Below are 56,319 nucleotides of genomic sequence, written 5' to 3'. Positions count from 1 at the left end.
GGGACTTGAACCCGCGACCTCCGCCGTGACAGGGCGGCGCGCTAACCAACTGCGCTACAGGGCCTGGAATGGAACCCAGATCCGCGTGATTCCGCGGTTCTTACGGTTTCCAACGAGGAAAGATACTAGCATCAGTACCTGTTCCCCAGGCAAATCGAACGGCTTGCACCATTCGGATGTGTGGCCCACGAATCTCAAAGAACTGTGAACCAGTACCCCCAACGGGATTCGAACCCGTGCCGCCGCCGTGAAAGGGCGGTGTCCTAGGCCGCTAGACGATGGGGGCCTTGTCCTTGCGGACGATCGCCTACTGTACCAGCTACCCGGGGGTCTACGCGATTCGTGGATTCAGACACCACAGGACAGGTGTTGAGCAAACTCTCACAGCTTGGTGCAAAGATGGCAGAAGGCACGTTCATCAGTGGCACAGGCCACAAGAGGGGAGGCTCGACCGATGAATCAGCCGCTTGATTTGCCCGCTGAGGTCAACGCGGGCACGTGGCAGACATGGGATCACACGCACCAGGTGGAGGGCGTACGTACTGTTCGACCCACCACGCTGGAGGAGTTGGCGGCGGCCGTGACCGCAGTTCGGGAATCGGGAGTCGGGCTGCGGCCCGCCGGGTCCGGACACAGTTTCAGCGAGCTGGCTGCTCCCCGCGATGTTCGACTGGATCTCACGGAGCTCACAGGACTGCTGCAGATCAACCGGACCACCAATCAGGCGCAGTTCTTGGCTGGCACCACCTTGATCCGTGCGGCCAAGATTCTGGAGGGCGAGGGCCTGGCTTTCTCCAACCTCCCGGATGTGCTCCACCAGACTCTGGGTGGCGCCGTGTCCACGGCCACGCACGGAACGGGCACGGGGTACCCCTCCCTCTCAGGGCAGGTGTGCGCTCTGACCCTGGTGACCGCCGACGGCAACATCATGGGATGCTCCCCGGCCCACAACCGCGAGGTCTTTCAGGCAGCCCGCGCTGGTCTGGGTGTGATCGGCGTGGTGGCAGCCGTCACCATTCAGTGCGAACCCTCATTCCGTCTCCACTCAGCCGAGTTCAAAGAACCGATTGACCAACTGATCAATGCCGTTGGGGAACGCATGGCATCCGCCGATCATTTCGAGTTCTTTTGGAACCCCGTCACCGGATCGGCACATTCCCACATCATGACCCGGCTCCACCGCTTGCCGGATGAATGGTCCAAGCCGGGCTCCAAGGTGGCCCAGACGGTGCGGCGCATGGATGACACCGTGCTGCGCCGCGGTTTGCCCCTCGGCTTGAACCGGCTGGCCAGTTGGGCACCCAAAGCCGTGCCCGGGCTCAACCGGCTGGACACACTGGCCGTGAGTTCCAGGCGATTCACGGATCTGTCCTACAAGGTGTTTTCCTCCGCCAGACCCGTCAAATACGTCCAAACAGAATGGGCTGTTCCGCTGGAGGATCTGACGGGAACCTTCAGGGATGTCCAAAAGCTCCTGGAGAAACGTGGCTCCTACCTGGGGCTCCCGGTCACGGTCCGTTGCGCGGCTCCGGAAGAAGCGTGGATGTCACCCGCGCAGGGCCGCTACACCGGCTGGATTTCCGTCCGGCAGTTCTGGCGCACCTGGACACCGGAACTCTTTGACGAACTTCAAACCGTGTTCATGGCCCATGGCGCCCGACCCCATTGGGCCGGACGCCACACTCTGACCGCGGAGGATTTGGCCCCTGAGTACGACCATTGGGAAGACTTCCTGAGAATCCGCCAACACACAGACCCGGATGGGCTGTTCCTGTCAGAACCCATGCGCCGCCTGCTGGGAGTCTGAATCAAGTTGCTCGGCGGAGCAGAAAAGACTCAGTGAGCGCGTGCCACCCGGACCATCTCGTCACGCTCCACAACCTTGACGCGCTCACGCGGGTTGCCTTCGGCATCGTGGGATGACGCCCCCAGGTTCTGTTCGTACTCATCCAGCTGGAGCCACCCGTTCCAGGTGGTGTACTCAATGCCCTTGGCAGACATGGTTTCCTTGATGGCCTCAAAACCTGGCTGATCCGCACCGGCCAGGGTGGGGACGTCTTCCAGCAGATGAGTGATGGTCTCCAGAGCATCAGACTTGGTGGCACCGATCAGCCCCACCGGCCCGCGCTTGATCCAGCCGGTGGCATACAGGCCCGGATGAACCACACCGTTGGGATCGAGCACACGACCTTCGGCATTGAGGATCACGCCGCGGTCCAGATCGAACGGGATTTCGGCCAGCGGGGAGCCCAGGTAACCAATCGCGTGGTAGACGGCACCCACAGGGTGGTCAAAGTACTCACCGGTGGGGGACACGGAACCGTCGTCGTTCAAGCGGGTGCGTTCTGTCCGCAGGCCAACAACCGCGCCGTCTTCTCCCAGAACCTTCTCCGGTCGCTGGAAGAAGTGCAGGTGGAGGCGCCGGGATGCGGTCTTGGGCGCATCCTCCTCCAACCACTTGCGGAGGGTCTTCAGCATGACCTTGACCTGGTTGTTGTCCCCGGCGGCTTCCTCCGCCACGTGCTCATCGGAGATGTCCTCCGCGTGCACCACCAGGTCAACGTCCGGGACCTTGGCAAGTTCGCGCAGTTCCAGCGGGGTGAACTTCATCTGGGCCGGACCGCGGCGGCCGAACACGTGCACATCCGTGACCGGGTTGGCCTTCAACCCCTGGTACACGTTGCCCGGGATTTCGGTGGTGAGCATGTCGTCGGCGTGCTTGGCCAGCACCCGGGCCACGTCCAGGGCCACGTTGCCGTTGCCGATCACGGCCACCTTCTCCGCCTTCAGCGGCCACGTCCGGGGGTAGTCCGGGTGGCCGTCGTACCAGGCCACGAACTCGGCGGCACCGTAGACGCCGTCCAGTTCCACACCGGGAACCTCCAGCGGGGCGTCATTGACAGCGCCGGTGGAGAACACCACGGCGTCGTAATGCTCTTTGAGCTCGCCCAAGGTCAGGTCAGAGCCGTAATCCACGTTGCCGAAGAACCGGATGTCGCCGCGGCCCAGGATGGAACGCAGTGCGCTGACAATGCCTTTGATACGGGGGTGATCGGGGGCCACACCGTAACGGATCAGCCCGAATGGGGTGGGGTAACGGTCGAACAGGTCAATGGCAACCTCAATTTCGCCGTTCTTCACCGCATCCGATTTGGTCAGCATGTCCGCGGTGTAGATACCGGCCGGACCTGCACCGATCACAGCAACTCGCAGCGGACGCTTACCCGGGATGATCTCTACCACTGGTTTCCTCTCTCTGGTGACCGTCATCTTTACAACAGCCCCTTGCACTAATTTTTTACGACGACGCCGGTCCCCCGGCCCGCCCTCAACTCGCCCTGGCGGTGGTCACCGCATCAAAAGTCCCCGTCCCCGCAGAAGTTTCTTCTCCAGCGGGTTGAAGAACAGCAGTTCAATCACAATGCCCACCAACAAGATGGTCAGCACTGCGGTCAACACAATGGCCATGTCTGAAACCGTGCGGCCTTGGGCCAACAACGAGCCTAAGCCGAATCCAATGGATCCGCCGATCGCAATGAGTTCAGCCCCCATCAGCGAGCGCCAGGAGAAGGCCCAGCCCTGTTTCAGTCCGGCCACGTAGCCGGGCATGGCGGCGGGAAGGACCACTTTGGCTGCCAGTTTCCAACCATCTGCCCCCAGTACGCGGCCGGCTTTGAGCAGCTGCGGTGGAATTTGGTCGATGCCGGAGAGCATGCCGTTGACGATTGACGGGATGGCACCCATGAGCACCACAAAATAGACGGTGGCGTCTGAGAGCCCGAACCACACGATGGCCGCGGGAACCCAAGCCACGGAGGGCAGAACTTGCAGGCCGGTGATCAGCGGGCCAATGGCGCTGCGCAGCCCGTCCCACTGGGCAATCAACAGAGCCAGCGGTGTGGCCACGGCCACGGCGATCAGGAACCCGCTGACACCGCGCCACAGGGACGTGGCCAAGGCACCGGGGAGGGTGCCGTCCAATGTGGCTGCCCAGACCTGGCGCCCCACTTCCAGCGGCCCGGGCATGATGTCCGGGCGCGGGTCAATGATGGCAACGGCCAGCTGCCACACCATCAACGCGGCAATCAGCGCGACGACGGGCGGGGCCACCCTGCTCCGGAAGATCTCACCGGCGGAACGGCTCTGACCCCCGCGGGCCTGCAGCGCATCCAAACCGGCCAGAGCCGCTGCGTTGTCCTGCGGTGTTTCCAGGCTTTGCCCTGCTGGGCGCGGGGTGGTTGACGGAGAGGTCTCAGCGGGCATGGCGTCCGATCTCCTCCCTGAGCCGATGGGTGATGGTACGGGTCAGTTCATCCAGGGTTTCCTCCCGGGACTGTCCGCCGGCCTCGAATCCGTAAGAGGCCGGGTCCTTCCAGGGGCCGGTGTCCCATTCCTGCACAATCCGCCCGGGACGGGAGGACAACAGCAGCACACGTTGTCCCAGGTGAACGGCCTCGGAGACATTGTGGGTGATGAACACGATGGTCCTGCCGGTGACTTCCCAGATCCGCAAGACTTCATCTTGGAGCAGGTCACGGGTGATGGCATCCAAGGCGGAAAAGGGCTCATCCATCAAGAGCACTTCCCGCTCCTGGGCCAGTGCGCGGGCCAAGCCCACACGTTGGCGCATACCACCGGAGAGTTCATGCGGGCGTTTGTCCGCCACCTGCGGCAGGCGCACCAGCTCCAGAAGCTCCTGAACCCGGTCCTTGCGTGCGGCTTTGGGCACACCAGCAAGTTCCAGAGCCAATTCAACGTTTTTTCCCGCGGTCAGCCACGGAAACAACCCGGCGTCTTGGAACATCATGGCCGCACCTTGCACCGGCGCCGTCACTGACCCCTCCGTGGGGTCTTCCAAGCCGGCCACCAGGTTGAGCAACGTGGTTTTGCCAGAGCCGGAGGCTCCCAGGAGGGCAACAAATTGCCCGCGCTGAATGCTGAGATCTAGTCCCTGCAACACGGCACCGTCCTCCGCGGAGAACGTTTTGCCCAGATTCTCCAGGGTGATCACGGACTCCGCAGATGGACTGTCTGCGGGGGAGGTGGAGGGCGTCGTCGTGCTCATGCGGCCTCCTTCCGGAAACCCGCCCCGGGAGGAAGTGCTGCGGAAAGCTCTCCCCCCACGGGGTCCAGGCCGCGATCCTCACGCACGGTGTTGATCAGGGAGTCATCCACAAAACCATCCAGGGAAGCCTCCTGCGTGGTTCCGGCTTGGACACCGTTTTCCAGCAACGTGGGATACGTGGACTCCATGGGATCGGTGGTCCACTCCATGGCCTCCAGGGAGCCCTCAATGGTCTGCGGGTCAAGAGGTTCGGTACGGGCGTTCTCCAACCCCGTGTTCAGGGTTTCGATCACTTCATCCGTGTCCGCTGAGTTCAGGTACTCCACGGAATCCTCCAAACCGATCAGCACCTTCTCCACGGTCTGCGGATGCTGTTGCAAGAACTCGGTGCGCACGGCCAGTACCGTGGTGGGGTATTTGCCATCCGGCCACAGATCGCGTTCATCCACCAGCACCTTGCCGTTTTCCTCCTGCACCATGCGCGTGACCCACGGCTGTGGCCCCCAGAAACCGTCAATGGCACCCTGGCGGAAAGTCTGCAGCGCCTGTCCGGACGGCATGGGGGTGATGGACACGGACTCCGGGGTTCCCGTATCCACCTCATACCCCTGGTCCTGCAGCCACACGCGCAGCGCCACGTCCTGGGTGCCGCCAAAATCCGGGGTGGCAAACGTGCGTCCGGCCAAGTCATCCGCACCGGTCACGTCCTGGGACACAATGAACTGAGCACCGCCGGAAGTAGCTCCCGCCACCACGGTCACGGACTGCCCACCGGACTGCACAAACGAGTTGATGGCTGGGTTGGGGCCCATGAACGCAATGTCCACTTCACCGGAGTTCATGGCCTCAATGGTGGTGGGGCCCGTGTTGAACACCTGAGTGCTCAACTGCGTCTCGCCCAGAGCCTGCTCAAAATAGCCCCGCTCCACACCAGCCAGTGCCGGCCCGTGGGTCAGATTGCCAAAGTACCCCAGGGTGATTTCCTCCGCATCGGTGGTCTCAGTGACCGCCTGCTCCATGGCATCCAGAGTCCCGTTGGCGCGCAGCACCGTGGCCGTGACCGTGAGTGCGCACAAGATGGCCAATCCCACCAGCACCGCGGGCCAGCCCATACGACGACGGCGCCCTCCCTCACTCAGGCGCGCAGCCCCCCGGTTGCTGTCCCCGGCCGTTCGAGTGACGGTCTGGATGGGAGGTTTTTGCAAGGATGCCACTCAGAACTCCCCCACCAGTCCGGCAGCCAGAGTGTTGCCGGACTGGGAATCAATCAGCAGGAAAGCACCTGTACGGCGCAGATCCGCATAATCGTCCAGGGGCAGCGGGCTGGCTGTCCGTACCGTGACCGCACCCAGATCATTGAGTTCCAGGGAGGTGGCTTCCGTGAGATCCATGGTTTCCAGATCCACACGCCCCTGAATCCCAGTGATCATGGCCTGCACCGTGGCAGTCCCGTGTTTGAGCAGCACCCGGGCGCGGGGCTGCAGGGGTTGTGCGCCCAGCCAGGCCAAGCGTGCGGTGAAGGTCTGCACCGGCTCGGGAGGTGCGGGAGTGGCACCGGCAATCAACTCACCGCGGGCAACATCCAGGTCGTCCGCCAGACGCAAGGTCACGGAACGTGGTGCGGCCGCGCTGCGCAGCTGCTCTCCCGGAAAAGCACCCCCAACGGTGGTGGCGGTGCCTGCAACGTCAATGGCTTCCACCGTGGTGGTCCGCCCGCTGGGCAGCACCACCACCTCATCCCCCACGCTGACCGTGCCGGAGGCGATCTGTCCGGCGTAGCCGCGGTAGTCACGGGTGGCATCGGCATCCACGCCCTGGGCCACACCGCCCTGGGGCCGGATCACGAACTGCACCGGGAACCGGAAAGCGCGGGCTTCCCCGGAACCTGATTCATCCAGGGTGGGCAGTTCTTCCAAGATGCGCAGCAGGGGGCGGCCGTCGTAACCGGGCGTGGCGGCGTCGTCCTGAGTCTCCGGAGCCTGTGCGGTGTACCAGGGGGTGTGCTGAGAGGGCTCCACCACGTTGTCCCCTTCCAGCGCGCTCACCGGCACCACTTTCAGATTGACCACGCCCAAAGATGCAGCCACGCGCGTGATGTCCGCCGAAATCTGGTCAAAGATCTCCTGCGAATAGTCCACCAGGTCAATCTTGTTCACGGCCACAATCACGTGCGGCACCCGCAACAAAGCTGTGACGGCCAGGTGCCGCCGGGTCTGTTCCACCACACCGTGACGGGCATCCACCAGAAGCACCACCGCATCCGCAGTGGAAGCTCCCGTGACCGTGTTCTTGGTGTACTGCACGTGGCCGGGGCAATCGGCCAGCACAAAGGAGCGGCGGTCGGTGGCAAAGTAGCGGTAGGCAACATCAATGGTGATGCCCTGCTCCCGCTCCGCCCGCAAACCATCGGTCAGCAGTGCCAAGTCAATCTGGCCCGATCCCCCGCCGAACCCACGCTCAGCGGAAGTCCGGGTCACGGCCTCCAACTGGTCGGCCAGGATGGCCTTGGCGTCATGCAGCAAACGGCCCACCAGGGTGGACTTGCCGTCATCCACTGAACCTGCGGTGGCAAAGCGAAACAGCGAACCGGGGTCAATGGTGGGGGTTTCCGTCACAGGGTTCTCCGTGATCTGCGTGGTGTCTGCGATGCGGATGTGCTCAACACCGCCTGGACGTGCTGGATGAATGTGCTCAACGGGGCTGCTCATCAGAAGTAGCCGTCCTTCTTGCGATCCTCCATGGCGGCTTCGGACAGTCGGTCATCGGCACGGGTGGCGCCGCGTTCGGTCAGCGTGGACACCGCCACCTCGGCCACCACATCGGAGACCGTTTCCGAATCGGAGAGCACCGCACCCGTGCAGGACATGTCCCCCACGGTGCGGTAGCGCACTGTGTGGATTTCCACGGGTTCCGAGTCCTTGGGCTGGGACACCGGGGTCACCGCAACCCACATACCGTCCCGGCGGAACACATCACGTTCGTGGGCAAAGTAGATGGGCGGCAACTCAATGTTCTCGCGTTCTATGTAGCGCCAGATGTCCAACTCGGTCCAGTTGGAAATGGGGAACGCCCGCACGTGCTGCCCGGCAGTGTGCCGCCCGTTGTAAAGGTTCCACAGCTCCGGGCGCTGATTACGCGGATCCCACTGGCCGAACTCGTCGCGCAGGGACAGGATGCGTTCTTTGGCCCGGGCCTTGTCCTCATCCCGACGCCCGCCGCCAAATACGGCGTCGAACTTGTTGGTCTCAATGGCATCGAGCAGGGGAACCGTCTGGAGCGGGTTACGGGTGCCGTCGGCGCGCTCGGTGAGGCGGCCGTCGTCGATGTAGTCCTGAACGGAAGCAACCTCCAGGCGCAAGCCCAGCCGTTGCACGGTGCGGTCGCGGAAATCCAGAACTTCCGGGAAGTTGTGACCCGTGTCCACGTGCAGCACGGGGAATGGGATAGCCGCGGGCCAAAACGCTTTGGCGGCCAGGTGCAGCATCACCACGGAATCCTTGCCACCGGAGAACAGCATGGCCGGGCGGTCGAACTCCGCCACCACCTCCCGGATGATGTGGATGGACTCCGACTCCAACGCATCCAACGCGGACTGCTCACCCGTGGCCTGCTGCGCCACGGCGTGGGGCTCGGCCTGCGGCTCAGCGTCCTGCGGAACTTGGGTCATGGGGATTACTCCTGGCTTCCGTGACGGGCACCCTGGATTCAGGGCAAGCCCATGGGGCAAGTGGGATTTCGACGACGCCGCCGCACGTGGTGGGTGAGGCGCCGCGGAATGGATTACAGGTGGATGCCGCACTCGATCTTGTCGGTGCCGGACCAGCGGCCGGCGCGGGGGTCTTCCCCCGGGGCCACACGACGCGTGCAGGGTGCGCAACCGATGGAGAGGTAGCCGTCCGAAAGCAGCGGGTTCACGGGCAGGCCGTGGATATTGCTGTAATCGGTCAGTTCATCCAAGGACCAGCGCACCATGGGATTGACCTTGACGATCTTGTGGGTCTCGTCAAAGGTCACCATGGGTGCGTTGGTGCGGGTGGGGGATTCATCACGGCGCACGCCGGTGAACCACACGTCGTACCCGGTGAGAGCTTCTGCCAAGGGCTCCACCTTGCGCATCCGGCAGCAGGCTGTGGGGTCCGTGGAAAACAAATCCTTGCCGTGCCGGCTGTCCTGTTCGGCCACGGTGAGCTTGGGCAGCACGTCCACCACGTTGACGTCCAACATGAACTTGACGGCTTCCTTGGTGCCCTCCGTTTCCGGGAAGTGGTAGCCGGTCTCCAAGAACAGCACATCCACGCCGGGGATCTGATCCGCCACCAGTGCCGGCAGCACGGCATCTGCCATGGAGCAAGCCACTGCCACACGCGCCTGGGGGAAGTTATCAGCCACCCACCGGATGGCTGCCACGTGGTCTGCTTCACCGGCAGTGGGCACGGTGCCTTCCACGCTCAGTTCTGCGCCGAGTTCCCGCGCGCCAGCAATGGCCAGTTCCCGCAGCTCTTCCTCGCCGCGAGCTGGTGCTTCCGTGATGTTGGTTGTCATTTCAGGTCGTCCTCCTCCGCGCGGATGGCCCACGCAGCGAAGCTTTCATCAGATTCACGCTGGGCCAAGTAGCGCCGGGTCAAATTCTCCACGTAATCAGGCAACTCATCTTGGAACACCTTTAGTCCCCGAACCGTGCGACCCAGGTTGGCTTCCAGGCCACGTTCCACGCTGGCGAATCCGCCACCCAAGTGAACCTGGTATCCCGGCTTCTGGCCGCCGTCCTCCGTGGGAAGCAGCTGGCCCTTCAGACCGATGTCTGCGGCCTGGAACCGGGCGCAGGAATTGGGGCAACCGTTGATGTGCAGGCTGATGGGGGCGGGCAGGGTGACATCTTCCAGCCTACGGTCCAGGTCATCCATCACATCCGAAGCCACCTGCTTGGTTTCCACGATGGCCAGTTTGCAGAACTCAATGCCTGTGCAAGCCACGGTGGCTCGCCGGAAGGCACCGGGCTTGGCGGGTAGATCAATGGCTTCCAGGGCAGCCACTGCGGCATCAACATCGGCGTCGTCAATGTCCAGGATCAGCAGCTTCTGGTAGGGGGTGGTGCGAACTCTGTCCGATCCAAAACGCTGCATGACCTCAGCAAGTTGGTGCAGCATCTTGCCGGGCACGCGGCCGGCACGCGGGGCCACCCCAATAAAGTTCTTGCCGTCCTTCTGTTTGTGGACGCCAATGTGGTCCCCCGGAGTTCCGGGTTCTTGCGGCGCCGGACCATCCTCAAGTTCATAGCCCAGATATTCGTCCTGGAGCACCTTGCGGAACTTCTCCACGCCCCAGTCCCGGACCAGGAACTTCAGGCGAGCGCGGTTACGCAGGCGGCGGTATCCGTAGTCACGGAAAATCCCGGTGACACCGCGCCAGACGTCCACCACCTGGTCTTCACGCACGAAAACACCCAGGCGCTTGCCCAGGAACGGTTGCACGGAAAGTGCCCCACCGATCCACAGGTCAAAACCGGGACCAAACTCAGTGTGATCAACGCCCACAAAGGAGCAGTCGTTGATCTCATGCACCACGTCCAAGGACGGGTGCCCGGTGATCGCGGTCTTGTACTTGCGGGGCAAGTTGGAGAACTCCAGCTTGCGGACCTCTGTTTTGAGAGCGTCCAACGCGGGTGTGGGATCAATGATTTCATCCACAGCCACCCCCGCCACGGGCGAACCCAGGATCACGCGTGGAACATCACCGCAGGCGGAGACCGTGTCCATGCCTGCTTCCTCCAGGCGCCGCCAAATCTCCGGAACGTCCTCAATCCGAATCCAGTGGTATTGGATGTTCTGACGGTCCGTGACATCTGCCGTGCCGCGCGCAAACTCGGTGGAAATCTCAGCAAGAACTTTCAGCTGCCGCAAAGTGAGCGTGCCACCATCCAGGCGTACCCGCATCATGAAGTACTCATCTTCAATTTCGGAGTCGCTGAGCGAACCTGTTTTTCCGCCGTCCACCCCTGGCTTGCGCTGCGTGTAGAGACCCCACCACCGGAAACGACCGTGCAGGTCATCGCCGTCAATGGAGGCAAAACCCTCCTTGGAGTACTTTTGCTCTATCCGAGCACGGACGTGAAAACCATCGTCCTCGGCCTTGAATTCTTCGTTGTGATTCAGCGGCGCTGGGCCGTCTACTTTCCACTGCCCCTCGGGCTTGGGTTTGCGCGTGCGAGCAGGACGCGCCGGTGTGGAGGATGTCATCGTTCCAGTGAACGCTGTGGGTACCCGCAGGGTCACGTTCGCCGTAACAGTCGGACACAGTTGCGGTTCTGGCCACAACCTCACCAGGACCACGGCGTACAGACTCTCGCAATGTTCGACGCCGGTGCGGGCGAACTCCTGCCGTGCAGCACCCATCAAGCAGACAGCTGATACCTCACCGAACTGATGGAGACACTGATGACTGGATCCCCTGCCTGGCCCCACGTGGCCCCACGCCCCAGCACCCGCCGATCCCATGGAGTTGTTCGCGGCGTGGTTCCGGCAGGCTCAAGAGCGGGAGGTGCCAGGTCCACGCGCCATGGTTCTGGCCACTGTGGCTCCCACGGGGCTGCCGTCCCAGCGCGTGGTGATCCTGCGTGATTTCAGCACGAACGGTCTGGTTTTTGTCAGCTCGGCAATGAGCCGCAAAGGCGTTGAATTGGCTCGGAACGCGCAGGCAGGTGCGCATTTCCACTGGCCAGCGCTCCAGCGCCAGATCAGCGTGGCCGGCGCGGTGGAGGTCCTCACGCCGCAAGTCTCCGATGCCCTGTTCCAGGAGCGTTCGCCCCGGGCCAAGGCGGTTGCGGTGGGCTCCGAACAGAGTGCTCCACTACTGGACGCCGGTGATTTGCACCGCCACGTGGAAGCGCTGGCCGCCCACGGTTCCAACTTGCCGCGTCCCGCCACCCAGGTGGGTTACGTTCTGAAGCCGACCGCTGTGGAGTTTTGGGCCGGAAACGACGACGAACTGCACAATCGCCTACGTTTTGACCAGCTCAACGGCAGGTGGAACTCAGTACTGCTCCAGCCCTGAGTGGCGTTCCCACTGGCGTGCATCCCAAACCTGCTCCGCCCCGGGAGTTCACCAGTGAGCGTGCTGCCGACGTCAGCCACCTCACAGCGAGTTGGCGGTGATTATGGAACAGTACACACCGCTATGACTGTCTCCACCACCAACCCCATGCCCCAAACCACCGCGCAGAGAAGCGCAGCACTGGATGCTGACACCCGCTGCCCGTGTGGCTCCGGGGATACCTACGGCAACTGCTGCCGCCCGTTCCACCACGGCAAAGCCGCACCCACTGCAGAGACCTTGATGCGCTCGCGGTTCAGCGCTTTTGCAGTCGGGGATGAGGCGCATCTATTGCGCACCTGGGACCCCTCCACCCGGCCAGATTCCGTGGATTTGGACCCTGACCTGCGCTGGTACCGCCTGGACATCAACGGCACCACCGGCGGTGGACCGTTCGAGGACTGGGGAACGGTGGATTTCACCGCGCATTACAAACCAGTCCCCGGTAGCCAGGCCCCGCGCGGAACTCAAAGAGAGAACTCCCGCTTCCGCCGTCACGATGGTCAGTGGTTTTACCTGGACGGCACGCTCATTTGAAGCTGACTGCTCCGGCGGGGTAACGCCGCCGGACGCTCAGCACGCGGCGTCGTCGTCTGCGTTGGGGCGTTTCCCAGGCCCGGGTGGGATCGTGCCAAGAGCACCACTCCCACCACGGCAGCGGCGCCGGTGAGCAGCAGCCCAGTCAGTGCCGCTGCACTGAGGTTTCCGTACTCTCCGAGCACAACAGCTCCGATGAATACAGCCATCATGGGGTCCACAACAGTCAATCCGGCAAGCACGGTTTCCGGTGGGCCGGAGGCGTAAGCGGCCTGAACCACCCAGATCCCCACGGCTGAGGCCAGCACGATGGCAATGACCGTGAGCAGCATTCCATGCAGCACCAGGTCAAAGGCAGAGGCCAATCCTCCACCACTGTTGATCGCGCCCATCACGCTGGACGCCACCACGTGCACTGAAGCAGCCACGGTGCCAAATGTCAGCCCAGCCAGAGCTACCAACACCAGGTGGCTGGCGCCGGTTGCCGCCAGCACGGCACCCACCAGGCTGAAAAGGATCAGCAGTCCGTTCAACCAGGTCAAGGTGCCCGGGACCAGGGACGCAGTCTGGGAGTTATGAGCCGAGACAGCCACAAAACCGGCCACTCCACCCAGGGTCAACACCATGCTGCCGGCCATCGGCCACGTCATCCGCAGGCGCAGAACTTTCATGCTGATCGCAATAGCCACCACCAGTGACACCGCTCCGACGGGCTGAACCAGGGCCACCGGTCCAAGCCCCAGCGCCGCAATGTTGAGCACCGTTTCCAGGCCCAGCAAGGTCAGCCCCACCAGCCACAGCGGCCGCAACACAAGGGGCTTGGTGTCCGCAGATGACCCGGTACGGACTGCGTGGTGCTGTAGATGAGTGCCCACAGCCAGCCCAACAGCCGCCAGCAGGGCCAGGATGATTGAGGTGATGACCATGCCTTCAGGCTATGAAGACCCTTGTCCACGGCACATCCACCAGAAGTCCTATCTTGTGCCACGCCCCTCATCCTGCGGTATGACCACACATCCAGTCATCCGCTGGTGGAGCCGTCCGGTCCGGGGGTGTCCAGCAGATTGACCAAGTCCTGCACAGATTCCATGACGGCCGTGGGCCGGAAGGGATATTGCTCCACCTGCTCCCGCTTGGTCACACCGCTGAGCACCAGCAGCGTGGACAGACCCGCCTCCATTCCGGCAATGATGTCCGTGTCCATGCGGTCCCCCAGCATGGCCGTGGTTTCCGAATGCGCTTTGATCCGATTCAGTGCCGACCGGAACATCATGGGGTTGGGCTTGCCCACAATGTAGGGCTGCTTGTTGGTTTTGGTGGCCGCGGAGATCATGGCTGCAACTGCGCCGGTGGCGGGCAGAGGGCCCTCCGGAGACGGCCCCGTGGTGTCTGGATTGGTGGCAATAAAGCGCGCTCCGCCGTCGATCAATCGAATGGCCTTGGTGATGGCCTCAAAGGAGTAGGTGCGGGTCTCACCCAAGACCACGTAGTCACAGTCGGTGTCTGTGAGCACAAACCCGGCCTCGTGCATGGCGGTGGTCAAACCAGCCTCCCCAATCACGTAGGCCCGGTGGCCGGCAGCCTGCTCCCGCAGGAACTCGGCCGTGGCCAGTGCGGAAGTCCACAATTCACTTTCCCGGACCTCCAAACCGGAGCGAGCCAATCGAGCAGAGAGGTCACGGGGCGTATACATGGAATTGTTGGTCAGGACCAGGAATCGCTGGCCCCGCTCCCGCCACAACTCCAGTAGCCGGGAGGCCCCGGGAATCATGGCTTCTTCACGGACCAGGACACCGTCCATGTCCGTCAACCAGGTGTTTGTCCCGATCAGTCGTTGCGTACGCGGCGCTTCCATGAGATTCACCCTCCAAAATGTCCCAGCCGGCTATTTTTCGCTGCTTGCAATCACCATCAACGACGACGCTCCTACGGCGCCTTCCGCTCCCCACACTAGGCCGTGAGTGTTTCGTGTTCACGGCACTGGCCCGCTATTGCCAGTGACCCCCGCCACTGAGGTCACTTTCCGATAACGCTGTGAGCGTAAGATTTTGCGAGTTGACCGTCCCCAGCTCGATGAACCACCGGAGCCGCACCGTGTCCCATACTGCTCCCGAGTCCACCGCCACACCCAAGTCCCCCCGGGGTGGCGGATTCCTGGACCGTTATTTCCTCATTTCAGAACGTGGTTCCACCATAAGCCGCGAGGTCCGTGGTGGCATTGCCACGTTCATTGCCATGAGCTACATCGTGGTGCTCAACCCGCTGGTTCTGGGCCTCGGTCCAGATGGCACCGGGAACACTTTGGGCGTGGACCGTGTAGCCGCCATGACCGCCCTGATTGCCGGTGTGCTGACCATCCTGATGGGCGTGATCGCCAAGGCTCCGTTTGCTCTTGCCACCGGCCTGGGCGTGAATGCCTTTCTGGCCGTCACCATTGCCACACACCCTGAGCTGACATGGCCGCAGATCATGGGCCTGGTCATCTGGGCCGGATTGATCATGTTCGTGCTGGTGTTGACCGGCTTCAGGACGGCTGTGTTCAACGCGGTGCCGTCGTCGTTGAAAACCGCCATTGTGGTGGGCATCGGTCTGTTCATTGCCCTGATCGGGTTTGTCAATGCAGGCTTTGTGCGCCGCATACCGGATGAAGCCAACACCACCGTGCCTGTGAGTCTGGGCGTGGGTGGTCATCTGATGGGCTGGCCCACGCTGGTGTTCGTGCTCACCCTGCTGCTGACGGTTGCCCTGATGGTGCGCCAGATCAAGGGCGCCATTCTGATTGCCGTGGTCTCCGGCACCGTCCTGGCCCACGTGTTGGAAGCCGTGGTTCCTTCAGGGTCTTCGGTGGAAAGCCCCACGGGGTGGTCCCTGGTGGTCCCGGAGAACCCCACTGCGTTGCTGTCCTTCCCCAATCTTTCCCTGCTGGGTGAAGCAGCCCCGATTGATGCTCTCACCCAGCTGAGCAGCTTCACCGCCGCGTTGCTGATTTTCACCATTTTGCTGTCCATCTTCTTTGACGCCATGGGCACCATGGTTGGCCTCTCCGATCAGGCCGGGCTGGTCAAGGACGGCAAGATCGAAAATGTTGACCGAGTGCTGATGGTGGACGCCTTTGGTGCCGTTGCCGGTGGTGCCGGGTCCGTGTCCTCCAACCAGATCTACGTGGAGTCCTCCACGGGTATTGCCGAAGGTGCCCGCACGGGCCTGGCCAACGTGGTCACCGGCTTGCTGTTCCTGCTGGCCGCCTTCATCACCCCGCTGGTTGAGGTGGTTCCGTTCGAGGCCGTGGCGCCTGCCATGGTGGTGGTCGGCTTCCTCATGGCCAAGAATGTGGTGCGGATCGACTGGGACGACTGGGGCATTGCCGTTCCGGCCTTCCTGACCTTTGTGGTCATGCCGTTCACCTACTCCATTGCAGATGGCATTGGTGCCGGTTTCATCTCCTACGTGTTCATCCGCGTGGTGCAGGGCCGCATCAAGGAAATTCACCCGCTCATGTGGGTTGTGGCTCTGGCCTTTGTGGTCTTTTTCAGCACCGGTGTGATTGAAGGCTGGGCCCAGTAATGACCACAAACCAAGTCATCCCCCCGGACTCGGTTCTCCACTTTGCCGAACAGGCCATTCACCCGCGCCGCTCTCTGTGGCGGCGGCTGGTTGCTTTGATCGTGGGCAGTTTTGCCGCCCTGGTGGTTTTGAGCATTCTGTCCCTGGTGGCACAGCCCGCGTTGCAGCGCTTTCTTCCCGGCGACTTGGCCTCTCTGGCCGCTGCCGGTCTGAGCCTGTTCGTGGCCGGCACCGTCCTGGCCTTGATCACCTGCGCCCTGCTGCGCCTGTCTCCGGGTCAGCTGGTCTCCGTCACGGGGCGTTTCCGCTGGAAGTTGTTTGGGCTCTATGCCCTGGCCTGTGTGCCTGTCATGGCTGTGTTCTTGATCGGCAGTGTCCACGGGATTCAGCGTTCGGACTGGCTTCTGGCCACTCTGGTGGTTTTTGCCGTGATCCCGTTCCAGGTTGCCGGGGAGGAACTGGCGTTCCGCGGGGCCATTCAGCAGTCCGTCTCAGCGCTGTTGGCCCGATGGCGGTTCAGGCTGGTTGCTGCAGCCCTGGTCAGCGCCGCTATGTTTTCCGCGGCCCACCAGCCCGGCAACATCCAAGGGTTGGTGGCCTTCCTGACTTTCGGTCTGGTGTTTGCAGCAGCCGGTTATCTCACGGGTGGCCTTGAAGCTCCGCTGGCCATTCACTTGATCAACAATCTCTACAGCCTGGGTACACCCACCATCCAGGTGGACAACACCAACCTGCTCACGCAAAACGCCACCCAGATCACGTGGGGCAATGCGGCCTTCAGTGTGGCAATCAACGTGGCGGCGCTGGTGGTGATTGTCCTCATCAGTCGTCGTCTGCAGGCGCGGACCACCGCCCACCCATCGTGAGCCACAGGTTTGACAGGTACATGACCCCTGGAATCGCCTCCCAGGGGTCATTTACCTGTCAAACGCATTTCACGACGACGACGCCGCCGGGTCCCTCCGCGGCGGAATCGTTGCGGCAAAGGTGGCTGTCCAGTGTTGGTCCTTGTACTGAGCCGGGACCGGGTCAACCAGCAAGGACCGAGTCATGGTGGCGGCTTCTTGCGACCCGGTTTCAGGCAGCGGGCGATGAGAGGCAGCCAGGACCACGTTGCCGCGTCGTCGTCCTTTGAACATGGCGGGGTCAGCCACGGCGGCCACGTGCGGGAAGACCGAACGCAGAGTGGCAATTTCCTGCCGGACCCCGTTGAGTTGGGGGTCATCCCCCACATTGAGCAGATAGATCCCGTCCGGGCTCAGCACCCGCTCGACCTCACGGGTGAACTCCACGGTGGTGAGCGGGTGCGGCGTCCGGTCGCCGGCAAAGACGTCCCGGATGATGACCTCCCGCGTGTTGTGGTTCAGGGACTCGGTCACGGCACGCGCCTCCCCCGCACGAACCCGCAAAAGCGGTGCGCGGGGTAGGTCGAACCATCCGCGGACCAACTCCACCAGACGGGCATCCAGTTCCACCACCACCTGACGGGACGTGGGCCATTCGTGGGCCACCCACCGCGCCATGGAACAAGCTCCGCCACCCAGGTGAAGAACCCTGAGTTTCTGCGGATCGAGGTTGGCGGGCACATACATCCGCAGCACGGCAGCCATCCAGCGCATGTACTCAAAGTCAAGGTCACCCGGACGTGCAGGGTCCACATGCGAAGACGGCACCCCGTTGACCAGCACGGTCCAGGCCCCGGGTGTCAGGTCATCCGGGACCAGCTCAACGGTCCCGGTACTGATCTCCCAGGTACCTGCGCGCGGCCCGGAGCTTTCTGCCGGTGGCTCCTGCTGCCCACGTTGGCGTTTGCGACCCATCAGGCAATGCCACCGGGCCGAATCATGCGGTACGTGAACTGCCCGGACCACGCACCCTCTGCAGGTAGCGGCGGGGTGTCCACCTGCGTGAAACCGTGCTTGCGGTAGAAAGCATCCGCACGCTGATTACCTGCCATGATCCACAGGTACACGGGTTCGGCTGGATCGTGGTCCTTCAAGACCGCCTCCATCAGCTGGGCACCCAACCCCGTTCCATGGGTGCTGGCCCGGGTGTAGAGACTCACCAACTGGCGGGTGGCAATCACATCAGAAGCCACCGCGCACTCCCAACCCAATGGTCCGTCGGCGGCAATGGCAAAGCCGACCAGTACGCCGTCGTCGTCTTGGGCCACCTGAACGTTGGCGCTCGGCGCCTCCAAATGCGCGCGGTCTTCCTCAGCGGCGCCGGTGCCGGACTGAATGGAAGCCACGAATGCTGTGCCGTAGAGCGGTCCGTAAGTCTCCGCCTGACATGCAAAGCGCAGGGCTGTGAGGGCCTCAGCGTCCGCGGGAGTGCCAGGCCGGATGCGGTAGCTCAACTCTCGATGGCCCCGGAACTGCTGTGTCCCTCCAACGCCTGACGCTGTAGAGCAGCCTCCAACCGCTCCACCTTGCCGGAGATCTCCCCCGTGCGACCAGGGCGAATGTCCGCTTTCAGGACCAGGGACACGCGCGGGCCGTGACGCCCCACCGCTTCCGTGGCGCGCTTGATCACAGCCATGACCTCATCCCAGTCACCCTCAATGGTGGTGAACATGGAGTCAGTCTGATGCGGCAGACCGGAATCGCGGACAATCTGGACTGCAGCGGCGACGGCGTCGTGTACGGAGGCATCTGGGTTGTCGCCACCCATGGGCGATACGGAAAATGCGACGATCATGTGACCATCCTCCCACTGCACCTTCCCGGGCAGGAAGACAGCTTGAGCACTTGACTGAACTGCTGGGCGTGCAGCACGATTTGCTGTAGTGAAATAAAAACAATAAAAACGATTTGCACTGGGAGGTGCGTGTGGAACAGTCGCCCAGAACCCCCTCCAACAGCCCGTTCACCCCTGGTTACGGCAAGCAACCACACGTCTTTGCCGGCCATGAGCCAGAAGTGGACGAGCTGGTCCAAGTATTCAAGACTTACGACTTCGGCGACAATCACTCCATCCTGGTTTCCGGTCTGCGCGGCTCAGGTAAGACCTCCATGCTGGGGTTACTGCAGGATGCAGCTGCCGAGGAGGGGTGGCTGGTCATTCAAGACGACGCAAGCCGGGGCCTCATGGAACGAGTCATGGGCACCACCATCCCTACGATCATCAACGATTTAGAGCCCACCCACCGTCAAGCTCTGAGTGCACTGAAAATCTGGCACTTCAGCGCCGATTGGACACTGTTGCCCAGGGAACGGCCTACCAAGCCGCTGTTGCGCCAAGACCTACTCGCGCTCTCCAATGCAACAGACCACCGCGGCATCTTGATCACCGTTGATGAAGTATCCGCGAGTAAGGCCCGAATGCGCGAGCTTGCGCGTTTCGCGTTGGAGATAAATCATGCGCTCCAGTGCGGCGCCAACATCATGATCGTTTTCGCAGGCATCAAGGTTGATCTGGACGCCCTGCAAAATCAGGAGCACGTGACTTTTTTGCGGCGTTCAAAGGTTCTGGATTTCCAACGACTTGACCCAGGTTCAACCCGTCGAGTTCTGGCCGAGACCACACAAATCGGCGGACGGACGCTGGCGGAAGATGCCCTGGAGCACATGATCGCCGCATCGCAAGGCTATCCGTACCTAGTCCAGCTCGTAGGTGACTACGCCTGGCGCCAGCAACCAGATCAAGAGGCAATTTCTGTAGAAGACGCTCGCCAGGGGAGCAGCAAGGCGATTGAAGCTGCCCAGAGACGAGTCATCAGCAAAGTCTTCGAGGACCTCTCCGCCAAAGACAGAGAATTTGTAACCGCCATGGCAGAGGACCCTGGGCGATCCAAGATCGCCGACATCGTGCAACGCATGAGGGCTGCTGATCAAAGAGTCTCAGATCAGTACGTGCAGGTATACAAGAAACGCCTGATTGATTCTGGCTATGTCCGCTCTGCGGGACACGGTTATGTCACGTTCTCCCTCCCCTACCTGGGCGATTACATCCGCGCACAGAGAAACTCCCAGGAGCTGGGAGGGTCAGCGGCAACCGCTGACCCTTGGGATGCCTATCCACCGCCTAGCCAAGGCTGAAGCGCGAGGCGCCGCAGTTCTTCCATTGGCCCACTGCGCTGACCGCCGTGACGGGGAACGCCAGGCAACACCGGACGCGGTTGCCGATGGCACCGATAGGGTTGCAGTTGGACCTTGCTCGCCCGCGGATGAGGAGCACTCGCGTGACCAACGGTATTTATCTCAGCGCCATGACACCGCTGTCTGGCAAGTCCCTGGTGGCCCTGGGACTGATGGACACCCTGTTCAAGAACTCCGACCGCGTGGGCTTCTTCCGCCCGGTCCACATGGGCGCCACCCCGCAGGATGACCCACTGTTGCAGCTCATGGCGGAGACCTTTGAGTTGCCCCCCGAACGTTGCCGCGGTGCGGTGTCCCTGGAGCAGACCCGCGAAATCCTGGCCACGGGCAACTACGACGACCTTGATTCCCAAGCAGTGGCCATCTACACCGAAATGGCCACCCACTGCGATGTGATCGTGGTGGATGGCACGGACATGATCGCCCACAATGCCGCGATTGCGGAGTTCGACCTCAATGCACGGCTGGCCAACAACATGGGCTGCTCCGTGCTGGCCGTGATCGGCGGAAACCAGACCGAGGACCCGCAACAGCTGCTCAATGCCGTGGAAGTCTCCCGCACGGAACTGCGGGAGGCCAAGTGCGACATCTTTGCCATCATGGTCAACCGCTGTCCGGTTACCTGGGTGGATGAGGTAGCCGAAAAAGCCCCCCGCGGGCAGCACCACCTCCCCGTGTATGTCATTCCGGAAGTCCCCGCAGTTTCCAGCCCCACCATTGAAGAGCTGGTGGATGAAGCCGGGTTCGGTACAGATCTGGCTGCTGTGCCGTTGGACCGCGACATCCAGGGCGTGAAGATCGCAGCCATGACAGTTGAACACTTCCTGGACCAGCTGGTTGAGGGCGAGTTGGTGATTGTCCCGGGTGACCGATCGGACGTGCTGATGTCCTGCCTGGCCTCGGCGCTCTCCCCCGGTCGCCCCACTCCCGCCGGCATGTTGCTGACCGGTGGTTTGCTTCCCGGTGAGTTGGTTCAGTCCTTCATCCAGCAGGCACCGTTCCCGGTCCTGACCACGGACAAGGACACCTATCAGGCAGCCAAGCGAGTGGCCCGCACCCGCGGGCGCCTGAGCAACCGCAGCCCGCGTAAGGCAGCGGCCGCCCTGGGCGAGTGGTCCCGCCGTATTGATGTCCAAGAGCTTGTGGCCAGACTGGATTTGGAGCGTCCTGTGCGGCGCACTCCGTTGCGCTTCCTACACGATCTGGTGGAAGCCGCCCGGTCTGACCGCAAGAACATTGTGCTGCCCGAAGGTGATGACCCCCGGGTGCTGCGCGCTGCCGAAATCATCCACCGCCGCAACTTCTGCGATCTGACCATCCTGGGCAACCCGGATGAAGTCCGGCGACTGTGCGATGCGGAAGGCATCAACCTGAACTTTGAGGATGATGGTTTGGACCTTGTGGACTACCGCAATGATGCCGCCATGATTGACCGGTACACGGACGCCTATGTGGAATACCGCAAGCACAAGGGTGTGACCAAGGACGTTGCGGTGGACCGCATGCGGGATGGTTCCTACTTCGGCACCATGATGGTTCAGCTGGGCGATGTGGACGGCATGGTCTCAGGCGCCGCCCACACCACGGCCAACACCATCCGCCCCGCCCTGGAGTTTGTGAAGACCGCCGAGGGCGTGAAGATTGTCTCCTCCGTGTTCTTCATGTGCCTGGAGGACCGCGTACTGGTCTACGGTGACTGCGCCGTGAACCCCAACCCGAACGCGGAGCAGTTGGCGGACATTGCGGTGGCCTCCGCCGCCACCGCGCGGGCCTTTGGCGTTGACCCACGGGTTGCCATGCTTTCTTACTCCACGGGCGGTTCCGGCTCCGGTGAGGATGTGGAGCGAGTTCGGGAGGCCACGGAAATCGTCAGGGCCACCAACCCAGATTTCGCGGTGGAAGGCCCCATCCAGTACGACGCAGCTGTGGATGCCAGCATTGCCAAATCCAAGCTGCCCGAATCTTCCGTGGCCGGTCAGGCCACTGTGTTCGTGTTCCCAGATCTCAACACGGGCAACAACACCTACAAAGCGGTGCAGCAGTCCGCCGGGGCAGTTGCCGTGGGCCCGGTTCTGCAGGGTCTGCGCAAGCCGGTCAACGATCTCTCACGTGGCTGCACAGTGGAGGACATTGTGAACACGGTGGCCATCACCGCCATCCAGGCCCAAACCATGTGATCGCGCACCAACCTTATGGATTCACCGGGGACAGGCTTCTGACAGGCTCATTTCCCGCGTATCCATAAGGTTGGTGCTTCACATCCGCGGTAGAGGAGGTCGGCGATGCCTCCCCGAAGCCACTTCCGCAAGCAAGCTGCGTTGAGTTTGCGGCCAGGTGTACCAAATCTGTTCGTAGCTCAGACGCATGGTGTTGTAGCCCAAGTCGCGGGCAGCCAAATCTCTGACCCGGTCCACTCTGTAACGCTCTTGTGGCGCATGGTGCTGTTTACTGTCGCATTCGATGATCAAGGACTGCCCTACCAGAAGGTCAACATGCCCCACCCCGGGGATGTGGACCTGGGACCGAACCTTGAAACGGCGTTGCTGAAGAAAGTAACGCACCCTGGTTTCGCTGCCCGACCCCGCTCCCGGCGTGAAGTGCGCGAGCGCATGGCGCTTGCACGTGGGTGCGATACCAATGAGATCATTCACATCCGGCTCATTGATCAGTCCCTGCTCCACAGCGGACTCGATCACAATGAGTGCAGTTTCCGCATCATGACGCACCACCACCTCGCCAAGACAATCCATCACAGGGGCCAGTGGTTGGTGAGTGGCCACACGCAGGCGGTGCACCTCAACATCGTTGTTCACGCACGGCACGGGAACACCGGGGTTGAGCATGACGTGTAGGTTCCGATTGGGAGTCCAGATCCCATGTTGCTCACACCCACTCAAACAACCGAGCGTGCCGCCCAATGCCACAGCACGTGTGACTGGGACAGGTGCCTGCACTGTGGCAAACCATCCTTTGCGCAATCGGCGCAGGGCACCGCTGTCCAGCAGCGAGTTCACCTGCTTGCGGCCCATACCCAGTTCACGTAGATCACTCCATGAGTAGATACCAAGGTCCATGCCTCGACCCTGACACTACTTCCACCTGGCCTTACACCCCCTGTGGATAACTTGCCGAGCGTCGAATGCACGGGCCGAGGCAAGAGCAGCCGCAACTGGTCCAGATGGAGCCGCCAAGCAACAAGGCTCAACCCCGTCACGTACCTGGGCCTCTGAGCGCTGCGGCTGACACAATGGGGTGAACTCCGCTGCCCACCGCGGGCCGATCAGGCGCGCAGGAAGAAGTAACCCATGCTGATTCTGGTCGTCAACTGCGGCTCGTCCTCCATCAAGTACCAGGTTCGCCAGATGCCTAAACCCGGTCAGAACACCCACGACGGCGGCACGGTGGTCACCAAGGGGTTGATCGAGAACATCGGCACGTCAGAGATCAAGGATCACACCCAGGCCCTGGACATCCTGGCGCAGCGCTTGGAAGAAGAACTTGGGGACCGCACCATTGACGCTGCTGGTCACCGCGTAGTCCACGGTGGAGAGCGCTTTTCCCATCCGGTTCTGGTGGACAACGAGATCATTCGAGCCGTGGAACGCCTTTCTCCCCTGGCTCCACTGCACAACCCAGCTCATGCCCTGGGACTGCGTGCCATTCAGAAAAAGTGGCCTGACATGCCCCAGGTCTGCGTTTTCGACACGGCATTTCACCGGTCCATGCCGGAGCACGCGTGGCGTTATGCCCTTCCGAATGAGATGTACGAGGAGTACGGCGTCCGCCGTTACGGGTTCCACGGAACCTCACACGATTTTGTGACCGGACTTGCCGCAGAACACCTGGGTGTGGCGCGCGATCGGTTCAACGCCGTGGTGGCTCACCTGGGCAACGGCGCCTCCGTGACGGCCATCAAGAACGGCCAGTCTTATGACACCTCCATGGGATTCACCCCGCTGGCGGGGCTGATCATGGGAACCCGCACCGGTGACTTTGATCCTTCGATCATCACCGCCATGTTGCGCCGGGACCCGGAGATGACGGCTCAGCACCTGGACGACATGATGAACAAGCAGTCCGGCCTTCACGCTATTGCCGGCCATTCGGACATGCGCGCCGTGGAAGAAGCTGCCGCCGCGGGGGATGCAAACGCCCGGTTGGCCCTGGAGATGGCGGCCTACCGTCTGGCCAAGTACATCGGCGGATACCACGTGGCCGTGGGTGGTGCCCGTGCTTTGATCTTCACCGCCGGGATCGGTGAGAACTCGGGGACCTTCCGCCAGCTGGTGGTGGATCACCTGGGGGCGCTGGGAGCAACGCTGGACCCGGAGGCCAACGCGGTGCGCAATGACCAGGTGCGGCGGATCTCCACTGACGATTCCACCTTGGAGGTGCTGGTGGTCCCCACCGATGAGGAACGTGCCATTGCGGAAGCCACCGCTGAGCTGGTCAGCGGATAGATTCTCAGGCGTTGGCCACCACCGGCGGCTGATCCGACCACGGAAACACAATCCACTCGTCCGTGGACTTCCAGACATAGTCAGGCTCCACGATGGACCGGGGCTTGGAATAGATCACCGCGCTGCGGCAGTCAGCCCCGAATCCGGACAGCAGTTCCAGCACAAGGGCCAGCGTGCGCCCGGAGTCGGCGACGTCGTCCACCACCAGAACTTTGCGTCCCCGGATGGAATCCACATCCAGCATGGGTGCCAGCAGCACGGGATCGGGCAAGGTTTCGTGGACGTCCGTGTAGAACTCCACATTGACGGCATCAATCAGCTTGACGCCCATGGCGTAGGACAACGCGCCCGCGGGTACCAGGCCGCCGCGGGCCACTCCGATGATCAGATCGGGCTGGAACCCGCTGTCCGCAATGGCCTGGGCCTGCTGTCTGATGGCATCACCAAAGCCTTGCCAGGTGAGGACTTCTTTGGTGATCAGGTCCGTGGAATCCGCGTGATAAGCCATGCGGCAACGTTAGGGCATGCGACTCCACGGTGCCATCCAGCACCACCGCCACTCACCCGTGCCCAGTGTCCAGTTGTGTGGCCTCTCAGCGCTCAGGGGCCACACAACTGCGCACTCGGCCGCCGGCACGGACCAAAAGCTCAGTCCGCCAGCATCTCCTGCACCAAAGGAGCCACCCGGGTGCCAAACAGTTCGATGGATTGCATCATGGCAGCGTGACTCAGCGGTCCCACGGAGTATTTGAGGTCAAAACGTTCAGCCCCAAGCTCCTGCCCGTGGGCTGCGATCTTGCGCGCCACCGTGTCCGGCGACCCCACGTAATAGGCCCCTTCCGCTCCACACATGGCGTCAAAGTCCGATCGCTTCAGCGCAGGCCAACCGCGTTCGCGGCCAATGACATCGTGATTGGCCGCAAACGCCGGGAAGAACTCATCACGTGCCTGCTGATCCGTTGCCGCCACATACCCCGGGGAGTGCCACGCTATGGGCAGTTCGGGCTTACCAAAGTGTTCAAGGGCTCGCCGGTAGTGGTCTGCAAAGGGTTTGAAGCCCAACGGGCTGCCGCCGATGATCGCAAAGATCACGGGAAGCTCATAGTGGGCGGCCCGCACCACGGAGTTCGGAGATCCACCCACAGCAATCCAGGCGGGCAACCGTCCGGATTCCGTCTTGGGGAAGACCTCAATGCCGTTGATCGCCGGGCGCAGTCCCCCCTCCCATTCAACGGGGCCCTCCCGCTGCAGTCGAGTGAACAATTCAAGCTTCTGGGCAAAAAGGTCCTCGTAATCCTCCAGGGCGTAACCGAACAGCGGGAAGGACTCCGTGAAGGAGCCGCGGCCCAAAATGGCTTCCGCGCGTCCGTTGGACAGCGCATCCACCGTGGCAAATCGCTGATACACCCGCACCGGATCTTCCGAGGAAAGCACTGTGACCGCGGTGCCCAGGTGAATCTTGGATGTGATGGTGGCCAGACCAGCAAGGACGGTGTCCGGCGCGGAGACCGCATAGTCGGCGCGGTGATGTTCGCCCACCCCAAAGAAGTCCAGCCCCACTTGATCTGCCAGCTGCCCCTCAGCGACGACGTCGCGGATCACCTGAGCCTGTGAAATCGGCTGACCGTCCGGCCCGGGGTGGACATCGCCAAAGGTGTTGAGGCCAAGCTGCATGTTCTGCTCCGGAAGTAGGGGATGAACCGCAATCCATTGTGCCCCACTTATGGTGACGTGTCACGCAAAGCGGGTGGGTTGGGTTCACTCGCTGCGCTTCAACGCTCGATCGTGCAGCACGTACCCCAAGGCCATGGAGGTTGATCGGAACAGTTCTCCACCCAGCACCCAATACGCCACGGTCACTGCGCTGTCCGCCCCCGTCAGCCAGGCACCACCCACCACCAGCACCAGCTGCACGCCGCTGATCCGCATGAACCAGCGTTCGTACCCACCCAGCATCAGCACATTGCTGGTGGCAGAGGTGGTGGCATTGATCAAGGTGGACACCACCAGGACCACGGCAGCCGCCCAGGTTCCCCGATAATCCTCACCCAAGAGATCCACCAGGGTGCCTTCGCCCACCAACAGGAGGAAGATCAACAGCAGGCCGGGCAGTATGGCGGAGGCAACCGCTGCTTCCACCACAAGTTTGCGCAGCGCAGAGCGGTCTTGCACGGCCACCGCGATCCGCGGCCCGAACACAGTTGCCACCGCCGAGGTTCCCATGGCGCCGGCGGACTGGATGCGCTGTGCGACGTCGTAGGTACCGGCCACCGCCAAGGAACGTGCGGAGAGTACGAACATGGGTCCGCGAACACACAAGGCGGTCAAGGTTGCCCCGAGCCCCAGGGGTAACGCCACCCGCCACGGGGTTTTGGGAACTTCCACGCCCTGGGCTCGGTAATGCGCCAGACGGCGGCCAGGTGCGGGGGAAATCCACCACATGATCGCAGCGGTCAGCACAAAGGCCACCACCTGCCCAGCAATCAGCAGGTGCGGGGCGAACAGGGCCGCCAGCACCGCGGCAATGAGCCCGAACCCCGGCAGCGCCACGGACTCCAAGAACTGTCCGGCCACGGGCAGTTGCCGGGCGATCCGCTGCACCATGAACAGGCGCGCGAATGCCGATGCGGCCGCCACCACCCAGAAGGCCAGCAGAAGCCACATGGAGTACCCCAGGGCGGCCCCCACCACCGCCACAATCCCCACCACCAGGCCAATGGCCAGCCACATCATGGCAACTGTCCTGGCGTCCCGGCGGGCCAAAAGGCGCGCGGCGCGGCGATCGTTGGCAGCCCAGAGAGGTGCCTGTTCACGCATCCCGGCAACGTCCAGCCCAAAGGTTCCGGCCATTCGAGCCACCAAGGCCACGGACCACAGCAGACCGTTCAGACCCACATCCTGCACGGTGAATTGCAGGGCAACCACGGCCACCAGCGCCATCTGTGCTGCCGCTCCGCCGATGCGAATTGCCAGCACCATGAGGGACTGCAGTCGGGCTCCACCCACCCCGCCGCTAGCTGCCACTCTTGGGATCGTCCCGTTCCGCGTGATCAGGTGAAGGTTCGTGGGCCACTGAGCTCTGCTGGACGGCAGGCTCCGTGGAGTTCCGGCCCTTGGCGGCCCGATCCTTGACCAGGTACCATAGGAATTTGGTGTTGCCCACGGCATAGCGCTTGAACATCCGTTTGGGCTCCAGAGCAAGCCGGAAGGCCCACTCCATCCCCAACCTCTGCACCAGTTCGGGTGCACGTTTGGTTTCCCCGGCGACCACGTCAAAGGAGCCACCCACGCCCACGCACACTCCCACCGCCATGCGCTCACGCTGCCCGTAGATGAAGTCTTCCTTCATGGGCGATGGAACGGCCACGAACAGGATGTCCACGCTGAGGTGGCCGATTTCCCGGGCCACGTCCTCATCGGTCTTCCCGGCCTGCCTCCAGTAGCCGTCATGACGGCCCACCACATTGGCGCCGCGTCGCGTGAAATCCTCCGCCACGGCATCCAGAACCTCCGGGCGCGCGCCCAGGAGGTAGATGCGTTGACCCTCCTCAGCGGAAAGGTCCACCAGACGGTTCATCAGGTCAATGCCCGCCACGCGCTCAGGGACCGGACGGCCCAGCAGCTTGGCGGCCCACACCACGGATTGACCGTCAGCACTGACAACATCCGCGGCGTTGAATTCATGCTGCTTGGCAGGATTTTCCTTGGCAGAGACAATTTTGGCCGCGTTGATGGACAAGTGGTTGTGGTGACCGCCGTCAGTCATCAACCCTTTGAGCTTGTCCACGGTCTGGTCCATGGTCAGTGGGTCAATCCCCACCCCCATGACGTTGCGCCTGGTCCGCGATTTTTTGGACGACGACGCCGAAGCCCAACCCCGTTGCGGTGAATCCTGGTCAAAGTCATCTTGACGAGCCGGCTGACTCATTGTTGTTCCCCCATCCGGCCAGGGCCAGCGTGGCGTGCCCCTGGTTCCATCTCATGTGCGGCAGCCCCGACCCCAAACTGCGGAAGCCGCCGTCGTCCCCCTGGAGTGCCAGGAGGTGTTCCACCGCCGGTTGCGGAGCTGGGATTGCCCAGCCCCGGTTCACGGCCCGGGCCAAGAAGCCCACGGTGGTGGCTACGTTGTGTACGTCATGTGAAGCCTTTTCTGCGTTGGCGTAGTACAGCGGCAGGCCGTCCCGATTCAGGCAGTGCTCTGCCCAGAATTGCAGCCCCTCCTGCCGGGCATTTCCGGTGTCAAAACCGGCCGTTTCCAGTGCCCACAGGGAGTCCAGGTTGTAGATGGTGTGGAAACTGTCAATCCACTCCAGCCCCGGCCCCACCCCGTAGGACCACGCACCGTCCGGCATCTGCGCTGCCACGGTTCGGTTGATGGCGCTCTGAATCTTGCCGCCGTCCCCTCCCAGCATGGCCAGGCTTTCAGCACCCAGCAAGGAACCGTTGTGCACCAGGCGGTCGGAAGTGGTGGTGTAGCGGAAGTAACCATCGTGAAACTGTCCCTCCAGCCACTGCTCAACCTCAGTGCTGACTTCCTTCAGACGTCCGGTGGCTTGAAAGGCCCGGAGCGCAAAGGTGGTGGCCACCACGTTGGGACTGCCCGCGGGGTAAAAAGCCCACCGGGTTTGGACATCGAACTCATACCCCCAGGGGCCGGCTCCACGCTCGGTCAGAATGCGGTCCACCAGACGATTGGCCAGTTCAGGGTTGTTGTCCAGTACCGCAGCATGGGAAAACAGCGCCATCCCCTTGGTCATCCGCACCGGTGGAACATCCGTCAGGTCCCGTAACCACTGTCCGGCGCGTTTGTGCGCCTGCACCCACGCCTGACGTGGGCGGCGAGTCTTCAAGTGCTTGGCCAGCGGGGACAGCAGGCCGTCATACGGGTCCGTGCCGGCGAACTCGCGGACTTCAGCAAACCGGAAGGCCCGCTCCAGCGCGGAATCCACGGCCTCAGCAAGGTCCGGAGTCAACAGGTCGTGTGGTCTCATGCGTCTCCCTCCGCAGGCAGATGCTCGGAGGACCTACCGGTCTCCATCCGGCGTCTGGGTTTGGCTGTGGTCCGGTGGCGTTCCCGGGCGTGGTCCACCATGCGGTCAAAGCGCTCCCTGTAAGAATCCAAGGCGTAGCGCCCCCGCCAGACTTTGCGTGCAGAAGTTGCCATCCGCTGCCGAGTTTCGTGGTCCTTGATCACAAGCTCCAGAGCCTCGGCCAAGGCTTGGACGTCACCAACCGGGACCAGCAGGCCGTCTTGGCCGTCGCGGATGACTTCAGGGACCGCGCCTACGGGGGTGACAACGGGAGCCAGTTCCCAGGCCATGCCTTCCAACAGGGACAACGGCAGGTTTTCGGCCTGGCTGGGCAGAACCAAAACGTGCGCATGTTCCATCTGCTCCACCAAAGCAGCGCTACCCAACCAGCCCGTGACAGTCACGTTCTTGGCGCTGTCCAGTGCGGTGGCAATCAGGCCGTCAGGGTCATCCATGTCTCCCGCCAGGATCAACGTGGCAACCCCATCGGTCTCCAACCGGGACCAGGCATCCAGGAGCACGTGGGCTCCCTTCCGTTTGCCCACTCGCCCGGCAAACAACACCCGCACGGGCAAGGGCCGCTGCCCCAGCCGGACCGGCCCGGGAACTGCATTGGGCATTTGCACGGTCTTGATGGTGGACACCCCCAGAGCATCCTGGACGTAGCGCCCCCACCCCTCACCCAGCACCGCCACCAAGGCGGCCCGGTTGAACAAACTGCGGATTCGGCGTTGTAGGAACGGCGGCTGAGCGCTGTAGAAGGCCGGATACCCGCCACTGTGCAGATGCACCACGTAGGGAATTGAGCGGAACCGCAGAACCTTGCTGAGCAAGAACTTTCGCCAGGTGCTGCCGCGTGAGCTCACCTGCAAAACCCACACCTCGTCAGTGGATGAGGTCAGCGCTTTCACCAACGCCTGCACAAAATGCACCAAGCGCAGGATGACTGAATCGGGAGCGCCACCCGATTCAACAAAGTCCAACGTTGTCTGCGTGGACTGCGTTGATTCCAGATACCCGGACATCACGCCGATGCCTCCGGGTGAGCCCGGCCGGGGCCCTGCAACACGAACCTTCATGCCTTCCCCCCACGTTCTCCGGCAGGTTGCTCTGACCCGCTCTCCCACGGAGCCATACGCTGCCGCACGGGGAGTTGAGCATCTGCGCCCTGCTGGCTTACAGACTGTTCATCCCGGGGGACCGCGGAGAGAGCCGTGGCAATACCGGCAGCCACAAACGGCAACGCGAACATGGGTGGGGAAACAAAAACGGGAGCCACCACGGACTCGATCCCCAATGTGAGGAACCAAGCCACGGTGACGGCACCCACCCATCGCACCCCCGCGGAGTCGGCGCCACGCATGAGCCTCCACCCGGTGACAGCCAGGAGGTAGAGCGCACCGGCGTAACAGAGTGCGCCAATCAAGCCCGCCTCAGCAATGGGCGCAGGCCAAAAGGTGTCGGACAGGAACCCACCGCGGTCACCGGGGCCCATCCCGTAAATCCACTGGTAGCCCAGATCCTCGTAGAGGGGGCTGTAGTGGTCCCCGGCCGTGAAGGAGGCAAAACGGCCGAACCCCACACCCAGCGGGAAAGCCGCCAGGGTCAACGTGATGGCGTCCAGGGTCATCCGCACCCTGGCGGTCTCCGCCACATTGGCGGTGTACTCCTGATAGGTGCTCACCACCACAGCGGTCAAGGGCTCCCATCCCAGGATCAACGCCACCGGGAGCAGCACTGCCAAAGCCGTCACATAGAGCGAGCGTGGCCCTGGCAGCACGGCCCGCATGGTGATGGCGGTCAGGGCCGCCGCTGCAATGGATTTACGCCGGAAGGCCGCAATACAAGCCAACCCCGTGGCAATCAGCAACGCCAAGCTCAGGAGGTTTTTACGGACCAAATGGCGGTAGAGCAGGATGGCAACAAACGCCATGGCCATGGTGGTGCCCAAGCCAACCGGGTGATCGAACGGGCCCGTCAAGCTGGTGAAGCCAGCCCGTTCGGTAATGGTCTCCATGCGCCCGATCCAGGCGTTCCAGGACCCCGGAAGCGCCGCATTCACCACGGCTGCGGCAAGAACGAACATCACAAAAAAAGTTCCTGCCCGGACAATGTTGGGGACATCCTCTCTCCGCCAGTCCAACTGGGCCACGGCAAAGCCCAGTGCAGGTCCTTTGAGGAACAGGAAAGCGCCCATGGCCATGGTGGTCAATGGAACTGAGTTGACAACACTGCTCACCACGCCAAAGGCCGCGAAAGCCAGGAAGAACCACAAGGCCGGATAAGACCGGATGGACCCGTGCAGATACAGGCGGCGTCCACAGAAGAGAGCCACCGCAAGAATCACACCCAGCTCATCCCCGTATCCCAGGGCGTTGACGCCGGACACCGTTTGAATGGTCTGGGACAGCATGGTCACCATGACCAAAACTCCCGCGGTGACCTTGGGATAGATGAAGGCGCAGGCACCCAAAACCACCACAGCCAGCCCGCCGGTCAGGACGGCTGCCGCCACGGTGATCCATGTGGCAACTTCAACCAACGCGAAACCTCCCCGTGGTCGTGCGTAATTTCCCAATGAACAACGCGCACCGCGGCTCCAGCATGCCCTCGACCCCGTACCGAGCATTGCCAGGTGTGAGCAGCGGCCTACTTCCCCAAGTTGGACCGACTGCCTCACGCTCTCCAAGCAGCATTCTGCCGTGAGGCCACACATGCGCTCAGGCCATGGTGACACGCATGGCCACACAGTTTGCAATCGCAGGCGGGGATGTCCACACAAGTGGGAGCCCGCCTCATTAACAATATGTATTTTCCTACGTCATGATTTTGCTGGGGGTTAGCATGGGCCGTGCTCGCGGCAAATATTTGGGGTGCCGTCAGCACGGAGCATTCACCTCCCGGATCAGGGCACTGATTCAGGCCCCTGGAGGGGAGCGCCCGCGGGGGTGACACCCTCGCAACGGCTGCCGCTGCTACGGCGTGGCTTTGCCGTGAACTGCACGGACGTGCACGCAGAAGACTCGACAAGGGGAATCGAACATTGCGCGAAACATCACCGTATGAAACCAACGAGATCAGCGCCGCCGAACTGGGTGGCGCGATCCAGCGTAGATGGTGGCTTGTCCTTGTAGGGCTGGTTTTGGGCCTGGGTCTGAGTTTCGCGTTTTCCATCACCCAAGCACCCAAGTACGACTCAGTCACCACGGCTTTGGTCCATGCCAATGCCGCCCAAGACACGGCCACTGACCGTTTGGCCGCAGAAGAACTCGCCAAATCCCGCGCCGTCACCTATGAGTCTCTGGGCAATTCGGTGGTTGTGGCCGACACGGTGAAGCAGGAATTAGGTCTGGACACCCCCACGGACCTTCTCCTGGAGAACGTCCGGGTGGTAGCACGTCCGGACACCACGGGATTGGAGATCACCGCCAGCGCAGCCAGCCCGGAAGAGGCCGCAGAACTGGCCTCCGCCTGGAGAGACGCCTTGGCTGAGGCCGCCGGCGATCCTCAGCCCGGTGACAACATTGAGGTGATTCCGGCTGGCGAACCGACCATTCCGGAAAACCCGTCTGGCATTGCCACACCGCTGATCTATGCAATAGGTGCAGCCATTGGCCTACTGCTCGGCATCATTGCCGCAGTCAGCTTGGGTCATCCCAGGCATTCACCACGCCGCACGGACTGATCGGCCTCAGGCCCAGGTACTGACCACTCCGGGGATGTTCTGATCCACCAGGCGGCTCTTGCCATTCGGCGGCACGGTCAAGCGATCCACCAGTTCCAGGTCCAGATCCACCTGCCCTTTGGTCCGGCTGATCATGGTGGTGTAAAACTCTTCCAGTTCCTCAGTGGTGGCCCGCGCGGAGGGCTCCACCATGAGTGCCACCTTGCCGGGTTCGTCTTGACGGAAGCGGAACCTGTTGACGCACAAGAACTGGTGGCCGTGCACGTTCAGCGGAGTGGTGGGAAACAGCGTCCCGTCGGCGCGCACCAGACCTTCGCGGCCACGGCGTGCTTTGATCTGGGTGAAGGTGGGGTCCCCCCAGTAGTTGAAGCCCACCACCTCCGCAGAATCACCGGTGTCGTAACGCAGGAACGGCTGCCCCATCAGCCGCAGCCCGGTGGTCACTATGCGGCCGCGTTCACCCACCTGCGCAGGCGAACCGTCCTGCTTGATGATTTCCGTGATGCCGTACAGCGGTTCGGGGTGAAAGACCCCTTGATCATCCATACCCGCAAAGACCGTGCGCTCTGAGAGTCCGTAGAAGTTGGACACCACCGCATTGGGGAAAACTCGCCGAAAGGTCTCCGCCTGGGTGGGCGTGTACTCCTCAGACACCGCCAGGATGCCTTTGATCTGGTGGCGCCACTGATCCCGGGGCAGATGTTCTTCCAGCAGCCGTGCCATGTAGTCGATGGAGGCCGGGTACCCGTGGATGTAGCGGATGTTGCGCTCCGTCACCAACCTCCAGTGGTCTTGGATACGTTCGGGTGACAGCGCCTGGATGCGCAGGACCACTTCCCCGGTGGTGGCTTGCACCAGGTGGTCCTTGGATTCGTCGAACTCCACAGCCCCACGTAGGAAGAGCCGCCAGTCATCCAATTGGTATCCGGTGGCCTGGGCCCAGGTTTTCTGAACGTAGGCCCACTCCCCCGCTCCGCGGGCCTTGTCCAGGTGGAACAGGATGGGGCTGCCGGAGGTCCCCGAGCTGGCCACCAGTTCCACCTTGTTGGTGTAGGCCGGTGAGATCATCCGTTCCGTGTTGGAGGACAGGGCATCACGGGTCAACACGGGCAGCTGTGACAGGGTGACAAACGGATCGGCGTCACCACTTTTGAGGAATGTCCGTAAGGCTTTGTAGCCGGGCTCTTGGGCATAATATTCGGTTTCACCGGCAATTTTCAGCAATTGCGTCAACCGACTTCTGCGCTCTTGTTGTCCCCAAAATGGGACCGTTTGGGCTTTCAAAATATCGCGGTGCGTTTTCCGGTACACGGGGCCGTAGCGCAGGGCAGGGGGAACCATTCGGGCCAGAGCGGCAAACTTCTCCCGCTGCTCCGCCGGTAGATGCGCTATTTTTTCGCGCACGGACATCATGATCTCCCCTTGTCAGCGACCCTGACAGCATGGGTCCAAGGTGTCCCTGCACCTTATTGCCCACACAGCTGCGCCGAGCTCTCCAACCCTGGTTGTGTGCCTTCCAACGCGGAAAATGTACCCGCTACATGCAACATCATATAGGTCTGGATCCTGATGTGCATTCGGAGCCAAGCTCCCGCAGTTATCCATCTCAACAGGATCTTGGCCCCGAATCACTCTCAACCGGGATTTGTTATGAAACGGTTGCCATCAGTCGCTGCTTGAGAGCAGTCATATCCGGGAACGGATTTCCAAACCGGTGCATGGTCATGGAGACCGCCTGCTCATGCAGCATTTCCATCAGTTCCACCCGGGAGGCACCCACCACGGGGTGCGTCAGCACGGCAACGTCCGGGGTGGCGCCCAATGCCACCGCCACGTCCACATCCGTGCCGACCACCTTGATTCGAGCCCCGGCGTGCAAGTCCTCATCCGGGGTGCGCTGGGATTCCACGGATGTGGCTCCCGCTGCCTCAGCTTCATCTGCCCCCACCGCATCACCATGCAGCAGCCGCGCCACCGCTTGCCTCCGGAACTCAGCATCCGTGGCAGGTGGCAACACGCCGGAGAACAAATCGTGTGCCACCAGGGGCAGTTCATCCACAATCCGCGGCGACGGGCTGAGCACAACGTGCGAACCGGAACGCGCAGCCGCCAGGCCCACGCGGATCACGTCCGTGACCGGAGCATCCTCTGCGGCGCGCACCACCACCCGCCTGGGACGGTAGCGGAACAGGTTGGCTTCAGCAGTGAGTCCCGTGGGATCCGTGGTCACACCGAACTCTTGGTCCCAAGCCATTTGATCCACGGCAGCGCAGGCTTTCAGCCACTCCACGTCCCCCTCCGGCAATGTGGCAGCCAATTCGGGAGAACCGATGACTGCCGAAACCACCCGGTGTGCACTTGACCCGCTGGTTTCACGATGGAATCCAGCCTTGTACCACGTCCCCAACTGGGCCAGATAGTTGGGTCCGCCGGCCTTGGCGCCCAAGCCCACGGAAGACTTCTTCCATCCACCAAAAGGCTGACGCTGCACAATGGCACCGGTGATACCGCGGTTGACATACAGGTTCCCCGCTTCAACACCGTCCAACCACCGCTCCACCTCCGTGGTGTCCAGCGAATGGATACCGGCGGTCAGACCGTATTCCACGGCGTTCTGCCATTCCAGAGCCTGGTCCAGGTCCTTGGCCTGCATCAATCCCAGCACCGGCCCAAACACTTCCGTCAGGTGGAAGAAGGAACCTGGTTTGACACCTTTTTTGATGCCGGGTCGCCACAGCCGCCCCGAGTCATCCAGTTGTTTGGGCTCCAGAAGCCAGGTTTCGCCGTCGTCAAGCTGTGTCAAGGCGCGCTGCAACTTGTCCTGCGGCCGCTCGATCACCGGGCCCACCACGGCCTGCAGGTTGGCAGGCCAATCCACCACCATGGATTCGGCAGCGTCCAAAAGCTGACGTTCAAACCGTTCCGAGGTGCCCACGGAACCCACCAGAATGCCCAGTGAGGCCGCAGAGCACTTCTGCCCGGCGTGCCCAAAAGCACTGGTGGCAAGGTCCCACACGGCGCGGTCCCGGTCCGCGGCTGGGGTGACAATCAGCGCATTCTTGCCGGAGGTTTCCCCGGTCACGGGCCGCCCCGTGCGCCAGCCGCCAAACAGCTCAGCGGTTTCATACCCACCCGTGAGCAACACACGATCCACACCCGGGTGGGACACCAGCGCCTTACCGGTCTCCCCCTCCACGGAGTCCACCAGTTGCAGCACGTCACGGGGCACACCGGCCTCCCACAGCGCCTCCACAACCGCAGTTGAACAGCGCCGGGTCTGCGGGGACGGCTTGTGAATCACCGCGGCACCCACCGCAAGTGCAGCCACGGTGGAACCGCACGGAATGGCCAGCGGAAAGTTCCACGGCGGGGTGATCAACACCAGCGTGTCCGGATCGAACACCGCACCGTCCACCTGCTCCAGCTCCAAAGCCTTGCGGGCATACCAGCGGCAGAAATCCATGGCCTCGGACACTTCAGGATCACCCTGCGGCAACGCCTTACCGGTCTCCGCGGCCGCCACGGCCATGAGGTGACCGCGGCGCTCCCCCAGCACGTCCGCGGCCCGGTTCAGAATTTCAGCCCGCTCCCGGGCTCCGCGCGCCTGCCACTGCTTGGCAGCGTTGCGCCCGTTTTCCACGACGACGGCCACCCCGTCCAGATCCAAATCCTCCGGCACGCTCAGAGCATCGAACCAGCGACGATCCTTGATCTGTTCGCTGATTTCCGCCGCCCACTGCTGATTGGCAGGAACGGACACATCTGTATCCGGTTCATTGACGAACGCCTGGTCCAACGGCTGGTGAGCTGTGTAGCCGGAGGCGGACTCCGCCGCACGGTCCTGCTTGCGGTGCGGCTCAGGTGCCTGCTGTCCGTCCAGGTTGATGCCCTCATCCAGAAGCTGCTGGACGGAGGCGCGGAACCGTTCGGCTTCCCGGTCAAAGATGGCGTTGCCCGGTGCCAATTCAAAAATCCCGGACATGAAGTTTTCACTGGCGGCGTTCTCCTCCAGACGGCGCACCAGGTAGGACACTGCGACGTCGAACTCGGCCGGCCGCACCGCCGGAACGTAGAGCAGAATCCGCCCCACGTCCTCTGAAACCGCCACGGACTGCTCCACGGCCATGCCCTGCAACATCTCGAACTCAATGCGGTCGCTCACCCCGCGCTGTTCAGCCAGGAGGTGGGCAAAGGCGATGTCGAACAAGTTGTGTCCAGCCACACCGATCCGTAAGCCCGCCAATCTTTGCGCGGTGAAAGCCCAGGCAAGCGCGCGCTTGTAATTGGCATCCGTGGCTTGCTTGGACGGCATGGTGGTGAGGGGCCAGTCGTGGACTTCAGCGTCCACTTTCTCCAGCGCCAAGTTGGCACCCTTGACCAAGCGAATCTTGATCTGGGCGCCACCGTCTGCCACACGCTGCGCGGCAAACTCACTGAGGCGCTGGATGGCAGCCAGGGCATCCGGGAGGTATGCCTGGACCACAATTCCAGCCTCCAGATCTTTCAATTCCGGGCGGCCAAGAAGTTCCGTGAAGACCTCCGTGGTCAGATGAAGATCCGAGTAGAACTCCATGTCCAGATTGATGAACTTGGTGCCGGCAGGCGCAGCAGCCGCCTTGCGGTAGAGCGGCAGCAGGCGATTCACCACACGCTCCACCGTGCCCTCAAAACCCCAGTGGGACAGCTGCGCCACCACGGAGGAAACCTTGATGGAGGCGTAATCCACATCCTCCCGATCCAGAAGGTCGTCAACGTCCTTGAGGTGCTTGTCAGCCTCCGCGTTGCCCAGCACCTCCTCACCCAACAGGTTGATGTTCAGCGGGTTGCCCTGCTCGGTGAACTTGGCCACGGCTTTACCGAAAGGTTCCGGGCGGGCATCCACCACCAGGTGGCCCACCATCTGGCGCAATCGGGCACGTGCCACGGGGATCACTGCTGCCGGTGCCAAGCGGGAGAACAATCCACCAGCCAGAATTTGGGACCGATCAAGTGTGGACAAACTCTGCGGCGCCAACTTGGCCACCCGCTGCAGCGCCTTTGCTGCGGCTTTGTTGTCCTCTGTGCGGATCACACGATCCACAAATCCAGTGGTGAACTCCAGACCATCCGGATCTTTGAGGATTGCGGAAAGACGATCAGCACCCGGGGAAGCCGCTTTGCCCTCCCGTGCCACATCCGCTGCGCGCGCCAGCCAGTTCTCCACCTGGGCGATGGCGGGCTCCACCAGCTCAGGCAGTCCGCTCAGGTCCGGTTGATCCTGACCACGGCTGCTCTCCACAGGCTGGTCACTCCCCAACGATTGGCCATTCTGTACCGACTGGCCACTCTGTAATGACTCGCCACTCTCCACAGCTTGGTCACCCGTGGAGTTCTCTTGCCGCGAGGCCGTGCGAGGGTGTTCGCCGGTGCCCGCGTTCTCAGGCATGGTGTTGGACACGTGTGCGCCCTACTTTCAACTCGCCCTGGGACGGAACCGTGGCATTCCCACGGCCTCCGGCCATGGTCTCCACAGGGCAAAAATGGGCCGGTGACAATACTGTAAGGGACGGTTATGTCTGCTGTGTCACATGCTGCGTCAAGCACCGTTAGCCCGGTCACCCCAGTGCGCAGGCGTCAGGAGATGCCGAAGAATCTGCGCAGCTTGCGTTTGATGAAGCCAAAGAAGGAGTTGTCCGCCAAGACGTTTGCCACATGGTGCAGTTCGCGCTGTTGCTCCCGCAGCAGAACCGCGAGTTCGGCGTTCTGACGCTCCAGATGCTCCATGCGCTCCTGGACGGCAAGGAACTCACGTGCCATGTAAAGCGGCAGCCCAATGCCGTTCTCCCGGGTCCATTCCTGGAAATGACGTTCACGGACCACCAGGTCATGCTTCTTGTGCTGCGCAGCACCCGAAAACATGGAGTTGCCCAACTCCCCGGTCTGTTCTGGGCGCTGCTGCCAGAAGGCCAGCGTGGTGGTGTTGAGAAAACCGATGGTTGCAGCCTGGGCAAACCGGAGGTGGAACTCCCAGTCCCCCACGGCGGGCAAAGTTTCGTCGTAGTCGCCGATCACCGCGTGCATGGAACGCCGGTACAGGAAGGAAATGGGCACACCCCGATTGATGGCGACCAAATCAGTCAGCGTGATCAATTGGAGCCCGGCCCAGAACACCTCCCGCCCGGTTTCCTCCACCGTGGGCGGCTGCGCTTCCATATCCACGTGTTCGTACACAATCTCCGTGCGCACCATCACGCCACCGTCCGTACAGGATGGCCGTTCCAAGAACGCCACGGTGCGCTGCAGAAACAGTGGGTGCCAGCGGTCGTCGTCGTCATGGATGCACAGAAAATCGCTGTCCGTGGCCCGCACGCCAATGTTGGAGGCTGCCTCCATCCCAAAGGAACGTCGATTGTGAATCACGGAGACTCTGCCCGCGAATTCTCGCTCCCGTGCTGCCACCAGGGCATCCACGGGCTCGGGGTCACCGCCGTCGTTGACCACCATCAGCCGCCAATCGGCAAAACTCTGCGCCAGAACGTCATCCAAGGCGCGCTCCAAAAGCACAGCGCGGTTCTTGGTGCGCATCACAATCGCCACGGTGGCATGTTGTGCAGCAGGTACGGGCACCACCGGCCGGCTCCAGTCCCGGCGCAAGGCACGCGCAATCTCAGAGCCCGCACCTGCCGGCGGCACCTGAGCCACTTCTGACGGCGCCGGAACGGAACCGGTGAGCCCCACCGTCACGGTGTCCCACCACCCCGCTGCGTTCTCCCGGACAGCCGCGCGCCGGGCAAGGAGGTCATCCCCGAACTGAGCGTGGCCCTCCACCATCTCCCGGGTCCACTTCTGGGCCGCTTCCCGCATGTCCCACGCCACATCACGCGGGGTCAACAGAGCAGCCAGCGGCACCACTTGACCGCTGATCCCCCAGGTGGAACAGGCGCCATCCATGCGGACTTCCGCAAAATTGTCCACGGCAATGGGAAGCACCGTGGCACCCCCAGCCAGCCCAAAAACCACAGGGTGATAGCGGGAGCTCACCACGTAATCAGCGGTCAAGGTGCGGCGGAGAGACTCTTGCGCGGATTCAATGCTGCGGTGCACAAACTCACCGTGCATCCGCGTGGCCACCAGGCGATGAAACGCCACATCACCGTCAAGCTCCCCCACCCGGGCCATGTGCGGTACAAACTCCACCACACCGCCCGTACGGTGAATCAGAGCATCCAGGACGACGGCGAATGCCTCCGCCGCTTCGCTCTGCTCAAACGCTCCCGTCCCCGGTGCAAACGTGGCCACAATCCGCGGTCGTGTTGGATCGGCCTCTTCTGCCTCAACCACCGATGTGGCGGACTGCTCAACACCCGGTTCCGCTGTACTGGGAAGCGGGGCAGTGGCCGGAGCGTCCACGCCGTGTTTTGCCCAGGGGCCGCTCAGTGCGCTCAGCGCCCAGCCCACTGCATCATCTGCACACTGCCGCAAGCCACGGTGATTCGGACACAGATCTTGCGCCAGTTGATAGGACTCGGGATCTCGCAAGCCCACCAGTGTGGCCATTTCCACGGTCTGGCGCAGCACCTCACGATCTGGGACGGACAGCACAGGGCCCAGCGTTTGGCCGCTGAACACCACCGGTTTGTTCAGGTGCGCTGCCACGCGGGTCACTGCAGCACGTTCGTAGAGCAGCCACCCGAAATCGGAGTTCATGTTCCCGCCACCGGCCACCAGCACCGCATCCACGCCACGCAGGTTTTCGAGCAGCTCAAAAATGGGATCGGACTCCGGGACAACATCTGCCTCACCGGTCAAAACGCGGTCAAGCTCAGCAAGGCGCTTTTCCCGCTGTTCGGGGACCCAAGGAAAGTCCAGGACGGGGATGGCTTCAACGCCTTCGTACCGACTCAAGGTGTCTTGGACGTCCCGGGTCAACAGCACCACATCGCTGACCCCGCGAGCCCGCAACGCATCCACCGCAGCATGGCACATGGCCTCGTCACCCACATGATAAGTGGGCTGACCAATGTCATTGAGGATGGCTACACGCATGACCGGAATCTTTCCACAGGATGGAGCACGGGACGGTCAGGCCTGGGAGCGTGGATGATGAACTCCGAGGCGCCTGGCCTGAGTTGGTACGCAAATCGCCACAGATCAAGGCAGTTCTTGGTCTTTTGCGTACCAAATGAAGGCGAATGCGGACCGCAGGTGGAAGTGCAACGCGTGGAACCCATGGGCGGGCAGCAGTTCACTGCCGCTCCTGCCCCCTGTCCCGCAGCGCTGCATTTCCAGCCTGCCGCAATGCCTCTTGCACCGACGGCAAGGCAATCTCCCCGGAGCCATGCGTCTGGTCCGGTTCATACGGGTGGGGGTCATCTTCCGGATCGTCCAACAGCTGACCGGTGGGAGCCTCCTGCTGCACCTGATGCAGGGCATCCAGAGCCTGGATCAGACTCAAATGCGGCAACACATGCGGCAGGTTGCCCAGCATTCGCCCGCCATCTCCGGGCTGCCCGGAGTAGGCGGCAGAAAACAAGCCCAAGTCATTGGCGCGTTCCAGCACGGCGTCCAGAACCTCACGCGCCCGTTCCGGGTGACCGTTGCGTGCCCAGTTCATGGCAAGCCACAACGTCACGCTCAGATGGCCCACGTCCTCACCGGCAAATCCGTCCTGACCAAGCTGGCTCTCAAAGTCCTCCGGCCGGGCGTCTGGTGGAAGGTGAACATTGCGGTACCGGCGCAACAGACCGTCGTCGTCGGCCAATTCCTGGGCAATGCGTTCCACTGTGCGGATCATCCGGGGGTCATCCCAAGCCACAAAGCCCACCGTGGGTAGCAGCAGCAAGGAGGCATCCACGTGCGTGGAGCCGTAATGCTGCACAAAGCTGCCCACAGCAGGGTCAAAGCCGGAGGTCCAGATCTCCAAGGCCAGCTGGTCCCGGTGCGTCTCCCACAGCTGGAGATCACCGTCCAGACCGTGAATCTTGACGGCATCCACACCCGACTGCAGGGCCGCCCACATCATCACGCGCGAGTGGGTGTAGAACTGCGGGTCTCCGCGCATTTCCCACAGACCTTGATCGGCGTCCTCGTAGTGGTTGAGCACATACCCCAGCAGCGCCTTCTGCAACGGCCAAGACAGCTGATCCTCTTCCAGCCCGCGGCGTCGTAACTTTTCAAAGGCCACCATCACATGCCCCACGGTGTCCGACTGGTGACCCCGCGCAGCTCCATTGCCCACGCGCACAGGCCGTGAGCGTTCATATCCCGGAAGGTCCAGGGAATGCTCCGGTGTCTGGCGCTCGCCAGCCAGACCGTACGCATTTTGAATGTCCTCCGGGTTCCCCGCCAAGCAGCGCAGGAGCCAGTTGCGCAGTTGCAAGGCTTCCCGGTCATGGCCGTGATCCAGCATGACTTCCAGAGCAAAAGTGGCGTCCCGTACCCACGTGTAGCGCCCATCCCAGTTGCGGTCCCCACCAATTTTCTCCGGAAGTGAAGCCGTGGCGGCACCCACCAGCCCGCCCGTCTGCTGGTGAATCAAGGAGCGGATGACCAACAGCGAGCGCCGCAGGTCATGGTGGTGATCCTGAGGTTGGTCGCTGTCCCATTGAGCGTCCCAGTCCCGCCACAGCTCTTTGGTTTCGCGCAGCTGTTCGCCCACATCCCGCGGCGCAGGTGGGGTCCGGTGGGACTCAAAGTGGGTCAGTACAAAATCACGGCTCTGTCCGGCAGAAACAGTGAACCGTCCCGTGTGGCGCGGCCCCTGCTCATCGCGCACCACAGCAGGCATGGGGGTGCCGCGAAACACTGCGGCATCCGGTGCGGCCAGCGCAATGACCTCCGAATCCCCGGATTGCTGCCCATCTTCTTCCGGCGCAGCCTCAAACTGAGAGACCCAGGGAACCTGCTGCCCGTAGCCAAAGCGCATCCGCAGTTCTTGGAACATCTCCACGTCCCCGGTCAGGCCCTCCACGCGGCGCACCAGCCCGACTTCGCCTGCCAGGGGCATGAAGTCGGTCACCCGCACGGAACCTGAGTCCGTGATCCACACCGTTTGCAGCACAAAGGTGTTCTCCGCATAGGACCGGTCCCCCACGCGGCAGTTGTGCTGCCAGTCCGCCTCCGGGAGATCGGCGCCCTGGTCATCCACGGTGGCCGCAGGGGCCAAAAGCCACCGGCCATCCGCAGGGGTTCCGAGCAGAGCCCCAAATACTGACGGGGAGTCAAAACGGGGAATGCACAACCAGTCCACGGAGCCGCGTTTGGAAACCAGTGGGCCGGTTTGCATGTCGGAGAGCAGCGCGTAGTCCTCGATCAGGGAAGCCATGCGTTCCATCATGTACGACGACGGCGCCACCCGGCCACACCGTGGCACCGCCCGGCGTAGCAGCCACCAGCGCAGGAGCCGGAGCTGACCGGGCGGAAACACCCCGCGTGACCGCTCTCCCAAACGACCCCGCGGGGTGACCCCTTCCACCTGGCTGAATCGCATCAGCCAGGTGGGGACCACCGCAGGCGGCAGCGCGGCCTCTCCTCCTGCCCCGCCGATCCACCTGCGCTGTCACACCATCAGCGGTAGGAACGCTGCGGTGCAACGGTGTGAACAAGCAACACAGACCCCTTGTTCACTAATGCAATCTTTGCAGAAGCGCATGGGTTCGGCAAGTGTTGGGCTGGCTTAGGGTGGAGGTGACAACTTGAAGTCCGGCCACCAGTCCGGGTTGGACCATCAATTCGGGTTGGAATGTCAGCCGAATGCCGAACAGGAGCACCCCGTGGAAATCACCATTGGCGTCACCGGAATGACGTGCGAACACTGCGTCAAAGCCGTCACGGAAGAACTCATGGGCATTGAGGACGTGGAAAATGTGGAGGTGGAACTGCGCGAAGGATTGCCCTCCCCTGTGACCATCACTTCAACCCGCGAGCTCGCCCCGCTGGAGATTGAATCCGCCGTTGACGAGGCCGGCTACGTGGTGATCTGACACCGGAGCAAGGGCTCAAGCCCTCATTACGCTCGGCTACTGTTCGGGGTGAACGCGCTTGCCGAACTGGGGGCCGTCGTCGTGCTCACCCGTGGGTGCGTCCGCCCCTGAAGAACCGGGCGCGGCGCTGGTGTCACGTTGAGATGCCCGCCGTTGCGCACGCCTTTGGGCGTACAGCTTGGCGGAGGAACGGTTCACCCCGGAGCCTTCACCCAGTCCGGGATCATTGGGCTTTTCGAGCATCATGAGCGTGGCGCACACCACCACGGACGCTATGAATGCCACGCCGCCCACAATGAGTCCCAGGTCCAGACGCATGCCGTCCTGAGTACCCCCGGCGGCCACAAAACTTGTCACACCCCCGGCCACCACACCCAGCACGGCAGAGACGGCAAGGGGACCCTTGACGTCCGGCGCGCGCCGTTGGGACTTCCGGGACTCGCGTGACACGTGAATGCTCCTCCTGAGTTGACAACCGGTCCGAATGATTGGTGAGCGGACCGAGTAGGCGGCTGTAGCAGCGCACCCCAACGGGGGCTGACGGCATACCGATCTAGTCTACGTGGACCATGCAACACCACATCATGGCCGGGAATCCTCCGGAGCCACTGCCGTGTTGGGAGCGCGGGAGGCGTCATGGCGCAGCGTCAAGCCTGCCAACAGCAAGAACACTCCCGACACAATGGCTGCACCGCCCGTGATCCCCAATACCGCGTGAACGTCCAGGTGAGAGACCAACAGGACGCCAATTGCAGAGCCCACCGCCAGGAGTCCCGTGAGCAACCAATCCCGCCCCAAGGGATGGGTTTTGCGCCGCGTCAATCCGATCCACAGTTCGGGGAGACCGACCAGGACCAGGCCCACAGAGACCACCAGGATCAGTGAGGTCAAGCTCCCGCCCAGCACCACCACGGCCGCTGCGGCCAGCAGAGCCAAATATCCAGTCGACCGCTGTGACGCTTCCAGCCCACCCAAGCTCAAACTGCTGTGCTCGGCACTACGCCGCTCGGTCCACAAAATACTCACACCCAGCCCCACAAACCACAGGGCCAACAACCACGTACCCACGGTGTGGGACGGTGCGGTCACAAAGATGGTGGCCGCCGCAAACGCCAAAGTGATTCCGGCCCGCAACAGGGTGGGGGCAACCAGGGCTTTGAGGGCGGCAGCGGAGTGCTCCTGGGTCACGGAGTTCCTTACGTTGAGTGATGAGCATTGCGCACGGATGGACAGCAACCCACGGCTGCCATCCATTCACACTCACGCCACTGTAACCGCCCTTCCCGCCGCGCACAGCAAGAGGCCCGTCACTGCCTGGTGACGGGCCTCTTGCTGCTTCAATCACGCTGCGGGGGCGTCAGCTCATGCGTCAAAAGCAGCGCCGGCGGGATCGGGCTCACCCGCCAGGAACACCAGGAGGATGATGGGGCCCACCAGCGGAACAAAGTTGATGAAGTAGTACCAGCCGGAGCGGTTGGTGTCATGCAAGCGGCGCACCACAACGGCAATGTTGGGAACAATCAGCGCCAGCGCGATCAGGCCGATGGCAAGCAGGATCAAAAGCGCGAATGCCACGGCACCACCGGAGGGCTCACCCGTGATGGGATCAGCACTGCTGACTACGGCAGCAGCTGCCATCACATAGACCACCGCCATGACCAAAGCGAGCAAGGACTGGGCCAAGAACGCCCACCAGTATTCCGAGCGGGAGGCCCGGCCGCTGAACTGCGTGTACTTTCGGAAAAAGTTTTTGATGGCGCCCACAAAGTTGACCTGCTCACCGGGCTGAGAGCCCGTGGGGTAACCCTGGATTCCATATGGGTTGACGCCTGCACCGCCTGCGGGCGGCGCGTACTGAGGTTGGCTGGGGGTGGCTCCGGATGCGGACGGTGATGCGTTGCCCGTGGCGCCGGATTCCTGAGGATTGATTCCGTAGCTCATGATGACTTTCTTGCGGAGGGTGAATTGACGAATGCAAACGTATGCCCCTTCAACTCGTCCCGCACGTTGATGACAGATCATGACGAATCCGGTCTGAAAACCCGCTTTGGCACCCCTCGACTGGCTTCCAGTGCGCACGAACCCCCACCGCGACTGAGCCCAGTGATGCCCCACGTATGAACGTGGGGCATCACTGGGCTCAGTGCATCAGCGGCCCGTGTTAATCGGCGTCCGCCTCAGACTTGTTGGGAACCACCATCACGGGGCAGGCAGCATCCACCAGAACAGCCTGAGAAACGGAGCCCACCAGCAGACCACGGAAGCCGCCGTGACCACGAGTACCCAGAACCACCAGGTCAGCGGAGCTGGAAGCCTCCACCAGTGCATCTGCGGGGCGCCCGGACAGGACGTGAATCTTGGTCTCCAATCCGGGGGCCTGCTCCAGCGCAACGTCCTCAACGGCTTGGCACAGCGTGCGTGCCGGTTCAGTGAGCTGATCGGCAATTGCCTTGTCCAGTTCAGCCGATCCGGAGGGCAAGGAGGTGATGGTGGGAATCACGGTCACAATCGACAAACCCTTGCCGTGCCGCTTGGCGTAACTGGCAGCGTGTCTGACCGCCGGGGACTTGGGTCCCAACTTGTCCACGGCCAGCACCACTTTGCCGGAGAAATCGCCGTCCTGGGCCGTCCATCCATCCGGCAGGACAATCACGGGGCACTTGGCGTGGGCTGCGGTGGCTGCTGACACCGACCCCAGGCGGCCACGGATCCCGTGCAGACCGCGCTTGCCCAGCACGATCAAGGAGTTGGCTCCGGATTCGTGCACCAGAACTCCGGCTACGTCACCGCGCTCCAGAACACCCTGCGCATTGATGCCCGCATCCAGCGCCTTCTGCACACCGGCCTTGGCGGTTTCTTCGGCTTCCTCTTCAATCCTCTCCAAGAACGGGCCGGTGATGGCTGCATCTGCAACCACGGGGCGGCCCGTGGAGACTACGACGGTCAATGGGGCATCGGCTGCCTTGGCCTCTTCAATGGCCCAATCCAACGCTTGCTCCGCGAATGCAGAGCCGTCATATCCGACCAGAATCTTCTCAGTCATCGCTCAGCCCTCTCTTCTGGGTTCCGGAGGGCGAAACGTGTGGGCTGGTCACCCAGATCGGCGTCTTCGCCTCTCCACTCCCATTCTATGTGTTGCGCCCGGTAAACACCCTAGAAATTTGGCAACGAGCGGTCACTTGAAGGCCCCGATTTCAGGCCCTCAGCAACCACCGGTCTCCACGCGCCCGCAAGCCCAAGGTCGCAGCACGGGCACCGATGTAGCCAAAGGCGTAAGCCGCCCACAACCAGAGCAGGCCGCCCGTGGAATCCAACGGTGCCAGATGCACAACCACCAAGAGGGGCAGGTACACCACCAGGTTGATGATTCCCGCCAACGCCAGATACCGAGCATCCCCCGCACCGATCAGAACGCCATCCAGCACAAACACCCAGGAGGCCAGCGGCTGTCCCAGCGCCACCACCAGGAGAGCCACCGCAAAGAGCCGCTGCACCTCCGGATCGGGGGTCAACAACGGGGCACTCCAGGGCAGGACCAGACCGACCACCGCCCCCGTCACCACTCCAGACCACAGACCGAACATCATGATGCGGCGCATCAGCTGCCGCACCGCAGCACGCTCCCGCTCTCCCACGCGTCCCGGTGCCGCCAGATCACGTGCTCCAGTCTCCTTGCCCACCAAGGCTTGGGCGGCTATGGCCAGGGCATCCAAGGCGTAGGCCATGAGGTTGAAAATTGTCATGACCAGTTGGTATGCCGCCAAGTTGGCGGGTCCCTGCGCGGTGACCACCACCACGGTCAGCAAAAGCGCCACCCGCAGGGACACGGTGCGCAGCATGAGCCACGAACCCACACTCATCAGTGCGGCGAGCCGGGGCAGGGTGGTTCCCACACCGACGTCGTGGTGGCGCGCCTTACCCGCCACCAGCACAATGAATGCTGCCGCCATCAGCCACTGCGTGATGCTGGTGCCCAAGGCGGCCCCGGCCACGCCCATGCCCACGCCGTAGACCAGGGCAAGGTTGGCGCCCACGTTGAACAGCGCCCCAGCCATGGCGATGGCCAGGGGTGTGCGGGTGTCTTGCAGACCGCGTAGCACCCCCATTCCGGCGGTGACCAACAGCATGGCCGGAATCCCGGGAAGAGACCAGTGGAGGTAGGAGACGGCCTGCTCAAGAACGTCACCCGAGCCACCCATCGCAGCAAGGAGTGGGCGCCCCAGAACGGCGCCCAGGCCCGCCAGCAGTAGGCCCAACAGGGCACCGAGCCACAGGCCGTCGCGGCCCACGGCCAACGCCTGCGGCATCCTCCCAGCTCCCACGTGCTTGGCCACAGCTGGTGTGGTCGAGTAGGCCAAGAAGACCATGAGCCCCACGGCGGTCTGCAACACCGCACCCGCCAGTGCCACACCGGCCAGCGGGGCGGTACCCAGGCGACCAACAATCACGGTGTCTGCCAGGAGGAACAGAGGCTCAGCAATCAGCGCGCCAAACGCCGGTACGGCCAGCCCCAGGATCTGCCGGTTCAGCCCATCCCGGGACACCGGACGCCTACGGACAGCGGATGGTGACTTGCCGCGGCGCACAACACCGTCCCCTCTACAGTTCAATTCTCATGGTCACGCAGGTGAACCCACCCATTCTGCGCCCCCACCGTAACCTGTTGGGCCGCAGTTGCTAGCCTGAGCCTGGCAGGTGGAACCCTTGGGATGCGGCCCGTGACAACAAAGCGCCCGAGCCGGCCAACCTGCTCGCCTTGTGATCGCGTGCCAATCCGCCGATCCAGGCGTTTTCCTTCCCCACTCACGGCCGCAGGAGGAACCATGGCCCGCTCCGTTCGAGGGCGCATCACCCACGGTGGCTTGCCGTCGTGGCCTCCGCTGCGGTTGCGCGCCCTGGTCAATGGTCTGTGCCTGACGGTGTTTGGGGCCGCTCTGTTCTACGCCACCTGGAACCTGCTCGGCTTCCGGGTTTTCGATGCCACTCAAACCGCCATGGTGCTGCGGGTGCTGGCCATCTGGTGTGCCGTCGCGCTGCCCCTGGGGTGCCTGGCCATTGGTCTTCACCTCATGCTGACGGCCGTGACCGCAAACGATCGGCTGCTGCTCTCCCACGGTGCGGTGACCTGGGACCCGGGTCAGGATGACCCGGTGCTGCGCGGTGCGCGTGTGCGCAATTGGCGCCCCAAAACGGGTACGGAAAACGGTGCTTTCTCCGCGCGCACCCTGGGGTGGATTCCCGTGCAGACCCCGCTGACCCTGCTCCCCCTTGCCTTGGGTCTGCTGGTGGGGCTCGGCCTGACCATTTGGTTGGCCACCGGGTACGGTCGAGCCGCGCTGATCATGCTGGTCAGTTTGGCTTGGATGGGTTGGAGGGCGTGGCGCGCCTGGGGTGCGTGGACGGACTTCCGCACCCACAGACAGCCGCCCCTGGGGCCCGGGCAACAGGCTGCGGACAGCGACGGCGGGCGCGTTGTGGTGATCACGGCCGATGAAGCCTGGGATCACGACGACGATCCCGCCTACCAGCCATCCCCTCACCCCAATCCCTACCAGCGCGAACAGCAACTGCGGCAGGCCATGGCAGACGACTCCCGGAGCTCACACCGTGGCAACGATGTTCGGGTAGAGGCCGTGCAGGATCCGGCATCTTACGGAGACGACACCACGGACATGATCCCGGTGTACCGGGATCCGGACACCGGCCCCGAATTCGCCGGAGCACGTCACCCGGAAGACACTTCCACCGGCCGCATTCCACTGGTCGATCACGGCAGTGGCAGTCCCTTGCACCCGGGCCGTGCGCGGTCCAAGGCCAACAAGCGTGACAAGAACCAGCAGCAGGCGGCGGAACCCGTGGAGTTGGTGGATCGCTCCGCCGAACGTGCTCGGCAGGCGCGATTACGGCGTCAGGGCTCAGCGGAAGACGGTGCACCACGTGGCGACTCACGCTCCAGGGTGCGGAAGAGAAGCGGGGATCAGTCAACGCCACAGCCTGCACCCGGGCGGGGCAGGGGTCGCGGATTACGCGGCTACTTTGGCGACCGTGTCACCGCCGAGGAGGCCGATGCGCGTTCTGCCGGGCGGCAGAGGTCACCGTCCGGCAGATCACAGGAAGCTCCCACCGCTCAAATGCGTACCGTCCGGCGCACGGGTGCGCCTTCCAAGGCAGAAGCCGAACGTGACATCTACGACCGCACAGTGGAGGCAGACTCCATCTTTGGGTACGTCCTGCGCAAGCGCCATGACGACTGACAATCTGGCTTCCAACCGCAGGTGCACACAAACCGTCAGGCCGACGAGCCGGATTGGACAGTGAACTCAGGGCTGTAGGCCCTGAGCCTAGTAACCGCGCAGTTCCTCCATTTTGCGCCGATCCTTCTTGGTGGGTCGGCCCGTCCCCGGATCACGCCGAGGTACCGCTGCACGAATCTGCGGCGGCGGGGGCTCGGACAGATCGCTGTAGCACTCCCTTGCCACCGGCGCACCAACCCTTTTGAGCAGCAGCTTCTGCACCTCCAACACCTGCTGCCACCCGGGCCTGCGCACCACCACGGTGTCCCCCACCCGAACCGCCTGTGATGCTTTGACGGGGGCTTCATTCAGCCGCACGTGACCCGCGCGGCACGCCGTGGTGGCGGCGCCCCGCGTCTTGAAGATCCTGACCGACCACAACCACACGTCCAGGCGGACCGAGGACGGACCGCCGTCCCCTCCGCTATTCGGTGTCTGACTGCCAGATGCCATGCCACTCATGCTCTCACCACCGCGCACCACAGGTGAACCACTCACCTCAAGGGCGGTGACGGGTCACCGGATGGAACGTCACCTCCGAACCAACACCGCAAAAAAGTTGCCAGCACATTGTGAAAACTATTGATCCCCTGACGGCTCGGGCGTATCTTTCAAGCACAAGTTGTCTAGCGAAAGGAGTTCGGATGGAGATGCGAACACTCAGCGAGACCGACGCGGGCAAGGCTGCAGAATCCGTGAGCTAAAGGGCCGGAGCAGACCACACCTTCAACCGGATGACGAATAGAACCCGTAATCAACCGAACGGGACATCAACAAGCCGGAAGATGCCGTGAATGGCGCAGGCAAAAACTATCGACTAAGCACGGTGGCAATGCCTGACCCGCAGTAGGATCGAGACACACAGGAACCCCACAGCGAGCGCGACGCTGAGGGGTTCTTTTTGCGCCCATGGAAATCCACCAACGGATCAGGCAATGTTCAGCTCATGAAACAACTTTTGTTCGGCTTGGACATCGGAGGAACCAGCACGCACGGTATTCGGGCCGAACGCGGTGAGGCCGGCTGGGTGGTGACCGATCAGTTCCAAGGCCCCAGCGCCAATGTGCAAAATGTCAGCCACGCAGCAGCTCAACAGTCACTTCTGACGGTGGCCACGCGGCTGGGCTTTGACACCACCTCCCCCGGTCACCTGCGTGTGGTGGCTGGTGCCGGCGGCATGGACACCCCCGCTGACGCAGATGCTCTCCGGGCCATGATCACCCGTGCGGTACCGGCCGCAGGAGTTACCGGTTCTGAGATCACGGTGGTACACGACACCCGCCTGATTCTGGCCGCAGGTGGGCAGGACACGGGTGTTGCCGTGATTGCGGGGACAGGTTCCGTGGCCTGGGGCCGTGCCGCGGACGGCCGTGAAGCACGCAGCGGCGGCTGGGGTCATCTTCTGGGTGACGAGGGAAGCAGCTGGTGGATTGCCCGGGAAGCAGTCCGCCGCGCTTTACGCAGGCAGGACGCCCAAGATCCGGTGGATGAACTGGACCGCGCCGTCCTGCAGGCCAGAAACGTGCAGACCCGTGACCAACTGATTGCAGATTTCCACGGCCACCCCGAACGGACGGACTGGGCAGCACTGGCGCAAGTGGTGGATCGCTGCGCCACGGGAGGCCATACCGATTCCAGTGACCTTCTGGTCCGCGCCACCCGGCACCTTGTGGCAGCCGCCCGTACGGTCGCGGACCAACTGGACCTACCGGGCCCCGTGGTGGTGGGCGGTGGACTGATAGCGCACTCGCACCACATCCACACGGCCTTTGTGGAGCAGGCCACAGCCGCCGGTCTGGAAGAGGTGATGGTCCTGGGTGTTGACCCGGTGATGGGCGTTCTTCATCTGGCCGCGGACTGAGCACGAGCACGGTCTCCAACACAGGACGTGCTCCCGGGCGCACGGCAGGCCACAGAAAAGTCGGAGCCCGGTTCCTTTCCTGGAACCGGACTCCTACCTCTTGGCCTGTGCGCCCACCTCCAAGCGGAGCGGGGTTGGACAGATCAGTTGTTCATGATCTCCGCCACGGCAGCCTCCCGGGCCAACTTCTCTGTGGACTCCTCAAAGCCCCACTTGCCGTCTGCGTCAACAGACACCAGCCACTTGCCCTGGCCGTACTCGGTGTAAATCACGGATCGGCCAATCTCATTGGCGGCCAGTTCCTTGTTGCCGTACGTGCCATCCTCATAATCCGCGGAGGCATGGACAATGAAGTTGGAGGTGCCGTTGTGACTCATCTTGTACCAGGTGCTGCCGTCCTTCACATCCACGGTGAATACGGCATCTCCGCTGCCCTTGATGCTGCCACCGTCAACATTGGTCAAGTCATCCAGGCTGTAAACCTTCAGCTCGAACTCAACGTCATCGTCCTCGGTCCACACCTTGACCACCGGGTTACCGCGGTCAAAGGAGTAGGTGTCAATCAGCTGGAAGGTTTCGGTGGATCCGTAACCGCCGCTGACATAGCCGTCTGAGCCGTCCTTGCGTTCGGCCTCAAAGGTCACGTAATCCCCGTTCTTGGTGGTCACGGAGATCAGCTGGGGAGCGTCGTCGCCATCGGGGCGCGGCAACTCAATTTCGCCGTCGTCCTGGGTGAAGGTTTCCACGGGGTCCGTGGGGTTGGAGACCTCGGTGGCACCTTCGGGATCAACATTCAGGCGGGTGGCTTCCTCGGACACGGAGGGCGTGTCCCCGGCCGTGGCACCCCCACCTGGCGCAGCAGTGCCCATGCTGCCAGGCTCGACATCGCCTCCCGTGTCCTCCGTCTGGCTCTGTGTCTGGTCATCGGAGGTCTGCTCCCCGTTACCACCAAAAACCCCGCTCAGGGCCAGGACAAGGACCAACAGAACCACCAGGAGCAACGCGATCACGGCTCCCAGAATCCAAGGCAGTTTGGACCCACCGCCGTTGCCAGAGGAGGGTGCACCGGAGTTGGGCGGCACATTTCCGGCACCTGCCGCCTGATACGGCGCGGCTGCGCCACCCCCTTGCGGGCTGTACTGCGGCGACTGGTGGGCCGCGTACTGGCCGCTGTTGTGGTCCTGCACCGTGGGCTCGGGTGAGTTCACCGCTTGCTGAGAGGTGGGAGCGTCCGACCCCTGATACTGCGGCATCCGGCTTGTTCCCGTACCGGCGTTCTGCCCGCCAAAGGACGGTGCCGACGGCGATCCACCCGTGGCCGCCCCGGCTGCGGCTCCCGCGCCGATGCCACCGGTGGCATCAGCGGCCCCGGAGGTTTGATCCGAGGAGGGTTGCGCACCCGTGGAAGAATCCGAGGCTTCCCCGGGGGCAGAATCTTCCACCCACAGCTCCCACCCCTCCGGAGCGGGGCCCCAGGCGGGGTCAGGCTGCCAACCTGGAGGTGGCTGCCAGCCCTCCGGGGGCTTGGGCCAGTTGGGCGGAGGATTGAAGGTGCGAGCCATGGGTACTCCTCATGACGTGGATCGAAAAACTATGGAGCGTCCCGCCACAGGGTGCACTGGGAGGGACCAGTGAGGTTGCACTTTTGTGGCAGCATCTCCATCCGGGTCACGGACCCGGCAAACTGTATGGATACAAGGTGACTGTAATTGCTGTTGGATTCAAACCACCGGACCTTGTGTGACATGGCCGTAGGAATGTTGGATGCAGTCCCCCCAGGGCTGCGGTTGTCCAGTTTTCGCCGGTAGCTGCCAGGGCTGGGGCCGCCAGTCGTGGGCAGCGTAGGCTCAGGAGCACGCCCACCGCGTGCTCCCCAGATGACGCACACGCCCAGAACCGACCCGAAAAAGGTGATTCCCCGTGGCCGATGCAGATCCGCAGGCTGCTCACGACGCCCTTCGCCGCCCAGCGGCATTCACAGCGGACCCCACCGGCCTGCAGCGCAACGTGGCGGCTGCCGGTGACTCCGCTCAGCAGACCCTCACCGAGGTGGTGACCGGACGCGGCAACACCCCCGCTGACAAGGTGGCCGCCGCCGTGATGCTCGCGGCGGTATTCGATCAAGACTCCACGGCCTCCAAGATCACGGCGCAGGAAGCAGTGGACCCTTCAGTCCTGGAGCTGACCTGGGCCGCAGAGTTTCAGCCGGCCGCTCGGGACATCCTGGGTGAACCCGTGATCATGTCCTTGCTGACCTGGGCCTCCAGCGCTGCACCCGGAGAACCGCCCGTGGCCACCGCGCGCACCGCAGCAGCTTTGGGCATTGACGACGACGGCGCCATCTACCAGAAGGTTTCCCAACGTGCCGTTCAGATGGCCGATCAACGCGGAACCCATCGGGCTCGCAAGGACCAGTTGCGGGAGTTCACCGAAGCCTTGGGCCGCGCCGATCAGACAGCACGCCAGACTCGCGGCGCTGCAACGGCTTCAGGGCAATCCAGCACCGAGGCCAGATCGCTGTCTGACAGCGGCAAGCAAACCCAGGCCAGTGAGCAGCCGCAGGCGGACGGTGAGGAGGCTGCGGCGTCGTCGGAAACGGGGCACCCGGAACATGCCTCCGACGCCCAGCCGAGCACCTGGTCCGATCATGATGACCGCGCATTGGACAATCTGCTGGGCCGCGATCAGGACCCCGGACACACTGAACCACCTGCGGAGCCCACTGCGCAGGAAGATCCCCAGTACGGGCGCCCCGTGGGGTTCCATGACGGTCCCACATCTCAAGATGCCTCCAAGGCACAGGACGCCACGCCCGGGTGGGGCAGCGGGAGCACCGGCCCCAAGGATGAACCGCGGTACGGGGACCGATTCGAGGATCAACGCTGGAGCGATCCTCAATCCGCGGATCAGGACCCGCCCGGTCCGGGGCCACGCCGGGCCTACGATCCCCGCGCACTTTTTGACGGTCCCATGTCAGAGGCGCAACGTGCCGATGAAAAGAACGTGCTACGCAACTGGGGCATCACAGCCGCCGTGCTGGTTGGGATTTTGGTGCTGGTGGGGCTGTTGATCTGAGAATCCAGCCCGCACCGTCCGTGAATCCCACTTTGTGGAACTGACGGGCCCGTCACAGTGTGTGAGGTGTTTCACACTAGGTATGTTTGTGGCATGACTGCCCAACCCACGGCTGCGCCGGGACCGGTGTCCCGCGCAGAGGAGACTCGACAACGTTTTGTGGACGCGGCCGTGGCCCTGTTCAGGGAACACGGCTACGGTGCCACGTCCATGTCTCAGGTGGCCGCAGCAGCGGGGTCCAGCAGGGCCAATCTGTATCTGTATTTCCACTCCAAGTCCGAAATTGTGCTGGAGTGGATGTTGGAGCTGCGCCCCGAACTGGACCAGATCTACACCCAGCTGGATCAGCTGCCGGAGCATTCCGTGGCAACCTGCCGCGCCTGGCTGAATCGAGTGGTGGCCATCTGGCGGGCCCACCCCGCCGAACTGGACGCCATGGAACAGGCCATGAGCGAAGACAGTGATGTCCACCGCGCCCGCGTTGAGATGTGCCGCCAAACTGCCGCAGGATTCAGCAGTCTGCGGCATACCGGCACCAGCGCTGCCACCCCTCAGCGCAGCGAATTGGCGCAGCAGGCCCATCTGGTGGCCTTGATGCT

The 56,319-nt window shown here is 62.9% G+C and carries 46 protein-coding genes and 1 tRNA gene (1 of these 47 only partly in view); 14 read left to right on the top strand and 33 right to left on the bottom strand.

Translation table 11 applies throughout. The features are described from left to right. Positions 1-213: 213 nt before the first annotated feature. Positions 214-286 (bottom strand) — tRNA-Glu (locus Q4G32_RS10790). Positions 287-454: 168 nt separating this feature from the next. Here Q4G32_RS10790 and Q4G32_RS10785 point away from each other — a divergent pair. Next, complete coding sequence (locus Q4G32_RS10785) at positions 455-1,807, top strand: D-arabinono-1,4-lactone oxidase (RefSeq protein ID WP_303351325.1); 1,353 nt, start codon at positions 455-457, stop codon at positions 1,805-1,807. Positions 1,808-1,836: 29 nt separating this feature from the next. Here Q4G32_RS10785 and Q4G32_RS10780 read toward each other — a convergent pair whose 3' ends face one another. From Q4G32_RS10780 to Q4G32_RS10745, 8 genes are all read right to left on the bottom strand, one after another. Next, positions 1,837-3,270, bottom strand: a complete 1,434-nt coding sequence (locus tag Q4G32_RS10780; RefSeq protein WP_441327495.1) for an FAD-dependent oxidoreductase — start codon at positions 3,268-3,270, stop codon at positions 1,837-1,839. A 78-nt stretch (positions 3,271-3,348) separates the two neighbouring features. Further along, positions 3,349-4,263, bottom strand: a complete 915-nt coding sequence (locus Q4G32_RS10775; protein ID WP_303351323.1) for an ABC transporter permease — start codon at positions 4,261-4,263, stop codon at positions 3,349-3,351. Beyond that, positions 4,253-5,065, bottom strand: a complete 813-nt coding sequence (locus Q4G32_RS10770) for an ABC transporter ATP-binding protein (protein WP_303351321.1) — start codon at positions 5,063-5,065, stop codon at positions 4,253-4,255. The genes Q4G32_RS10775 and Q4G32_RS10770 overlap by 11 nt, the downstream gene beginning before the upstream one ends. Further along, positions 5,062-6,279: an ABC transporter substrate-binding protein gene (locus Q4G32_RS10765; protein WP_303351319.1), complete on the bottom strand. Its 1,218-nt coding sequence runs from the start codon at positions 6,277-6,279 to the stop codon at positions 5,062-5,064. The genes Q4G32_RS10770 and Q4G32_RS10765 overlap by 4 nt, the downstream gene beginning before the upstream one ends. Further along, positions 6,280-7,773 carry a sulfate adenylyltransferase subunit 1 gene (locus tag Q4G32_RS10760; protein ID WP_303351317.1) on the bottom strand — a complete coding sequence of 498 codons (1,494 nt, stop codon included), beginning with the start codon at positions 7,771-7,773 and terminating at the stop codon, positions 6,280-6,282. After that, complete coding sequence (gene cysD / locus Q4G32_RS10755; protein ID WP_441327494.1) at positions 7,773-8,732, bottom strand: sulfate adenylyltransferase subunit CysD; 960 nt, start codon at positions 8,730-8,732, stop codon at positions 7,773-7,775. The genes Q4G32_RS10760 and cysD overlap by 1 nt, the downstream gene beginning before the upstream one ends. Positions 8,733-8,845: 113 nt before the next feature. After that, positions 8,846-9,607: a phosphoadenylyl-sulfate reductase gene (locus Q4G32_RS10750; protein WP_303351315.1), complete on the bottom strand. Its 762-nt coding sequence runs from the start codon at positions 9,605-9,607 to the stop codon at positions 8,846-8,848. Further along, positions 9,604-11,301 carry a nitrite/sulfite reductase gene (locus Q4G32_RS10745; RefSeq protein WP_303351313.1) on the bottom strand — a complete coding sequence of 566 codons (1,698 nt, stop codon included), beginning with the start codon at positions 11,299-11,301 and terminating at the stop codon, positions 9,604-9,606. Before Q4G32_RS10745 ends, Q4G32_RS10750 begins: the two co-directional genes overlap by 4 nt. 202 nt (positions 11,302-11,503) lie before the next feature. Between Q4G32_RS10745 and Q4G32_RS10740 the strand changes: the two genes are divergently transcribed. After that, entirely contained in the window at positions 11,504-12,115 is a 612-nt protein-coding gene (locus Q4G32_RS10740) for a pyridoxal 5'-phosphate synthase (protein WP_368660392.1), read from the top strand. A 147-nt stretch (positions 12,116-12,262) separates the two neighbouring features. Beyond that, positions 12,263-12,691 (top strand): YchJ family protein, encoded by a 429-nt coding sequence (locus Q4G32_RS10735; protein WP_303351330.1) that lies wholly within the window; start codon positions 12,263-12,265, stop codon positions 12,689-12,691. On the opposite strand, the gene Q4G32_RS10730 is transcribed toward Q4G32_RS10735, so the two are convergent. Next, positions 12,667-13,617: a hypothetical protein gene (locus tag Q4G32_RS10730; protein ID WP_303351312.1), complete on the bottom strand. Its 951-nt coding sequence runs from the start codon at positions 13,615-13,617 to the stop codon at positions 12,667-12,669. The two genes, Q4G32_RS10735 and Q4G32_RS10730, sit on opposite strands and share 25 nt — an antisense overlap. A gap of 95 nt (positions 13,618-13,712) precedes the next feature. Beyond that, positions 13,713-14,546 carry an HAD-IIA family hydrolase gene (locus Q4G32_RS10725; protein WP_303351310.1) on the bottom strand — a complete coding sequence of 278 codons (834 nt, stop codon included), beginning with the start codon at positions 14,544-14,546 and terminating at the stop codon, positions 13,713-13,715. Between the two features lie 218 nt (positions 14,547-14,764). Between Q4G32_RS10725 and Q4G32_RS10720 the strand changes: the two genes are divergently transcribed. Together Q4G32_RS10720 and Q4G32_RS10715 are read left to right on the top strand one after the other, a co-directional pair. Next, positions 14,765-16,255, top strand: a complete 1,491-nt coding sequence (locus tag Q4G32_RS10720; protein WP_441327497.1) for an NCS2 family permease — start codon at positions 14,765-14,767, stop codon at positions 16,253-16,255. Next, a complete protein-coding gene (locus Q4G32_RS10715) occupies positions 16,255-17,121 on the top strand; it encodes a CPBP family intramembrane glutamic endopeptidase (protein ID WP_303351306.1) in 867 nt (288 codons plus the stop codon). The genes Q4G32_RS10720 and Q4G32_RS10715 overlap by 1 nt, the downstream gene beginning before the upstream one ends. Positions 17,122-17,190: 69 nt before the next feature. Here Q4G32_RS10715 and Q4G32_RS10710 read toward each other — a convergent pair whose 3' ends face one another. From Q4G32_RS10710 to Q4G32_RS10700, 3 genes are read right to left on the bottom strand one after another with little or no spacing between them, the layout of a single operon-like run. Further along, positions 17,191-18,075, bottom strand: coding sequence for a spermidine synthase (locus Q4G32_RS10710; protein ID WP_303351304.1), 885 nt, complete (start codon positions 18,073-18,075; stop codon positions 17,191-17,193). Next, a complete protein-coding gene (locus tag Q4G32_RS10705) occupies positions 18,075-18,614 on the bottom strand; it encodes a GNAT family N-acetyltransferase (protein ID WP_303351302.1) in 540 nt (179 codons plus the stop codon). Before Q4G32_RS10705 ends, Q4G32_RS10710 begins: the two co-directional genes overlap by 1 nt. Further along, entirely contained in the window at positions 18,611-18,955 is a 345-nt protein-coding gene (locus Q4G32_RS10700; protein ID WP_303351300.1) for a thiamine-binding protein, read from the bottom strand. The genes Q4G32_RS10705 and Q4G32_RS10700 overlap by 4 nt, the downstream gene beginning before the upstream one ends. A 131-nt stretch (positions 18,956-19,086) precedes the next feature. Between Q4G32_RS10700 and Q4G32_RS10695 the strand changes: the two genes are divergently transcribed. Both Q4G32_RS10695 and pta read left to right on the top strand, forming a co-directional pair. Further along, positions 19,087-20,295 (top strand): ATP-binding protein, encoded by a 1,209-nt coding sequence (locus Q4G32_RS10695; protein WP_303351298.1) that lies wholly within the window; start codon positions 19,087-19,089, stop codon positions 20,293-20,295. Between the two features lie 143 nt (positions 20,296-20,438). Next, entirely contained in the window at positions 20,439-22,532 is a 2,094-nt protein-coding gene (gene pta, locus Q4G32_RS10690; RefSeq protein WP_303351296.1) for a phosphate acetyltransferase, read from the top strand. A 78-nt stretch (positions 22,533-22,610) separates the two neighbouring features. Here pta and Q4G32_RS10685 read toward each other — a convergent pair whose 3' ends face one another. Next, positions 22,611-23,429, bottom strand: a complete 819-nt coding sequence (locus Q4G32_RS10685; RefSeq protein WP_303351294.1) for a type IV toxin-antitoxin system AbiEi family antitoxin domain-containing protein — start codon at positions 23,427-23,429, stop codon at positions 22,611-22,613. 231 nt (positions 23,430-23,660) lie between these two features. On the opposite strand from Q4G32_RS10685, the gene Q4G32_RS10680 reads away from it, so the two are divergent. After that, complete coding sequence (locus tag Q4G32_RS10680) at positions 23,661-24,815, top strand: acetate/propionate family kinase (protein ID WP_303351292.1); 1,155 nt, start codon at positions 23,661-23,663, stop codon at positions 24,813-24,815. Between the two features lie 4 nt (positions 24,816-24,819). Here Q4G32_RS10680 and Q4G32_RS10675 read toward each other — a convergent pair whose 3' ends face one another. The 7 genes from Q4G32_RS10675 to Q4G32_RS10645 all read right to left on the bottom strand — a co-directional run bounded on the left by Q4G32_RS10675 (position 24,820) and on the right by Q4G32_RS10645 (position 32,387). Further along, positions 24,820-25,323, bottom strand: a complete 504-nt coding sequence (locus tag Q4G32_RS10675) for a phosphoribosyltransferase (protein ID WP_303351291.1) — start codon at positions 25,321-25,323, stop codon at positions 24,820-24,822. A gap of 140 nt (positions 25,324-25,463) precedes the next feature. Then, positions 25,464-26,489: an LLM class flavin-dependent oxidoreductase gene (locus Q4G32_RS10670; protein WP_303351290.1), complete on the bottom strand. Its 1,026-nt coding sequence runs from the start codon at positions 26,487-26,489 to the stop codon at positions 25,464-25,466. 84 nt (positions 26,490-26,573) lie between these two features. Further along, positions 26,574-27,839 carry a lipopolysaccharide biosynthesis protein gene (locus Q4G32_RS10665; protein ID WP_303351288.1) on the bottom strand — a complete coding sequence of 422 codons (1,266 nt, stop codon included), beginning with the start codon at positions 27,837-27,839 and terminating at the stop codon, positions 26,574-26,576. After that, a complete protein-coding gene (locus Q4G32_RS10660; protein ID WP_303351287.1) occupies positions 27,829-28,743 on the bottom strand; it encodes a WecB/TagA/CpsF family glycosyltransferase in 915 nt (304 codons plus the stop codon). Before Q4G32_RS10660 ends, Q4G32_RS10665 begins: the two co-directional genes overlap by 11 nt. Next, positions 28,718-29,806 carry a hypothetical protein gene (locus tag Q4G32_RS10655; RefSeq protein WP_303351286.1) on the bottom strand — a complete coding sequence of 363 codons (1,089 nt, stop codon included), beginning with the start codon at positions 29,804-29,806 and terminating at the stop codon, positions 28,718-28,720. The genes Q4G32_RS10660 and Q4G32_RS10655 overlap by 26 nt, the downstream gene beginning before the upstream one ends. After that, positions 29,803-30,924, bottom strand: coding sequence for a glycosyltransferase family 4 protein (locus Q4G32_RS10650; protein WP_303351285.1), 1,122 nt, complete (start codon positions 30,922-30,924; stop codon positions 29,803-29,805). The genes Q4G32_RS10655 and Q4G32_RS10650 overlap by 4 nt, the downstream gene beginning before the upstream one ends. Next, positions 30,921-32,387, bottom strand: coding sequence for a hypothetical protein (locus tag Q4G32_RS10645; RefSeq protein WP_303351284.1), 1,467 nt, complete (start codon positions 32,385-32,387; stop codon positions 30,921-30,923). Before Q4G32_RS10645 ends, Q4G32_RS10650 begins: the two co-directional genes overlap by 4 nt. A 501-nt stretch (positions 32,388-32,888) precedes the next feature. Here Q4G32_RS10645 and Q4G32_RS10640 point away from each other — a divergent pair. Further along, complete coding sequence (locus Q4G32_RS10640) at positions 32,889-33,530, top strand: YveK family protein (RefSeq protein ID WP_303351283.1); 642 nt, start codon at positions 32,889-32,891, stop codon at positions 33,528-33,530. Between the two features lie 6 nt (positions 33,531-33,536). Here the strand turns inward: Q4G32_RS10640 and Q4G32_RS10635 are convergent, their stop codons facing one another. The 4 genes from Q4G32_RS10635 to Q4G32_RS10620 form a co-directional block, all read right to left on the bottom strand. Next, positions 33,537-34,943, bottom strand: coding sequence for a phenylacetate--CoA ligase family protein (locus Q4G32_RS10635; RefSeq protein WP_303351282.1), 1,407 nt, complete (start codon positions 34,941-34,943; stop codon positions 33,537-33,539). A gap of 235 nt (positions 34,944-35,178) precedes the next feature. Further along, positions 35,179-38,808, bottom strand: coding sequence for a proline dehydrogenase family protein (locus Q4G32_RS10630; protein ID WP_303351281.1), 3,630 nt, complete (start codon positions 38,806-38,808; stop codon positions 35,179-35,181). A gap of 335 nt (positions 38,809-39,143) precedes the next feature. Continuing rightward, entirely contained in the window at positions 39,144-41,555 is a 2,412-nt protein-coding gene (locus tag Q4G32_RS10625) for a polysaccharide pyruvyl transferase family protein (RefSeq protein WP_303351280.1), read from the bottom strand. Between the two features lie 199 nt (positions 41,556-41,754). Continuing rightward, entirely contained in the window at positions 41,755-43,833 is a 2,079-nt protein-coding gene (locus Q4G32_RS10620; protein ID WP_303351278.1) for a glycoside hydrolase family 15 protein, read from the bottom strand. Positions 43,834-44,203: 370 nt separating this feature from the next. Here Q4G32_RS10620 and Q4G32_RS13990 point away from each other — a divergent pair, with 370 nt between their 5' ends. Further along, positions 44,204-44,491: a heavy-metal-associated domain-containing protein gene (locus tag Q4G32_RS13990; protein ID WP_368660389.1), complete on the top strand. Its 288-nt coding sequence runs from the start codon at positions 44,204-44,206 to the stop codon at positions 44,489-44,491. Between the two features lie 36 nt (positions 44,492-44,527). On the opposite strand, the gene Q4G32_RS10610 is transcribed toward Q4G32_RS13990, so the two are convergent. From Q4G32_RS10610 to Q4G32_RS10590, 5 genes are all read right to left on the bottom strand, one after another. Beyond that, complete coding sequence (locus Q4G32_RS10610) at positions 44,528-44,941, bottom strand: hypothetical protein (protein WP_303351276.1); 414 nt, start codon at positions 44,939-44,941, stop codon at positions 44,528-44,530. 132 nt (positions 44,942-45,073) lie between these two features. After that, entirely contained in the window at positions 45,074-45,679 is a 606-nt protein-coding gene (locus Q4G32_RS10605) for a hypothetical protein (protein WP_303351275.1), read from the bottom strand. A 174-nt stretch (positions 45,680-45,853) separates the two neighbouring features. Continuing rightward, positions 45,854-46,432: a DUF805 domain-containing protein gene (locus Q4G32_RS10600; protein ID WP_303351274.1), complete on the bottom strand. Its 579-nt coding sequence runs from the start codon at positions 46,430-46,432 to the stop codon at positions 45,854-45,856. Between the two features lie 220 nt (positions 46,433-46,652). After that, on the bottom strand, positions 46,653-47,534 hold the full coding sequence (locus tag Q4G32_RS10595; protein ID WP_303351272.1) for a universal stress protein: 882 nt from the start codon (positions 47,532-47,534) through the stop codon (positions 46,653-46,655). A 151-nt stretch (positions 47,535-47,685) separates the two neighbouring features. Beyond that, entirely contained in the window at positions 47,686-49,035 is a 1,350-nt protein-coding gene (locus tag Q4G32_RS10590) for an MATE family efflux transporter (RefSeq protein ID WP_303351327.1), read from the bottom strand. Between the two features lie 279 nt (positions 49,036-49,314). Here Q4G32_RS10590 and Q4G32_RS10585 point away from each other — a divergent pair, with 279 nt between their 5' ends. Beyond that, the gene (locus Q4G32_RS10585) at positions 49,315-50,745 is read left to right on the top strand and encodes a hypothetical protein (RefSeq protein ID WP_303351270.1); all 1,431 of its coding nucleotides are present in this window, start codon (positions 49,315-49,317) and stop codon (positions 50,743-50,745) included. 87 nt (positions 50,746-50,832) lie between these two features. Here the strand turns inward: Q4G32_RS10585 and Q4G32_RS10580 are convergent, their stop codons facing one another. Beyond that, complete coding sequence (locus Q4G32_RS10580) at positions 50,833-51,237, bottom strand: RNA-binding S4 domain-containing protein (protein WP_303351269.1); 405 nt, start codon at positions 51,235-51,237, stop codon at positions 50,833-50,835. 493 nt (positions 51,238-51,730) lie between these two features. Between Q4G32_RS10580 and Q4G32_RS10575 the strand changes: the two genes are divergently transcribed. After that, positions 51,731-52,645: an N-acetylglucosamine kinase gene (locus Q4G32_RS10575; protein ID WP_303351268.1), complete on the top strand. Its 915-nt coding sequence runs from the start codon at positions 51,731-51,733 to the stop codon at positions 52,643-52,645. Positions 52,646-52,788: 143 nt separating this feature from the next. Here the strand turns inward: Q4G32_RS10575 and Q4G32_RS10570 are convergent, their stop codons facing one another. Further along, complete coding sequence (locus tag Q4G32_RS10570; RefSeq protein ID WP_303351266.1) at positions 52,789-54,207, bottom strand: hypothetical protein; 1,419 nt, start codon at positions 54,205-54,207, stop codon at positions 52,789-52,791. A gap of 358 nt (positions 54,208-54,565) precedes the next feature. Here Q4G32_RS10570 and Q4G32_RS10565 point away from each other — a divergent pair, with 358 nt between their 5' ends. Both Q4G32_RS10565 and Q4G32_RS10560 read left to right on the top strand, forming a co-directional pair. Beyond that, positions 54,566-55,720: a hypothetical protein gene (locus Q4G32_RS10565; protein WP_303351264.1), complete on the top strand. Its 1,155-nt coding sequence runs from the start codon at positions 54,566-54,568 to the stop codon at positions 55,718-55,720. Positions 55,721-55,813: 93 nt separating this feature from the next. Next, positions 55,814-56,319: the 5' portion of a TetR/AcrR family transcriptional regulator gene (locus Q4G32_RS10560; RefSeq protein WP_303351262.1), read on the top strand. 112 nt of this gene lie beyond the right edge of the window; only the first 506 of its 618 coding nucleotides appear in the window; the start codon lies at positions 55,814-55,816; its stop codon lies beyond the right edge, outside the window.

The sequence above is a fragment of the Kocuria sp. genome, from assembly GCF_030538595.1.
In the GTDB taxonomy this organism is placed as follows: domain Bacteria; phylum Actinomycetota; class Actinomycetes; order Actinomycetales; family Micrococcaceae; genus Kocuria.
Note: the sequence above shows the minus strand (reverse complement) of the source record. Positions and strands in the feature narration are given on the sequence as shown.

Excerpts from the sequence above, each read along its gene's own strand:
- Q4G32_RS10750 (WP_303351315.1), bottom strand. The coding sequence starts at position 9,607 with ATGACAACCAACATCACGGAAGCACCAGCTCGCGGCGAGGAAGAGCTG.
- Q4G32_RS10595 (WP_303351272.1), bottom strand. The coding sequence starts at position 47,534 with ATGACTGAGAAGATTCTGGTCGGATATGACGGCTCTGCATTCGCGGAG.
- Q4G32_RS10770 (WP_303351321.1), bottom strand. The coding sequence starts at position 5,065 with ATGAGCACGACGACGCCCTCCACCTCCCCCGCAGACAGTCCATCTGCG.
- Q4G32_RS10635 (WP_303351282.1), bottom strand. The coding sequence starts at position 34,943 with ATGATGTCCGTGCGCGAAAAAATAGCGCATCTACCGGCGGAGCAGCGG.
- Q4G32_RS10570 (WP_303351266.1), bottom strand. The coding sequence starts at position 54,207 with ATGGCTCGCACCTTCAATCCTCCGCCCAACTGGCCCAAGCCCCCGGAG.
- Q4G32_RS10620 (WP_303351278.1), bottom strand. The coding sequence starts at position 43,833 with ATGGCTTCCCTGATCGAGGACTACGCGCTGCTCTCCGACATGCAAACC.
- Q4G32_RS10660 (WP_303351287.1), bottom strand. The coding sequence starts at position 28,743 with ATGAGTCAGCCGGCTCGTCAAGATGACTTTGACCAGGATTCACCGCAA.
- Q4G32_RS10655 (WP_303351286.1), bottom strand. The coding sequence starts at position 29,806 with ATGAGACCACACGACCTGTTGACTCCGGACCTTGCTGAGGCCGTGGAT.
- Q4G32_RS10745 (WP_303351313.1), bottom strand. The coding sequence starts at position 11,301 with ATGACATCCTCCACACCGGCGCGTCCTGCTCGCACGCGCAAACCCAAG.
- Q4G32_RS10580 (WP_303351269.1), bottom strand. The coding sequence starts at position 51,237 with ATGGCATCTGGCAGTCAGACACCGAATAGCGGAGGGGACGGCGGTCCG.
- Q4G32_RS10625 (WP_303351280.1), bottom strand. The coding sequence starts at position 41,555 with ATGCGTGTAGCCATCCTCAATGACATTGGTCAGCCCACTTATCATGTG.
- Q4G32_RS10760 (WP_303351317.1), bottom strand. The coding sequence starts at position 7,773 with ATGAGCAGCCCCGTTGAGCACATTCATCCAGCACGTCCAGGCGGTGTT.
- Q4G32_RS10710 (WP_303351304.1), bottom strand. The coding sequence starts at position 18,075 with ATGGGTCGCAAACGCCAACGTGGGCAGCAGGAGCCACCGGCAGAAAGC.
- Q4G32_RS10650 (WP_303351285.1), bottom strand. The coding sequence starts at position 30,924 with ATGAAGGTTCGTGTTGCAGGGCCCCGGCCGGGCTCACCCGGAGGCATC.
- Q4G32_RS10670 (WP_303351290.1), bottom strand. The coding sequence starts at position 26,489 with ATGCAGCTTGGCCTCAACACCTTTGGCGATGTCCACCCCGGGCCGGAC.
- Q4G32_RS10700 (WP_303351300.1), bottom strand. The coding sequence starts at position 18,955 with ATGATCGTCGCATTTTCCGTATCGCCCATGGGTGGCGACAACCCAGAT.
- Q4G32_RS10780 (WP_441327495.1), bottom strand. The coding sequence starts at position 3,270 with ATGACGGTCACCAGAGAGAGGAAACCAGTGGTAGAGATCATCCCGGGT.
- Q4G32_RS10720 (WP_441327497.1), top strand. The coding sequence starts at position 14,765 with ATGAACCACCGGAGCCGCACCGTGTCCCATACTGCTCCCGAGTCCACC.
- Q4G32_RS10685 (WP_303351294.1), bottom strand. The coding sequence starts at position 23,429 with ATGGACCTTGGTATCTACTCATGGAGTGATCTACGTGAACTGGGTATG.
- cysD (WP_441327494.1), bottom strand. The coding sequence starts at position 8,732 with ATGACCCAAGTTCCGCAGGACGCTGAGCCGCAGGCCGAGCCCCACGCC.
- Q4G32_RS10725 (WP_303351310.1), bottom strand. The coding sequence starts at position 14,546 with ATGGAAGCGCCGCGTACGCAACGACTGATCGGGACAAACACCTGGTTG.
- Q4G32_RS10775 (WP_303351323.1), bottom strand. The coding sequence starts at position 4,263 with ATGCCCGCTGAGACCTCTCCGTCAACCACCCCGCGCCCAGCAGGGCAA.
- Q4G32_RS10785 (WP_303351325.1), top strand. The coding sequence starts at position 455 with ATGAATCAGCCGCTTGATTTGCCCGCTGAGGTCAACGCGGGCACGTGG.
- Q4G32_RS10680 (WP_303351292.1), top strand. The coding sequence starts at position 23,661 with ATGCTGATTCTGGTCGTCAACTGCGGCTCGTCCTCCATCAAGTACCAG.
- Q4G32_RS10715 (WP_303351306.1), top strand. The coding sequence starts at position 16,255 with ATGACCACAAACCAAGTCATCCCCCCGGACTCGGTTCTCCACTTTGCC.
- Q4G32_RS10585 (WP_303351270.1), top strand. The coding sequence starts at position 49,315 with ATGGCCCGCTCCGTTCGAGGGCGCATCACCCACGGTGGCTTGCCGTCG.
- Q4G32_RS10575 (WP_303351268.1), top strand. The coding sequence starts at position 51,731 with ATGAAACAACTTTTGTTCGGCTTGGACATCGGAGGAACCAGCACGCAC.
- Q4G32_RS10730 (WP_303351312.1), bottom strand. The coding sequence starts at position 13,617 with ATGGTCATCACCTCAATCATCCTGGCCCTGCTGGCGGCTGTTGGGCTG.
- Q4G32_RS10600 (WP_303351274.1), bottom strand. The coding sequence starts at position 46,432 with ATGAGCTACGGAATCAATCCTCAGGAATCCGGCGCCACGGGCAACGCA.
- Q4G32_RS10675 (WP_303351291.1), bottom strand. The coding sequence starts at position 25,323 with ATGGCTTATCACGCGGATTCCACGGACCTGATCACCAAAGAAGTCCTC.
- Q4G32_RS10735 (WP_303351330.1), top strand. The coding sequence starts at position 12,263 with ATGCCCCAAACCACCGCGCAGAGAAGCGCAGCACTGGATGCTGACACC.